Annotated in this window: 58 protein-coding genes (2 of these 58 only partly in view); 29 read left to right on the top strand and 29 right to left on the bottom strand. The window is 64.6% G+C overall.

Features of this window, described 5'->3' with window-relative positions; all coding sequences use genetic code 11:
* The 5 genes from RR_RS12700 to RR_RS12680 all read right to left on the bottom strand — a co-directional run.
* On the bottom strand, positions 1 to 69 hold the start of the coding sequence (locus tag RR_RS12700; RefSeq protein WP_011223946.1) for a translation initiation factor eIF-2B. 783 nt of this gene lie to the left of the window's left edge; only the first 69 of its 852 coding nucleotides appear in the window; it begins with the start codon at positions 67 to 69; its stop codon lies off the left edge, out of view.
* An 88-nt stretch (positions 70 to 157) separates the two neighbouring features.
* Entirely contained in the window at positions 158 to 1378 is a 1221-nt protein-coding gene (locus tag RR_RS12695) for an FAD-dependent oxidoreductase (RefSeq protein ID WP_004958186.1), read from the bottom strand.
* Positions 1379 to 1625: 247 nt separating this feature from the next.
* Complete coding sequence (locus RR_RS12690) at positions 1626 to 2402, bottom strand: SDR family oxidoreductase (protein WP_004958183.1); 777 nt, start codon at positions 2400 to 2402, stop codon at positions 1626 to 1628.
* A 124-nt stretch (positions 2403 to 2526) separates the two neighbouring features.
* Entirely contained in the window at positions 2527 to 3204 is a 678-nt protein-coding gene (locus tag RR_RS12685; RefSeq protein WP_004958182.1) for a helix-turn-helix domain-containing protein, read from the bottom strand.
* 85 nt (positions 3205 to 3289) lie between these two features.
* The gene (locus RR_RS12680; RefSeq protein ID WP_049939168.1) at positions 3290 to 3811 is read right to left on the bottom strand and encodes a hypothetical protein; all 522 of its coding nucleotides are present in this window, start codon (positions 3809 to 3811) and stop codon (positions 3290 to 3292) included.
* Positions 3812 to 4190: 379 nt separating this feature from the next.
* Here RR_RS12680 and RR_RS12675 point away from each other — a divergent pair, with 379 nt between their 5' ends.
* The 7 genes from RR_RS12675 to RR_RS12645 are packed head-to-tail and all read left to right on the top strand — an operon-like array spanning position 4191 to position 11099.
* A complete protein-coding gene (locus RR_RS12675) occupies positions 4191 to 6428 on the top strand; it encodes a type II/IV secretion system ATPase subunit (protein ID WP_049938946.1) in 2238 nt (745 codons plus the stop codon).
* Positions 6418 to 8310: a type II secretion system F family protein gene (locus RR_RS12670; RefSeq protein ID WP_049938945.1), complete on the top strand. Its 1893-nt coding sequence runs from the start codon at positions 6418 to 6420 to the stop codon at positions 8308 to 8310. Before RR_RS12675 ends, RR_RS12670 begins: the two co-directional genes overlap by 11 nt.
* A complete protein-coding gene (locus RR_RS12665) occupies positions 8307 to 9032 on the top strand; it encodes a DUF7289 family protein (protein WP_049938944.1) in 726 nt (241 codons plus the stop codon). Before RR_RS12670 ends, RR_RS12665 begins: the two co-directional genes overlap by 4 nt.
* Positions 9025 to 9471, top strand: a complete 447-nt coding sequence (locus tag RR_RS12660; RefSeq protein WP_007188735.1) for a DUF7266 family protein — start codon at positions 9025 to 9027, stop codon at positions 9469 to 9471. Before RR_RS12665 ends, RR_RS12660 begins: the two co-directional genes overlap by 8 nt.
* Positions 9468 to 10172, top strand: a complete 705-nt coding sequence (locus RR_RS12655) for a DUF7263 family protein (RefSeq protein WP_011223941.1) — start codon at positions 9468 to 9470, stop codon at positions 10170 to 10172. Before RR_RS12660 ends, RR_RS12655 begins: the two co-directional genes overlap by 4 nt.
* Positions 10165 to 10569 carry a DUF7262 family protein gene (locus RR_RS12650; protein ID WP_008308187.1) on the top strand — a complete coding sequence of 135 codons (405 nt, stop codon included), beginning with the start codon at positions 10165 to 10167 and terminating at the stop codon, positions 10567 to 10569. The genes RR_RS12655 and RR_RS12650 overlap by 8 nt, the downstream gene beginning before the upstream one ends.
* Complete coding sequence (locus tag RR_RS12645; RefSeq protein WP_011223940.1) at positions 10566 to 11099, top strand: DUF7261 family protein; 534 nt, start codon at positions 10566 to 10568, stop codon at positions 11097 to 11099. The genes RR_RS12650 and RR_RS12645 overlap by 4 nt, the downstream gene beginning before the upstream one ends.
* Before the next feature lie 59 nt (positions 11100 to 11158).
* On the opposite strand, the gene RR_RS12640 is transcribed toward RR_RS12645, so the two are convergent.
* A complete protein-coding gene (locus RR_RS12640; RefSeq protein WP_011223939.1) occupies positions 11159 to 11671 on the bottom strand; it encodes a hypothetical protein in 513 nt (170 codons plus the stop codon).
* Between the two features lie 151 nt (positions 11672 to 11822).
* On the opposite strand from RR_RS12640, the gene RR_RS12635 reads away from it, so the two are divergent.
* From RR_RS12635 to RR_RS12625, 3 genes are all read left to right on the top strand, one after another.
* Positions 11823 to 13427 (top strand): FAD-binding domain-containing protein, encoded by a 1605-nt coding sequence (locus tag RR_RS12635; protein WP_011223938.1) that lies wholly within the window; start codon positions 11823 to 11825, stop codon positions 13425 to 13427.
* A gap of 68 nt (positions 13428 to 13495) precedes the next feature.
* Complete coding sequence (locus tag RR_RS12630; protein ID WP_011223937.1) at positions 13496 to 14308, top strand: helix-turn-helix transcriptional regulator; 813 nt, start codon at positions 13496 to 13498, stop codon at positions 14306 to 14308.
* Positions 14309 to 14603: 295 nt separating this feature from the next.
* Complete coding sequence (locus RR_RS12625; protein WP_004515058.1) at positions 14604 to 14837, top strand: HTH domain-containing protein; 234 nt, start codon at positions 14604 to 14606, stop codon at positions 14835 to 14837.
* Positions 14838 to 14911: 74 nt separating this feature from the next.
* Here the strand turns inward: RR_RS12625 and RR_RS12620 are convergent, their stop codons facing one another.
* From RR_RS12620 to RR_RS12610, 3 genes are read right to left on the bottom strand one after another with little or no spacing between them, the layout of a single operon-like run.
* A complete protein-coding gene (locus tag RR_RS12620) occupies positions 14912 to 15466 on the bottom strand; it encodes a hypothetical protein (protein WP_004958130.1) in 555 nt (184 codons plus the stop codon).
* Positions 15463 to 16230 (bottom strand): P-loop NTPase, encoded by a 768-nt coding sequence (locus RR_RS12615; protein WP_004958129.1) that lies wholly within the window; start codon positions 16228 to 16230, stop codon positions 15463 to 15465. Before RR_RS12615 ends, RR_RS12620 begins: the two co-directional genes overlap by 4 nt.
* A gap of 60 nt (positions 16231 to 16290) precedes the next feature.
* Entirely contained in the window at positions 16291 to 17769 is a 1479-nt protein-coding gene (locus RR_RS12610; protein ID WP_011223936.1) for a cobyric acid synthase, read from the bottom strand.
* 75 nt (positions 17770 to 17844) lie between these two features.
* On the opposite strand from RR_RS12610, the gene RR_RS12605 reads away from it, so the two are divergent.
* Positions 17845 to 18114, top strand: coding sequence for a hypothetical protein (locus RR_RS12605; RefSeq protein WP_004958126.1), 270 nt, complete (start codon positions 17845 to 17847; stop codon positions 18112 to 18114).
* A 25-nt stretch (positions 18115 to 18139) separates the two neighbouring features.
* Here the strand turns inward: RR_RS12605 and RR_RS12600 are convergent, their stop codons facing one another.
* The 7 genes from RR_RS12600 to RR_RS12570 all read right to left on the bottom strand — a co-directional run bounded on the left by RR_RS12600 (position 18140) and on the right by RR_RS12570 (position 23580).
* Positions 18140 to 18790, bottom strand: a complete 651-nt coding sequence (locus RR_RS12600; RefSeq protein ID WP_011223935.1) for a cob(I)yrinic acid a,c-diamide adenosyltransferase — start codon at positions 18788 to 18790, stop codon at positions 18140 to 18142.
* Positions 18791 to 18859: 69 nt separating this feature from the next.
* Complete coding sequence (locus RR_RS12595; protein ID WP_049939167.1) at positions 18860 to 19576, bottom strand: adenosylcobinamide amidohydrolase; 717 nt, start codon at positions 19574 to 19576, stop codon at positions 18860 to 18862.
* Positions 19569 to 20627: a threonine-phosphate decarboxylase gene (locus RR_RS12590; protein WP_011223933.1), complete on the bottom strand. Its 1059-nt coding sequence runs from the start codon at positions 20625 to 20627 to the stop codon at positions 19569 to 19571. The genes RR_RS12595 and RR_RS12590 overlap by 8 nt, the downstream gene beginning before the upstream one ends.
* 64 nt (positions 20628 to 20691) lie before the next feature.
* A complete protein-coding gene (locus RR_RS12585; RefSeq protein WP_011223932.1) occupies positions 20692 to 21231 on the bottom strand; it encodes an NTP transferase domain-containing protein in 540 nt (179 codons plus the stop codon).
* A complete protein-coding gene (cobS, locus tag RR_RS12580; RefSeq protein ID WP_049938943.1) occupies positions 21231 to 22034 on the bottom strand; it encodes an adenosylcobinamide-GDP ribazoletransferase in 804 nt (267 codons plus the stop codon). Before cobS ends, RR_RS12585 begins: the two co-directional genes overlap by 1 nt.
* Positions 22025 to 22948 (bottom strand): CobD/CbiB family cobalamin biosynthesis protein, encoded by a 924-nt coding sequence (locus RR_RS12575; RefSeq protein ID WP_049938942.1) that lies wholly within the window; start codon positions 22946 to 22948, stop codon positions 22025 to 22027. Before RR_RS12575 ends, cobS begins: the two co-directional genes overlap by 10 nt.
* Positions 22942 to 23580: an HAD family hydrolase gene (locus RR_RS12570; RefSeq protein WP_049938941.1), complete on the bottom strand. Its 639-nt coding sequence runs from the start codon at positions 23578 to 23580 to the stop codon at positions 22942 to 22944. Before RR_RS12570 ends, RR_RS12575 begins: the two co-directional genes overlap by 7 nt.
* A gap of 197 nt (positions 23581 to 23777) precedes the next feature.
* Between RR_RS12570 and RR_RS12565 the strand changes: the two genes are divergently transcribed.
* Positions 23778 to 24158, top strand: coding sequence for a translation initiation factor IF-5A (locus tag RR_RS12565; RefSeq protein ID WP_004515075.1), 381 nt, complete (start codon positions 23778 to 23780; stop codon positions 24156 to 24158).
* A gap of 2 nt (positions 24159 to 24160) precedes the next feature.
* The gene (gene speB / locus RR_RS12560) at positions 24161 to 24964 is read left to right on the top strand and encodes an agmatinase (protein ID WP_007188748.1); all 804 of its coding nucleotides are present in this window, start codon (positions 24161 to 24163) and stop codon (positions 24962 to 24964) included.
* 35 nt (positions 24965 to 24999) lie between these two features.
* Here speB and RR_RS12555 read toward each other — a convergent pair whose 3' ends face one another.
* A complete protein-coding gene (locus RR_RS12555; RefSeq protein ID WP_011223929.1) occupies positions 25000 to 26025 on the bottom strand; it encodes an amidohydrolase family protein in 1026 nt (341 codons plus the stop codon).
* A gap of 105 nt (positions 26026 to 26130) precedes the next feature.
* On the opposite strand from RR_RS12555, the gene RR_RS12550 reads away from it, so the two are divergent.
* A complete protein-coding gene (locus RR_RS12550; RefSeq protein ID WP_049939166.1) occupies positions 26131 to 27099 on the top strand; it encodes an alpha/beta fold hydrolase in 969 nt (322 codons plus the stop codon).
* Between the two features lie 84 nt (positions 27100 to 27183).
* Here the strand turns inward: RR_RS12550 and RR_RS12545 are convergent, their stop codons facing one another.
* Positions 27184 to 28050, bottom strand: coding sequence for a CheF family chemotaxis protein (locus tag RR_RS12545; RefSeq protein ID WP_049938940.1), 867 nt, complete (start codon positions 28048 to 28050; stop codon positions 27184 to 27186).
* Between the two features lie 181 nt (positions 28051 to 28231).
* Here RR_RS12545 and RR_RS12540 point away from each other — a divergent pair, with 181 nt between their 5' ends.
* The 3 genes from RR_RS12540 to RR_RS12530 are packed head-to-tail and all read left to right on the top strand — an operon-like array spanning position 28232 to position 30413.
* Positions 28232 to 29029 carry a hypothetical protein gene (locus RR_RS12540; protein ID WP_007188752.1) on the top strand — a complete coding sequence of 266 codons (798 nt, stop codon included), beginning with the start codon at positions 28232 to 28234 and terminating at the stop codon, positions 29027 to 29029.
* 51 nt (positions 29030 to 29080) lie between these two features.
* Positions 29081 to 29845: a Nif3-like dinuclear metal center hexameric protein gene (locus tag RR_RS12535; protein WP_011223927.1), complete on the top strand. Its 765-nt coding sequence runs from the start codon at positions 29081 to 29083 to the stop codon at positions 29843 to 29845.
* Between the two features lie 4 nt (positions 29846 to 29849).
* Entirely contained in the window at positions 29850 to 30413 is a 564-nt protein-coding gene (locus RR_RS12530) for a SprT-like domain-containing protein (RefSeq protein ID WP_011223926.1), read from the top strand.
* Here the strand turns inward: RR_RS12530 and RR_RS12525 are convergent, their stop codons facing one another.
* Positions 30414 to 30743: an AzlD domain-containing protein gene (locus RR_RS12525; protein WP_011223925.1), complete on the bottom strand. Its 330-nt coding sequence runs from the start codon at positions 30741 to 30743 to the stop codon at positions 30414 to 30416.
* Entirely contained in the window at positions 30733 to 31425 is a 693-nt protein-coding gene (locus tag RR_RS12520) for an AzlC family ABC transporter permease (RefSeq protein WP_004958091.1), read from the bottom strand. Before RR_RS12520 ends, RR_RS12525 begins: the two co-directional genes overlap by 11 nt.
* A gap of 133 nt (positions 31426 to 31558) precedes the next feature.
* On the opposite strand from RR_RS12520, the gene RR_RS12515 reads away from it, so the two are divergent.
* The 3 genes from RR_RS12515 to RR_RS12505 all read left to right on the top strand — a co-directional run bounded on the left by RR_RS12515 (position 31559) and on the right by RR_RS12505 (position 34205).
* The gene (locus RR_RS12515) at positions 31559 to 32572 is read left to right on the top strand and encodes a deoxyhypusine synthase (protein WP_011223924.1); all 1014 of its coding nucleotides are present in this window, start codon (positions 31559 to 31561) and stop codon (positions 32570 to 32572) included.
* Between the two features lie 111 nt (positions 32573 to 32683).
* Positions 32684 to 33685: a glycerophosphodiester phosphodiesterase gene (locus tag RR_RS12510; RefSeq protein WP_011223923.1), complete on the top strand. Its 1002-nt coding sequence runs from the start codon at positions 32684 to 32686 to the stop codon at positions 33683 to 33685.
* A gap of 16 nt (positions 33686 to 33701) precedes the next feature.
* Positions 33702 to 34205, top strand: a complete 504-nt coding sequence (locus tag RR_RS12505) for an MGMT family protein (RefSeq protein WP_011223922.1) — start codon at positions 33702 to 33704, stop codon at positions 34203 to 34205.
* On the opposite strand, the gene RR_RS12500 is transcribed toward RR_RS12505, so the two are convergent.
* Complete coding sequence (locus RR_RS12500; RefSeq protein ID WP_007188757.1) at positions 34202 to 35023, bottom strand: CPBP family intramembrane glutamic endopeptidase; 822 nt, start codon at positions 35021 to 35023, stop codon at positions 34202 to 34204. The two genes, RR_RS12505 and RR_RS12500, sit on opposite strands and share 4 nt — an antisense overlap.
* Positions 35024 to 37153, bottom strand: coding sequence for an ATP-dependent protease LonB (gene lonB, locus RR_RS12495; protein WP_004958081.1), 2130 nt, complete (start codon positions 37151 to 37153; stop codon positions 35024 to 35026).
* Positions 37154 to 37323: 170 nt separating this feature from the next.
* Between lonB and RR_RS12490 the strand changes: the two genes are divergently transcribed.
* The 5 genes from RR_RS12490 to RR_RS12470 all read left to right on the top strand — a co-directional run bounded on the left by RR_RS12490 (position 37324) and on the right by RR_RS12470 (position 43929).
* A complete protein-coding gene (locus RR_RS12490; protein ID WP_004958079.1) occupies positions 37324 to 37890 on the top strand; it encodes a nicotinamide-nucleotide adenylyltransferase in 567 nt (188 codons plus the stop codon).
* The gene (locus RR_RS12485; protein WP_011223921.1) at positions 37890 to 38669 is read left to right on the top strand and encodes an SAM hydrolase/SAM-dependent halogenase family protein; all 780 of its coding nucleotides are present in this window, start codon (positions 37890 to 37892) and stop codon (positions 38667 to 38669) included. The genes RR_RS12490 and RR_RS12485 overlap by 1 nt, the downstream gene beginning before the upstream one ends.
* Before the next feature lie 76 nt (positions 38670 to 38745).
* Complete coding sequence (locus RR_RS12480) at positions 38746 to 41217, top strand: DUF5059 domain-containing protein (RefSeq protein WP_011223920.1); 2472 nt, start codon at positions 38746 to 38748, stop codon at positions 41215 to 41217.
* 439 nt (positions 41218 to 41656) lie between these two features.
* Positions 41657 to 42493 carry an endonuclease III domain-containing protein gene (gene nth / locus RR_RS12475; protein ID WP_011223919.1) on the top strand — a complete coding sequence of 279 codons (837 nt, stop codon included), beginning with the start codon at positions 41657 to 41659 and terminating at the stop codon, positions 42491 to 42493.
* Positions 42494 to 42615: 122 nt separating this feature from the next.
* Complete coding sequence (locus tag RR_RS12470; protein ID WP_011223918.1) at positions 42616 to 43929, top strand: MFS transporter; 1314 nt, start codon at positions 42616 to 42618, stop codon at positions 43927 to 43929.
* Positions 43930 to 44040: 111 nt separating this feature from the next.
* On the opposite strand, the gene RR_RS12465 is transcribed toward RR_RS12470, so the two are convergent.
* Together RR_RS12465 and RR_RS12460 are read right to left on the bottom strand one after the other, a co-directional pair.
* A complete protein-coding gene (locus RR_RS12465) occupies positions 44041 to 45072 on the bottom strand; it encodes an aldo/keto reductase (protein ID WP_011223917.1) in 1032 nt (343 codons plus the stop codon).
* 107 nt (positions 45073 to 45179) lie between these two features.
* The gene (locus RR_RS12460; protein ID WP_049938938.1) at positions 45180 to 45608 is read right to left on the bottom strand and encodes a disulfide bond formation protein B; all 429 of its coding nucleotides are present in this window, start codon (positions 45606 to 45608) and stop codon (positions 45180 to 45182) included.
* 117 nt (positions 45609 to 45725) lie between these two features.
* Here RR_RS12460 and RR_RS12455 point away from each other — a divergent pair, with 117 nt between their 5' ends.
* Complete coding sequence (locus RR_RS12455; protein ID WP_004958067.1) at positions 45726 to 46028, top strand: hypothetical protein; 303 nt, start codon at positions 45726 to 45728, stop codon at positions 46026 to 46028.
* A 19-nt stretch (positions 46029 to 46047) separates the two neighbouring features.
* Here RR_RS12455 and hpt read toward each other — a convergent pair whose 3' ends face one another.
* Together hpt and RR_RS12445 are read right to left on the bottom strand one after the other, a co-directional pair.
* Positions 46048 to 46596 carry a hypoxanthine/guanine phosphoribosyltransferase gene (gene hpt, locus RR_RS12450; RefSeq protein WP_004958065.1) on the bottom strand — a complete coding sequence of 183 codons (549 nt, stop codon included), beginning with the start codon at positions 46594 to 46596 and terminating at the stop codon, positions 46048 to 46050.
* Between the two features lie 118 nt (positions 46597 to 46714).
* The gene (locus RR_RS12445) at positions 46715 to 48238 is read right to left on the bottom strand and encodes a phytoene desaturase family protein (protein ID WP_011223915.1); all 1524 of its coding nucleotides are present in this window, start codon (positions 48236 to 48238) and stop codon (positions 46715 to 46717) included.
* A gap of 149 nt (positions 48239 to 48387) precedes the next feature.
* On the opposite strand from RR_RS12445, the gene RR_RS12440 reads away from it, so the two are divergent.
* Positions 48388 to 49452 (top strand): Brp/Blh family beta-carotene 15,15'-dioxygenase, encoded by a 1065-nt coding sequence (locus RR_RS12440; RefSeq protein WP_011223914.1) that lies wholly within the window; start codon positions 48388 to 48390, stop codon positions 49450 to 49452.
* Positions 49453 to 49530: 78 nt separating this feature from the next.
* Positions 49531 to 50721, top strand: a complete 1191-nt coding sequence (gene eis, locus RR_RS12435; protein ID WP_011223913.1) for a GNAT family N-acetyltransferase — start codon at positions 49531 to 49533, stop codon at positions 50719 to 50721.
* 114 nt (positions 50722 to 50835) lie between these two features.
* Here the strand turns inward: eis and RR_RS12430 are convergent, their stop codons facing one another.
* The 3 genes from RR_RS12430 to RR_RS12420 form a co-directional block, all read right to left on the bottom strand.
* Complete coding sequence (locus RR_RS12430; protein WP_011223912.1) at positions 50836 to 52215, bottom strand: hemolysin family protein; 1380 nt, start codon at positions 52213 to 52215, stop codon at positions 50836 to 50838.
* Positions 52216 to 52271: 56 nt separating this feature from the next.
* Positions 52272 to 53861, bottom strand: coding sequence for an oleate hydratase (locus tag RR_RS12425; protein WP_011223911.1), 1590 nt, complete (start codon positions 53859 to 53861; stop codon positions 52272 to 52274).
* A gap of 120 nt (positions 53862 to 53981) precedes the next feature.
* A complete protein-coding gene (locus RR_RS12420) occupies positions 53982 to 54626 on the bottom strand; it encodes a helix-turn-helix domain-containing protein (protein ID WP_011223910.1) in 645 nt (214 codons plus the stop codon).
* Between the two features lie 596 nt (positions 54627 to 55222).
* Between RR_RS12420 and RR_RS12415 the strand changes: the two genes are divergently transcribed.
* Positions 55223 to 55309 carry the 5' end (the start) of a S66 family peptidase gene (locus RR_RS12415; protein WP_011223909.1) on the top strand. 975 nt of this gene lie beyond the right edge of the window, so only the first 87 of its 1062 coding nucleotides appear in the window; the start codon lies at positions 55223 to 55225; the stop codon falls past the right edge of the window.

The raw sequence follows: 55309 nt of genomic DNA, 5'->3' as shown, positions 1-55309 counted from the left end.
TTTCACGGCGGCAATCGAGGAACTCTGTGTCTCCATTTCCTCGATCTGCCGAACGGTCTCGTTTATCATGAGAGCATGTGCGGCTGCCACCCTTATAACGGTACAGTCAGCCGATAGTCCTCTCTCCCGGTTTGAATCAGGGCAACGATGGGCGTGGTTACGCTGACCCGACCACGTCTTCGTCAGTCGGGCCCTGCCCGTCGAACTCGGCCACGAGCGCGTCCAACTGCGCCGGGTCGTCGACGCTTGGGAGCGTCTGGTCTGCAGTCCGGCAAGCGGCGTCGACGCCGAGGTCGTCACAGACGAGGTCGGCCGTCGCCTCGGCCATCTGCCGGTAAGTGGTCAGTTTGCCGCCGACGATGCTCGCCATGTTGTCGACGCCGTCATCGGCGTGGTCGAGCAAGAAGAAGCCCCGCGAGATGCCGCGGCCGCGCTCGGCCTCGTCGGGCGCGTACAGCGGCCGGACGCCCCACCAGGTCCGGACCTCGGGGGCGTCCGCGACTGAGGGTAGCATCGCCGCACATTCCTCGATGCTCTCTTCGACTTCCCACTGTTCGGTCTCGTACTCGTCCGGGTCACGGACGGGCACGCTTGTCGTTCCGAGGACGGCCTCGCTTTCGTGTGGCACGACGATATCGCCGTCGTCGGGGTCCCGACAGCGGTTGAGCACCGGCCCGAGGTCGTCGTACTCGACCGAGACCATCACACCCCGCGTGGGTTGCATCTCGACGTCGAGGTCGGCCATCGCGGCGAACTCGCCCGCCCAGGCACCGGTCGCGTTGACGACGTAGTCGGCTTCGATGGTGTCCTCGACCGTCCCGCCGACCTGCACGCCGGCCACGTGCCCGTCCTCAACGAGTACGTCTTCGACGGGCGCGTGTGGGTGTATCGTTGCGCCGTGGTCGCGGGCGTCTGCGGCGTTCGCGGCGACGAGCCGCGACGGATAGATGACGGCGTCGGGAACCTCGAACGCGCGCTCGACATCCGATGCGAGGTCAGGGACTCGCTCGCGGGCCGCGTCGGCGTCAAGTGTCTCTACCGGGATGCCGATCTCCTCACAGGCCGCCCGCTTGGTCTCGAAATAATCGGGGTCGTCCCCGGCGAGCTGGACGAACAACCCCCCGGTGTCGCGGATGCAGGCCCCGGCGATTTCCTTGAGTATCCGGTTTTCGGTGATGCACTCCTCGGCACCCACCCGGTCTGCCTCGGCGTAGCGGGCACCGCTGTGCAGCAGTCCGTGCGAGCGCCCGGAGGTGCCACTTGTCAGGCCGTCACGCTCGACGAGTGTCACGTCGATACCACGGAGTGCCAGGTCACGAGCGACGCCAGCGCCGGTCGCGCCACCACCGACGACGAGGACATCCGTCTCAATTGCCATGTGTACGGTTAGGGTAGCTGACGTAAGGGTCCTCCGATACCGGGGGTTTCGGCAACTGTGCGACCCGTTTCAGTGACAGTCCCCTCTCAAACGATGGCGACGCACACGGCTAACAGTGCTACTGTTTCGAGCAACTAACAGCCGGTCTCAGCGGTCAGTACGTCGGCCGTGCGCCCAGTAAAAACAGCAGGGACGGCGTTTCGACCCGACAATCGCTACGTCGTGTCCGACAAGAACAGCGCCCGTTTCAGATATCCTGGCCGGTCGGTCTGATCAGGAGTTCGTTCACGTCCACACGGGCGGGCTGGCTCGTTGCGTACACGATGCCGCGAGCGATGTCGTCGGGGTGGAGCATCGGGAGGTCCATCTCCGCGAACCGCTCCAGCACCTGCTCGTCCGGCACATGTGTTGCGAGTTCCGTATCGACAGCGCCCGGTTCGATAACTGTCGTCCGGATGCCCTCTGACGTTACTTCCTGCCGAACGGCCTCAGTGAACGCGTTCACCCCGAATTTCGTCGCGTTGTAACCGCTCGAATCGGCCGATGCGCGGCGTCCCGCGACAGAAGAGACGTTGACGACGTGGCCGCTCTCCTGCTCTTGCATGACCGGGAGTACCGCGTGGGTGAGGTTCATCAGCCCGAGCAGGTTCACCTCGACCATCTGGCGGAGGTTTGAGCGGTCTGCCCGTTCCAGCGGTTCGAGAAGCATCACGCCGGCGTTGTTGACAAGAATGTCGATGCGACCGTACTCGTCGGTCGTTGCATCGACCAGCGAGTCGATGTCGTCCTCGTCGGTAACGTCGGTCGGTACAACCAGTGCATCCCCGCCGGCCGACTCGATTCGGTCCGCAAGGGCCTCCAGTTCGTCAGCGCGCCGGGCCGCGAGCGCGACACTTGCGCCCGCGTCAGCGAGCGCCTCGGCAGTTGCCTCACCGATTCCCGATGACGCGCCGGTGACAATCGCAACGTCGCCTGCTAGTCGCTGTGTGCTCTGGTCGTCGTCTGTCTCAGATTTATCTGCCATCGTCGTTCAGTAGCTGCGACAGCCACGAGCGTGCTTTGCTTACTGATAAGCCCATTTATATACCGACGAGGAGCCAAAGTCGAACAGGAGAATGGCTACCCCGGCGTTCACGCCGAGAAGGATGTCATTGTGCGAGTGCGTTCCGGAACTGGTCGGGGCCGACCGTCGAACTGATGAGCTGTTTTTCAGCTCGGCGCAGGAGATCGGACGCCGCGGCGGCCGACACATCGAGCTTGTCGGCGAGTTCCGCCGTCGAACACCGACGCGGGGAGTCGTAGTACCCCGCAGAGAGGGCGACGGACATCGCCCGATACTGCCTGTCCGTGAGTCCAAACTGATCGCGCTCGCCAGGATTTTCGGGGTCTGAAGCGATGTTCAGCAGTTCGAGCGGGATGTCGTTGACCGCACACCGGTCCCGTAGCGCACTGAACGCCTCGTAGTCGGAGAACACCTTCTGCTCCCGTATTCCGTCGCTGGTGACCGTCGCGTCCATCGCAACGCCCTCGAACTCTTCCGGGTCGTGTGACGCGATGAGATCCGGTGCGTTGTCGACAACAATCTTGTAGAACCAGCCATCGGCTGTCTGCCCGATCTCCGCCGCATCAGTGATCTGTGGCTGTGCGCCCAGTTCGCGCTCGAACGCGCCGCGGGAGTCAGCGTTGACACTAACTGTAAGCAGCAGTTTTCCGTCTTCGAGGCCGACAGCGTTCGAAATCGAAAGCTCACCGCTCGGAATCGAATCCGCCACGCCAACCAGCGGAAGGGTCTCGTCCGCGAGGAGGATTTCAGCAACGATGGCCATAGCGTCCCATCGGATTCGACGTATAAAGTCGCCAGCATAGCAATTACGACACGCGCTGATAGCACCGCTCCGAGTTCGAAGACGCTCAGTCAGCGCTGGACGCTCTCTCACCTCCCAGCAATCGCTGTAGCTGTTCGATCAGGCCGTTACCCCTTGGATGTCCACGATACACCCGCACGGAATCGAAGCCGGCATAGCCGTGGTCCCCGGATTCGTCTCGCTCCCAGTACAGCCATGCTGTCTCCTCGCCACCGTCGAACCCCATCTCATCGACTGGGAACGTGAGCACGAGTGACGACTGGCCGTCCGCAGCATCGTCGTCCGGCTCCCTGATCTCACCATCGTCGACGGGTCGAGCGCCCTCGCCGTCTTCCAGTACGAGACGCGAGCCGAACCGATAGCGAACGGCCCGCTCAGTGGGGTCGAACGTCTCGCTGTTTCCGTCGTTGGTGACGAACTCCGACTGCTTGACTGCGACGGTGACGGTTTCGTGTTCCGACAGGTCGATGAAGTTCTCCGCGTTCTCGGGCTGGATGTCGATCGCGATCTCAATCGGGAAATGGGCTGCTGCGACGCCGCTCAGGCTCGGAACCGCCGCCGCGGTCACTCCTGCACCAAGTGCTCCTTTGAGGAGCTGTCGGCGCGTGGTGGGTGTCGATTCTGGACTAGCAGTGCTTGTCGCTGGCTGCGTTTCTTTCATCCAGATGACTGATTTGCGGGCGCAATTATGATAATTCTGGTACATATATCGAAAGTCCAAATTTAGGTAGACGACAAGCGGACGCATCCGCGTTTACCACTCTATCTTTGTGATTTTTCAACACTATTTGGCGGTCGACTATATTGCTACTGTAATATGTTAGCAAAGAACCCTCCTTGATCTACACCGACAATCCACATCCTATTCCTCTGGCTCTTATATTTTGACTAAATTACGCAAAATCAAGTCTACAACTTTAAGTATAATGGGTAGTTTAAAAGCGCGTATGACCGCACAGGCTGACACGGAGACTGCACCGGTGGTCCCCACACCGACGCCACCGGATGCCGCCGACGCTTGGTACGCGCCGGACGTTCGCGAGCAAGACGAGGTGTATCCGGGCGTCGTCGTGACTGTTCGACGTGGACGGAGCGGGTTCCGGTACGACGTCCGTGATCCGGTGCTTTCAGCGTCAGAAACCGACGCACTGTCGACCGTCGAGTCACACTTCGCAGGCGCGAACATCGAGCGGCCACGGACGCGTGAGGGGGCCGTAGAGCGAATGAACGGGGGGTTCGACGCGAAACACCGCCGGGTCATCGATCGGTTGGTCGATGCGTCGCCAGCGAGCCGTCGTCGAGTCGAGTACCATGCGCTCTCGTCGCTGGCGTGTTTCGACGACCTGACCCCATACGCGCTGGATTCCCGCATCGACGTCGCCGACGTGACTGACGATGGCGTCGTCGTCCACACTGACGATTACGCTCCGGCGGAGACTGACCTCGGACCGGACCCGGCGTATCTTAACCGGTTCGCGAGCGAGCGTGTCGAGCGCCACACCGTCCGGTTCCAGGGGTTCGAGATTCCCGTCGTCGTCTACCGCGAGCATCTCCTTGGTGCTGACCCGTTCACGACGAAGTACGCGGTTCGAGAGCCTGACCTGCTCCCCGGCGACGAACAACTTATCGAAGTGTGCAAAGAGCGCGTCTGGGAGACCGGCGTCGACGGCGTCGTTCAGGACCGCGTCGATTTCGTCCGGGAGCGCGCCCGCTCGCTACTGGCTCGGCAGCTAACTGTCCGCAACACGACCGAGTGGGTCGACGCCGCCCGCTACCGGCTACGGTCGGCGCTGGCCGAACTCGATCTGGCTGTGCCACCGGTCGACCATCGGTTCGCCGATGACCGCCTCGATGACCTGTTGTACTACGTACTTCGGGACCTGGTCGGCTACGGGAAGCTCACTGTCCCAATCCGGGACCACACGCTAGAGGACATCGAGGCGAACCGGGTCGACGAACGCGTGAAGGTTCTCCCGCGCGCTGACCTCGGCCACGACGGCCGCGTCCCAACCAACCTCGCCTTCGATTCGGAGGCCGCGTTCGTCAACGTCGTCACGCAGTTGGCCGCCGACGATGGCGTTGAACTCAACGCCTCGAACCCGAGCGCGAAGGTCAACATCGACCCCGACGGCGATGGCCTCCACGACGCCGACGACACCATCCGCTGTGCCGTTGCCCTCCCGACTATCAGCGAAGGCGGTCCCCACATCTCTATCCGGAAACAGTCGGGTGATGCGATGACACCGGTCGACCTAGTCCAGCGTGATTCGCTGCCGACGGAACTCGTCGCGCTGCTGTGGCTCCTGTATGAATCTCACGGCGTCGTCCTCTTTTCGGGACCCACCGGAGCCGGCAAAACGACCCTGATGAACGCGCATATGCCCTTTATCCCATATCGGGACCGTCCCATCAGTATCGACGAAGGGTCGCGTGAGGTCCGAATCCCGCACGAGACAGGTGTCTCGCTCACTACTCGGGACCACGAGCGGGATCACCGCCGCGTGACGATGGCCGATCTGATGACACAGTGCAATTATCTGAACCCAGATATCGAGGTCATCGCAGAGATCAACACCGCCGCGTCGTTCGAAACCTTCGCTGAAACGCTCAACACCGGCCACGGCGTTATCGGGACGACCCACGCCGGCGACATTGAGTCGCTGGTCAACCGCGTTATCGAAAAGGGCCTGCCGACCTACCTACTCGAAGAGATCGACCTCGTCGTGTTCCCCCGGCACGTTGATGGGGAGCGCTATGTCGGCGAAGTGGTCGAGTTCGTCAACGACCCGTCCGTCGTCGAGAGCGGCAACGACCGAAGCGGGACGATACACAAAGACGGGACGACTATCCACTGGAACTCCGTCTGCTGGCGACGGCCCGACGGGAACTTCGAACTCGCCTACGACCACCCGCAGTTCGGCGACGACCGGCGGCAGGTCGACACCGGTATTTTCGACCGACTCTCGGATCTCCGTGACGAGCCGGTGTCGGCTGTCGAGGACGCGTTCCACCGTCGCCACCGCTACGTACAGTACCTCGTTCAGGAAGGACTGACCGACTTCGACGACCTGTTCGGCGTTCTGGCCGACCTGGAGACCAACGAGGCAGCGACCGTCGAGCGGCTGCGGCGACAGGCCGGCACCCCCGACAGTCCACAGCTGGAGGTCGGTACGGGTGACGACTGAGGGCGGCGGGACGCTCGGCTTGCTCGACCGGGGTCTGTACGCCCTGTTCGCCCACCACGCCGAGGATGACAGCCATGCAAGCACGCGTGACCGCTACCGGGCCGCTTATCCAAGTGCCGGCTTCGGCGTCTACGTTGCCAGGGTGTACGGGCTCTCGTGGCTGGCACTCGGTGTGGGCGTTGTCGGAACTGCCACGGCAGCGATGCTCGTGCCGCCGGAGACGTTCGACTCGTTCATCGCGGTGCTCCAGCAGAGCCTCCCGGTTATCAATCGGCTGGCGCTCCCAGCGGTCCCTCGCCTTCTCGTGGCCACTGTGCTTGGAACCGGCGCTGGACTCACGCTCAAACGGGGCGTGTTCGTCGCCGGAAATCGGTATCTCTCGTGGGTCGCCAGCGCGCGGCGCGCGGACATCGCAGCCACGCTTCCCGGCGCAGTCAGATACCTCAGAGTCCTCGCCTCCGGAACGCACGACCGGCGTGAGATGCTACGCGCCGTTGCCGAACAGGACGCCTACGGCGAGACGGCAGTCGCCTTCCGGCGCGCGCTCAATCAAGGTATTCTCACTGGCAGTCTCGACACCGGTATCGAGCGGGTCGCCAGCGAGACGCCTTCGCGGGACCTGCTTGCGCCGTTTCTGCTGAAGTTCCGGGAACACGCGAACCAGAGCGCCGAGGCCCTGGAAGGATATCTGGAGATGGAGGGGCGCTTGCTGTCACACGAGCAGAGCCGACAGCACGAACGGGCGACCGGCTATCTCGAATTGCTCGCGGAACTGTTCGTCGTGTTGCTGGTGTTGCCCGCGCTCGTGGTACTCATCGTCACCGTGATGGGCATTCTTGCGCCCGGCCTCTCCGACCCGGTCGCGACGCCGCTGGGCGAGACGACCGTCCGTGCCATCGTCGTCTACGGGAGTGCGGCGTTCGTGATGGCTGCCGGCCTGCTGGCAGCCTTCGTCGTTGCTACGCTCCGCCCGCGGAACACGGCCGCCCCGAGCTACAGCCTGCCGGACAGCCCCGTCGCGATACTCGCGACGATTCCATCGAACCCTGCGAGCGCGCTTCTCGCCTGCGCGCCGCTGGGTGCGGTCGTCGCGGCAGGCCTCTGGTCACTGGGCTACCGGCCGGTCAACGTCGCGCTCCTCTCGTATGCCACCGTCGGCGTCCCCGTCGGTGTGGTAACGGTCCGCCGGGCCAGAGCAGACGACGCGAAGGACCGGGAGATTCAGGACTTCGTTCACGCGGTGGCCGGCCACGTTGCGCTGGGCCGCCCGTTTCCCGAAGCGGTCCGACGTGTCGCAGACGATGTGGAACTCGGTGCGCTCGCTAGCGATGTTCAGTCACTCGCGTTCACGCTCTCGCTCGGTGATAGCCCCGGTGACGCCGCGGCCGACCGCCGTGCCGCGGCACTGGACCAGTTCGTCGACCGCGTCGGCACGCCGATGGCTGAACAGACCATCGGGCTGGTCGTCGGTGCGCTGGATACGGGGAGTGATGCGGAGGACGTGTTCGAAACGCTCCAGACAGAGATAGGACAACTCTACCATCTGCGCAAATCAATCCGCTCAGCCCTGCTCGTCTACGTTGCCGTCGGTTGGACGACGGCGCTGCTCGTCATCGGCATCACTGTCGCCGTCAACATATACGTCCTTGATAGCTTCGCGCAACTATCCGCCGTCTCGGGCGGCGCGAACATCGCCTTCGACCCGACTGCGATCAAGCCGGCCCGGGAGCAACACCGGTTCTACGTCGTCACGCAGGCGACGATGCTGGCCTGTGGCTGGTTCGCCGGTACGGCGAGTCGCGGTGTGTACGAAGCGCTGTTGCACTCCTCGGGGCTGGTACTCGTCGCTTACGTCGTCTTCGCGGGGGCTGGTCTGATTTGAATCCCGACACCAGCGCCCAGTCACACGTCGTCGGCGTGGTGCTGTTGCTGGGGCTGACCGTCGTCGCGCTCGGTGGGCTAACGGCTGTCGTCGGGAGTGTCGTCGACGGACACACGACGACTGCCGACGAGGCCCGCGTTGCCGACACGTTCGAGACGGCGTTCCGGCCGGTCGAGCAGACGGGCCATCAGACCGCTCGCGTCCGGTTCACGGAGGGGCGGCTGACCACAGCGGAGCGGGAACTGCGCGTTCTCAACGACTCCGGGGTCCGGCGAACGGTCCCTGTCGATGCGGTGGTGTACGAGTCCGGGGATACCCCCGTTCGGTTTCTCGCTGGCAGCGTTGTGCGCGGGACAGCGGGGAACGCGTGGCTCGAAACTGACCCGCCGGTGACGGCGACGCGGGACGACACAGCGGTCATCGTCGGCGCACCGCTGGTCAACGCCAGCGGCGGCACAGTGTCCGGAACCGGCGGTGTGTCTGCAGGCATCCGACAGAACGTCAGCCACGAGCGCGAACGGCTCCCGACCGACAACTACAGCGTGGCTATCGAGACGGAGACACCCCGGCCGTTCACTGAGTACTTCCAGCGTGTCGGTGCAACCACGCGAGTCAGGGATATTGACGGCGACGGCGTCCAGAGCGTCGTGGCGACCTTCCCCGGCCGGCGGACGCTGTATCTGGTCCGCCACGATATGCGGACAGAGGTGGGACATGGATAACCGCGCGCTCAGCACGGTCGTCGAGAAACTGCTGAGCATGGGGATAGTGCTGCTGTACCTCGGATTAGTGACGACCACGCTGTACGGTGGCACTGTCCCGGCGTACCAATCCGCCGTCGGGACAGAACTCGGCGACCGAACACTTGCCGAAGCGACGGCTCGCGTCGAGCAGGCTGTCCCGCCGGATGCTCGGGCCGTCTCTACAACTGTTCGGGTGTCGCTGCCGGCCACCATTGACGGTGCAGGATACAGCGTCCGGACTGACGGAGATGCTCTCGTCCTCGACCATCCTGACCCCGAAATCGGCGGCCGAACACAGCCGTTGTTGCCCGACAGAGTCGATACCCTCGAAGGTGAATGGCAGAGCGGTAGTCCGACCGTGGTCGCTGTCTCTGGAACACGGGGGAGCGTGACAGTGACGCTGGAGGCAGAGCGATGACCGAACGGTGTTGCGTCCCTGCCAACAGTCTGCGTGCCCAGACATCGCTCGCGGCGCTCGGCATCGCGCTCGTGCTGTTGACCGTTGTCACTAGTCTGGGGATTGCGATTGCCGACACGGCGATTGCTGGTGCGGACAGAACTCCTGACGAACGACGGGTCGCCGCCGCGACTGCCGACCAACTCGTTGCGGCGGACGGACCGCTAGCCGCCCGGAGCAACGTGCTCAATCAATCCCGGGTGGACAACTTCGACCGGGCGGCGCTGGAGCGGAGCGCACCGCCAGCCAGTGAGTATGCGGTCAGCGTCGAACTGGCTGACGAGGAGATTGCACGCAGCGGCACAGTGCAGGGCGGCACGCGGATCAGCCGTCTCGTCGTAGTCGAGGCTCGGGAACGACGAACACTCACCCCCGACCTGACGACGACCGACGCGGTAACGCTCCCTCGCCGGAGCGCACAGGCCACCGTAACTATCGACCCGCCGGCCGGCACGACAGTCTGGACGGTCCGCGCTAATGACCGGGTCGTCCTCCATAACAGAAGCGGGCTGCATGGCAGCTACGAGGTCCCGCTGGTGCCCTACGAGACGACGGAACTGCGCTTCCAGCGCGCCGGCCGACTCGAACCCGGGAACGTAACCATCGGCTACGATGCCCCGCGGTCGACGAAAGAAACGCTTGTGGTGACCGTCGATGCGTAGGGCCCAACTGCCGCTGTCGCTCGTGGAAGTTGCCCTCGGGACAGTGCTGATTCTCGGCGTCGCGCTCGGGTTTGCGCTGGGGACACCAGCGCCGGACCGGCAGGGGCCGCAACTTGATGCGTACGCCTCGGATACGGCAGCACTCCTCGCTAACGACCCGCCGCGACACAGCGGAGCGACGCGGCTGCAGGAGATCGTGTCGAGTCCGACGGCGTTCGACCGCGAACGGGACGCGCTTTCGAACCGGGTCGCCCGCATCCTGCCTGACAATGTCCTCTTTCGGGTCGAAACACCGCACGGCGCGGTCGGTACGCCGACGCCACAGGGTGTCAGCACCGGGACCGCAACTGTGCCGACGGGCCACGGGAGTGTCCAAATTATCGTGTGGTACGCATGACCCGGCGCGGACAGCTAGTCCTCGTTGCGGCCACAGTCGTGGCTGTCGCACTTGTCCCGATTCTCTTTGCGTCCCTGCAACTGGGGTATCATGACGACGTTCGCGCGACAGCAGACTACGATGATGACCCGTCTGTTGACGCGCTTCGGGTCCTTGAGCGAGCCGTCGCAACCGAGAGCGCATCTATCCCGAGTCAGTACGCCTGGGCCGTGAACGATTCGGCAGTGACGGCCCTTCGCACTGGACTAGGACCTCGGCTTGACCGACTCCAGACGTCCCGCATCGAGGACGGCATCCACTATAACATAACCTACAACGGTACTGCGACACAGCAGTGGAAAGACGCGAATTGTCCGTCGGGGCCGGACCGCCAGTTCGGGGACTGCACCGCCGACCGCGGCGTCGTCGCACAGGACCGCGTGGGCCGCACACACGTTCTTGCAGTCGGCTTCGACGTGGCGACGACGACCGAACGCGGCGAAACCGACGTCACCGTGGTTCTGGAAACCAGTGGTCGGTCCTCGCGGTGAGAGTCCGGAGCAAAAGCTGCACCCCTCGCCGCAAATCAGGAGCCGGTCCGTAGCGTTCGTTACTCCGTCGCGCCCGGCGTTTCGGTTCGAACCTGCGACCGGATCTCTTCGAACGCTGTTTGCGGGAAGAGCCCGGTGACACTGTCGACTGAGAGCGTTTCGATGAGGCCGGCTGGTGGGCCAGTAACCAACAGCGCACCCGCCTGGGAAATTGAATCGTCGACAGTGAGGCCGAGGTCAGATGTTGCGCGCTCCTCGAAAGAATTGATTGCGTCTTCGATCAGGCTCTCCTGTGCAGTGCGGTACTCCGACTGCGCCTCGCTTTGCGTGAGATTCCCCGCCTGAAGCTCGGACTGGATTTCCTGCTGTCGTTCCCGCAACTGCGTCTGGTCCGGTTCGACTCCGACCGTCACCGTCGCGGGCTCCCCGCCCGCGCTCTGGCTTTGTGGCCCTGTACCCGTGTTCGCCCCGTCGCTGTCGCCTCCCTGAAGAGCGTTACAGCCGGCAAGTGACACTGTCGCGCCTGTTCCGGCGAGTTGCATGAATCGGCGGCGTGTGGACTCGAATTCCATTATCGACTAGCGCGGGTCTCGCGGTGTAATCCTTCTGGTAGCCAGATACGGTTTTTCGGCTCTGGCGATCACGATCACTATCCCAAGCGATGAGGCTCTGAGAGACGAAAGACAGTGGTGTCTGTGGTCCAATACTGAACCAATAGCGCGCATGGCGAGACTGGAGTCGGCAGAGATGCTGGACGCACCACAGCAAGAGGCGATTCCGACGCTTGCCGACGACGAAGCCGGCACGGTCGTCTGGCACCGTGAACACCTTCGGATTCGTGACCAAGGAGCAGTCGCGAGGGCTGCAGCATCCGAGTACGTGCTCCCGCTGTTCGTGTTCGACCCGGCGTTCTACGGCGCGGACGGTCTCGCCTGTGACAGCCGCATCCGGTTCCTGCACGACTGTCTCGCCGACCTCTCAGACCAGTATCACACCGCCACTGGTTGCGGGCTCACCTACGCCCACGGGGACCCGGTAGACGTGCTGGGGCGGTTCCGTGAGGCCGGCTGGGACATCGTGACGATGGCCGCTCCCACAGGACGGTACGGCCGAGAGCGGGACCGTCGCGTGCGGGAACAGTGTGACGTCACCTTCGTCGACGGCGACGGCCTGGTGCGGGACCGAGCTGCTACCCGCGACGGGTGGCAGGACGACGTGTCGGCGTGGTTCGCTGCCGACCAGCACGACTGGGACCCAAGCACGGTCACCTCTCGGAGCTTCGATAGCGGCATCGACATCAGCACGATTGAGGACCACTACGACATCGCGCCGTCGAAATCCGACGTTCCCCGTGGCGGGACCGGCCCCGCCCGCGAGCGTCTGTCGGCGTTCGCCGAGCGGATCGACGACTACCCGGGAAACATTTCGGCCCCGGTGGACGCACGCGACGGGACCAGCGGGCTCTCGCCGTATCTCGCCTTTGGCTGTCTCTCTGTGCGGCAGGTCATCCAGTACATCGACGAGCACGCGCCCGACGGCCGCGGGAAAGAGATGTTCGTCTCGCGGTTGTTCTGGAACAAACACTACGAGCAGAAGCTCGAAGACTGGCCCGGCTGGCTTGAGACGGCGGTAAACCCGGTTCTCGAGGGGTTCAACGCGGAGCAGTACGACCCCGATCTGGTGGCTGCCTGGAAACACGGACAGACCGGGTTTCCGATGGTCGACGCCTCGATGCGGTGTCTCAGACAAACGGGTTGGCTCAACTTTCGGATGCGATCGATGTCCGCCTCAGTCTACTACCACCTCCTCCAGCAGCCGTGGCGGATCGGCGCGGACTGGTTTTACCACCATCTCATCGACGCCTCGGCGGCGATCAACTACACGCAGTGGCAGTCCCAGTGTGGGCTGGTCGGCAAACCGGCCCTTCGGCTGTACAACCCCCGCAAGCAGGTCCGCGACCAGGATCCGGACGGCGAGTTCATTCGCCAGTGGGTGCCCGAACTCGAGTCGCTCCCTGACGAGTACCTCGACCGGCCCGAGCAGACGCCAGTCCACGTACAGGCGTCCTGTGGCGTCGACATTGGCGATGATTATCCGCACCCAGTCGTCGACTATGACGCGGCCCGACAGGCGTTCCACAGGCGGTACGAGGCAGTACGTCCTGATGCGGCTGATGCCCTGCATGACCCAACGATTGCACGTCGCGTCTCGTTTTCCGGTGGTCGCGAAGCCGCTGCACGCATCGCCGCGGAACACGGGACGGATGCCTCGAACGGCACGGAAAACAGCAGGACACAGGCCAGTCTCGACTCGTTCGGCGACGAGTAGGCCTACTATTCGGGCAGTGTTGCCAAACGCCAAAGAGGCTAAGATGATTGCCCACACAGACGTATCCAATGGCGGAGGGTCTAGACGACACCGGTTTCGAGGACTGCCAGTTCCTTACTGGGTCACCACAGCGGTTCGCGGTGTTGGCCCAGCTCCGGGAGCGACCGGCACGGCCCACCGACCTGTGTGATACAGTGGATGCGACGCGAACCACAATTCAGCGGATACTCGCGGGCTGCACCGAGCGGCAGTGGGTCGTCAAGCGGGACGGCGAGTATCAACTCACGGTGACTGGGCAGCGAGTATTCGACCAGTATAACACGCTTCTCAGCGAAATCGACCAGGCACGGACAGTCGGCCCGCTGGCTGCCCATCTCGGCGCTATCGCAGCAGACCTCCCGCCGGAGCTGCTAGACCCTGAGTGTCTCACGACGAGTTCCGAACAGAACCCCCTGGCCGCGATTGATCGGTTCACGGACTGGCTGCACGAGGTCAATGGCGACGTTCGAGCCATCTCGCCTATCGTAACGTCGGTGTTCAACGATGCCGCGGTGGAGCTGCTCGAAACGGGGACACATATCGAGTTCATTATTGACCACAGTGTCCTCGAACGGTCCGCGTCCGACTTCTCAGATGCACTGGATCGAGGCCTCGAACACGAGAACATCGACACGTACGTCCACGACACCACGCTCGATATCGGTCTCGCACTGGACCGCTCGCGGGTCTGTCTGGCGGCCTACGACGACCGGAACAACCTCCGAGCGATAGCGGAATCTGACGCTACAGCAGTGTATCACTGGGCTGAGACAGTGTTCGACCGATACCGGGAGCGTTCACAACCGCTCGCGGCAGTTCTGTCTGTACAGGAAAAGAACTGATAACGCGCTGGTATGGAAGGGCCGAAGGGAGCACTGGTCGCGCTCCAGCACTTACTGGAGGGCGGGATGGCGTATCCCCGGAATAGAATATAGCTGGGGGGTGTCTATACTTATTCGCTGTAACTGTTTCGGGAGCCAACATATGTTACAGGGCCTGTAACAGCCCTGATTTTCATGCCTCTGTGCTCTGACGTTCCTGAACCTTTTTCGACAACAATAGGCTGTGTTTCTATACTTTCACCCAGAATGAAATAATAGCCGACAGTATAAGTATGTGGCAATCGTTGACAGAAGTATGTCTCCGCCTGGACGAGAGATCCAGTACACTGAATCGGACGTTATCGAGGTGTTCAAACACCGAAACGATTACGCGGAGCCACTCACGGCGTCGGAGGTGGCGGACAGACTCGGCTGCTCGCGCCGAACCGCACTGAACAAACTCCACGACCTCGAATCAGAGACAGATATCACGAGCAAGAAAGTCGGCGGACGGTCGCGAGTGTGGTGGATCCCGGTCCGAGCAGACTGATCTCGACTGGTGTAGAGTACGGCCGGACAGTGCCGACCTCGGCGGGTGTATCGAACTCCAGCTAGGCGAGCCCCTCAGAAATCCCACTCCTGAGCGCGTTCGCGGGCCTCCGAGCGCGCCTGTTGTTTGATCGCCTCGATTTTCTCCGCATCGTCAAGGAACGCTTCGACAGCGCTCTGTTCTCCGGGTCTGGACTCAGTTGCTGTCGCCTCGTCGTCCGTTGTCGACAGCCGCTCGTCGGGGGCCGCCCGCCGCGTGCTGTCGGCCAGCGCCGGGTCGCCACCAAGCCGTTCGGCGGGCATCCCGGGCGGGACTCGCAGGTCGGCTGCTTCGTGTGCCGATTCGAGGTCGGCGGCGTCGAGTGCGTACAGTGAGACGTGATACGGGCCGGGAATGGCGAGGTCTGCAAGCGCCGGCGGGCCACCGCGGTCCGTCCCAGTGTGGTAGGCTAGCGCCGGGACGCCGTCGGTAAACGTGATGACGCCCCGGCCCTCGCCGTCGAGCAGGAGCGTCTTCTGGGACTCGAAGACGGCGTAGCCGGTCAGCTCTCGGTCGAGCACGTCCGCGAGTGTGTCCCGCGGGTCCGTGACGACGCGTGACTTGTCGAGTCGGCCGCGGGGTAACTTCATAGTGACTCGGGGATGACAGCGCTCTGGAACCGGTCGGCGGCGTCGGCGGCCGTCCCGTTCTGGACTGTGAGCGCCTCTGCGGCCGCTCGGTAGGCTGTTGCCGCCTCACATTCGGGGGCGTGAGCAAGGAGTGGCCGGCCAGCACGGCGTGCTTCGCGGGCGCGCTCGCTCTCGGGAACTGACGCGAGCGTCGGCCCGTCGAAGTACCGCTCGGTCTTCTCGGAGACCTGTTCGATAGACTCGGACTCGCGGACCTTGTTGAACAGGAGGCCAGCAACGTCCGTATCGTAAGTCGTCGCGTACTCCTGAACCTTCAGCCCGTCCGAGATGGCTGGAATCGTTGGCTGGAGGACAACGACGATGCGGTCGGCCAGCACGATTGGCAGGACTGCGGTCCGGCTGTCTAACGCCGGTGGCGAGTCCAGCAGAATGATATCCGTGTCTTCTGCAAGCGCCGCAACCACGTCTCGAAGCCGGCCCGGGTCGGCGTCCCTGAAGCCGTCTAGACTCGTTCCGCAGGGGACGACAGTCATCCCGAACCGGTCGTACGTGGCTGCCTCGACGGGCGCGTCAGCAGCCAGTACATCGTGCAGCGTCGTCTCCGCATCTGAGAGGCCGGCGTGAAAGAGGAGGTTCGCCATGCCCGTGTCGGCGTCGACGACTGTCACGTCGTAGCGGTCGGCAAGCGCCATCCCGAGAGCGACGGTGCTCGTCGTCTTGCCAGTTCCGCCCTTCCCACTGGCGACCGCGAACACTTCGACCATTGGAGAATATTGCGAGCTAGCTGCATATAAATTTCCGGTATCTAAGAAAGTATCAAACACTCATTGGTCGGACAGTCCGAGCGGCCCGAGGTCGACGTGGTCGGTGATGAGACCAGCCGCTCGTTCGTACGGGTCGCCGTCGGCTCGCCCGGTTGCCGCCGGGAGGACAGTACCAGCACTCTCGAATGTATTTCTCACGAAGGCATCTCTGGCAGTGTCATTGCTGAAGAGGTCATGGAGATAGGTTCCAAGAACGGTATCGGTGCCCGCGCCGTCACCGTCGAAGGGACGGGCCGCCGCACCTGTCAGCGTCGAGTCGCCCATGTGAATCTCGTAGCCCTCGACGGTTCCGCTTGCCCCGGAGAGTGGGCCGACGCCATCGATATTTCGCTGGACGTGTTCCACGGTCTTCGATTCGCTGAATTCCGTCGTCACCGGGAGCAAGCCCAGTCCCTCGACACGGTCCGCATCGCCGGTCCCCTCTATTGTGGCGTTCGTGATCGCTTCGCCGAGCATCTGGTAGCCGCCACAGAGGCCGACGACGGGGCCGTCGAACGACCGGAGGCGGTCGCCGAATCCAGCGTCGGTAAGCGCCCGTAGGTCGTCGACAGTGTTCTTACTCCCTGGCAAGACCACTGCGTCGGCGTCGTCGAGGGCGGCATCAGGCGGGATGTACGCGACCCTGACGCCAGGCTCGTGGGCGAGCGGCTGGAGGTCGGTAAAGTTCGAGATGCGCGGGAGCCGCGGGACCGCGACGGTGACGCTCTCAGCGTCGGGAACGGCGTCATCGTCGCCGACGACAGACCGCTCGCCGACTGGCGGCAGCGCGACGCTGTCTTCCTCGGGAAGCCCGGGGTCGTCGTGTGGAAGCACGCCGAGGACGGGAACGCCGGTTCGGTCCTCGAACGCGTCGATGCCCGGGTCAAGCAGCGACTGGTCGCCACGGAACTTCGTGATGACCGCGCCGGCCACCTGCTTGCGGATGTCGTCGGGGACCAGTTCCAGCGTCCCAACGAGCGACGCGAACACGCCGCCGCGCTCGATGTCCGCGACGAGCAGGATGTCGGCATCGGCAAAGCGCGCCGTCTCGATGTTTGCTAGGTCGCGGTCGTGGAGATTGATTTCGGCGATGGAACCCGCGCCCTCGGCGACAATCACGTCGTGGGATTGCGCGAGTCGGTCGTGGGCAGCGCGAGCGGTCTCAAGCGCGTCCTCCCAGTGCTCGTCGTAGTAGCCTCGCGCCTCGAAGTGGCCGACCGCATCGCCGTCCAGAATGAGCTGTGATTCGCCGTCACCCCGCGGTTTCAGCAGCACTGGATTGTGGTCGGTCGACGGCGCAACGCCGGCTGCGCGGGCCTGAACGTACTGCGAAACACCGACTTCGCCGCCCGGTGTCGCCCGGGCGTTGTTGCTCATATTCTGGGCTTTGAACGGCGCGACCGAGACACCACAGTCGGCCAGATAGCGACAGAGCCCGGCCGCGACGGTCGACTTGCCGACGTGGCTGGCCGTCCCGGCGACCAGCAGCGTGTGGGCCATTACGACGGTCTGGGGCCGCCTGGAACATCAGTGGTTCGGCGAGAGTTCTTTGTCTCGGCCTGCCGAAGTTTGTCCGTGACCGACGAACGACTCCAAGCCCTCCACGAACACCTCACGAAAACCGGGGAGCGGCCGGTCGAACGCACGGCCAGCCGCTGGCTCGGGGAGGCGGAGGCCGTCGCCGCCGACATTGCTGAGGGAGACCCCTCTGAGGACGTGCTAACCGAGCGGCTGGCGACGGTCGACCACATTCTATCACACGTCGACAGCACCGACGATGCCGTTGCCGACGACCACGTCGAAGCGGCTCGCGAGATTGTTGATGCCCTGCTGGCCGAGCGGTAAGTACCTCTCTTGGACGCCGGGACGCTCAGAACTCCGTGCCCTTCCGCGCGCCCTGACCGGCGTCGATTGGGTGTTTCTCCTTGCTGACTTCCGTGATAAGGTCCGCATGGTCGGTCAGGAACTTCGGCCGCTCGTGCCCGCCCGTGAGAACAAGTTCGAGGTCGTCGGGCTTGGCTTCGATGAGCCCAATCACGTCCGCCGGATCGACGAGGCCGCGGTTCGCGGCGTAGAGAACTTCGTCGAGGACGAGCATATTGACCCCCTCCTCTGGCGGCCCGTCGGCATCCCGCGGCGTCGAGAGGTCGGCGTCGGCGCTGGCCTGAACGAGTTCCTGTGCCCGGTCGAGTGCGCCTTTCGCACGGGCCTCGTGCTCGTCGTCCTCGCTCCCGTCGAGGAAGCCGTGCCAGCCGTAGTGGCCGGCGTTCTCGTAGGAAAACCCTGGGAGCGCGGCGATGGCGTTGTACTCGCCGCGCACGTCTTCGACGGTGCTGGTCCCGCCTTTCATGAACTGCAGGAGGTGGACGCGGTAGCCGTGACCGACGGCACGGGTCGCCATCCCCAGCGCCGCCGTCGTCTTGCCCTTGCCGTCGCCCCACCAGACCTGCACCAGCCCGAACTCCTCGGGCACACTCGGACTGATGGGCTCGGCGGTCGGTCCGGCCGTGTTGTCGCTCATATCCGTTTGTTCGGTTGGATTCTGTTTAGCCGTTTGGACTCCGGGACCGTCGTGGGATACACTGTCCTCTCACGGCTTGAAAATCTCGGTATCCTGGTCGGTGACGACGCCGTACTCCGCGCCGTCGACGGTCGGCAGGGCGTCGCCCCCATAGCGGGCGGCCAGACTCGCTCTGATAGCATCGCGGACACAGACGCGGGTAGCGGCCCCAATTTCGGTCGCACTCCCAGCGAAAGAGGCGCGCTCGGCGCTCGGGACACAGCCGACGATGGCCGCGTCCGATGTGGTTCCGGGGACGCTTGCCGCGTCTAGCAGCGTCGCAGCCTTCGCCTCGACGGCGGTGGCGAGCAGCGTCGCCAGCGCGCCCTCGTCCAGCGCCCGGTCGACACCGACGATGAGATTGACCGTCCCGGGCCGCCAGTCGGGGCTGTCCGCCGGATTCGACGCAGTCCCGTCGGAGCCGTCGGCTGTCTCCGCTGCCGACATCGGCAACGCGGCGGGGTTCGAGAGACCCGCTGTTGCCAGCACCGACACCGACCCGCTCCGGGCACAGCGGGCGTGTTCCATGTGAACACCAGTGAGCAACGTCGGGCCGACGGCGAAGCCGGCACCAGACAGCCGCTCGGCGCGGTAGGCGTCGAGGTCGGTCCGCTCGAACCCCTCGGGGACGGTGACGTTGTAGACGGCGTCCGCGGTCCGGTAGCCGCCGTCCCACGCTGTCGAGAGCCAGCGGGCACCCTCGCGGCGAATCTGGCAGACGCTATCCCGAACGGTCGTCTCAAACATCCAGCGCATCCAGCAGCCGGTCGTTTTCTTCGGGGGCTCTGACAGCGACGCGGATGTGCGAGTCCAGCCCCCGGAAGGTGCGGGCATCCCGGAGTGCGATACCAGCCTCGCGGGCCGAGGCGAGGATATCGTCGACGGACTCGTCGGCCTCGCTGACTGACAGCAACAGGAACGGCGCATCGGAGGGGGACACGTCGAAGCGGTCGCCGAGACGCTCGCGCATCCGTGCTCGCTCGTCGGCGACACGGGCTTTCGTCTCCGCGACGAACTCGTGTTGTCCGTAGCAGTGTGCGCCCACCGCAGCCGCGGCGGCGCTCATCGACCAGGCACGTCGCGCGGTGGCGAGTCGGTCCCCGGCGTCGCCGGTCCCGACGGCATAGCCCATCCGGATGCCGGGGAGACCGAATAGCTTCGTCAGCGAGCGTGCGACGATGACGCCCTCACGGCCCGCCAGCGACTGCTCGTCGGTAAAGCCGAGAAAGGCTTCGTCGACCAGCAGTGTCGTCCCAGCAGAGAGACAGTCGTCGGCGAAGGCCCGGAGCGCCGACGGGTCGGCCGCTTCGCCGGTCGGATTGTTCGGGTTGCAGACGATGGCGAGCGCATGACCGTCCGGGTCGGCGGTCAGCAGGTCGTTGTGTGGGACGAACTCCGGCGTCCCGTCCTGGAGCCGGACCTCGCGGGCGTACTCACCGAAACTGGGATACGGGACGAGCACGCTGTCGCCGGCCCGGACCGTCGTCTGGATCGCCAGGCGAATCGCTTCGAGGCCACCGGCCGTGGGTATCACCTGTTCCGGTTCGCAGTCGACAAAGGACGCCGCGGCCGCCCGGAACTCGGGGTAGTCGTCCGCCGGATACGAGCGGGCGGCCTCGAACGCTTCCCGGTACGTCTTCGCGGCGTCCGGCGGGACGCGGGGGTTCGTGTTCGCGCTGAAATCCAGCAGGTCCGGGTCGTCGCTGCTGCCGTGTGGGACGCGCCCGTCCGGCCCGATGGCGTCCTCGGCCCCGTTGCCGCCACTCGCCCGCAAGCCCTCGACCGAATCAGGGTCCATTGACGGGGGCTACGGCGGGCGGTGTGGAGAAGGTTTCGCGGCGTTCGGCCTCCGCCCCACGTCGTTACAGCCATTGCTCAGCCACGCGCGCGTCAGCGAGCGTGTTGACGTTGACCGCGACGCGTCGGTCCCGCGTGAGCCAGGCGTCGTCGGGGCCGTCGCTGACGACGTTGACGCCTGTCGGCGCGACCTCCCGACCTCCGTTGTCGAACGTCGTGTCGTCGCTCACGCCGAGGGCACGCTTCAGCGAAGCCGGGACCAGGACCGTCAGCGAGCCCCCGTTGTGCTCGTCGAGAACACGGTCAACTATCTCGCCGTCAAGCAGCGGAAGGTCGGCGGCGACCGTCAGCACCGGCTGGGAGAGCCGGTCGTCATTCAGCGCCGCGTTGAGGTCTGCGACGTACCCCTCTCCCGGCGTCTCGATGCAGGGAACGTCCAGACAGGACTGCGTTTCCGGTGCGTTTGGCGACGTTGCGGCGATAATTCTCTCGACGGCACTATCTTCGAGTGCACCGACGACACGGCCGACCATCGGGACGCCGCCGATTCGAAAGAGCGGTTTCTCGACCTTGGTGTCGAGCCGCGTCCCGCGACCGCCACACATCACGAGAGCGTCCACGCGAGCACCCCCCAGTCGACGAGCGGTATCGACCAGACGCCACCGAACAGCGACCACACGGCGACGCCGACGTGGAGCGCGACGGCGCGCGTGAGTTCGTTGGCCGTGCCGAAGGCGTCGCCGCTGACGCCGCCCAGTCGCTGGTCGGCCCAGTTTGAGAGACCTAGCGCCAGCAGCGGGCCGGTAAGAACTACGACTGTGGCTGCCGGAACAGCGATAATGGCGGCCGGGAGTGAGACGGCGAGTGCGCCGACGAGGTGGCGCGGGCCGTTCGCGTCGATGACCGTCGCGCCGAACCCCTCGTGGCTCGGGCGGCCGATGCAGGCCAGCGTCGCCATCGCCAGCTTCGCCCCTACCTCGGCGGCGAGGACCAGCGAAACGGCGACCAGCGGCGGGAGCCGGGCGACAGCCAGCGCGGCCAGTGCGAGCGCGAGGAGGGCGGTCCCCAGCGCAAGGACGGCCCCGACGCCGATGGTCGTGTCCCGCATCACGTCGCGGCGCGTCTCGGGGTCGCCATGGACAACGGCGGCGTCTCCGAGGTCAGCGAGGCCGTCGGCGTGGTTGACACCGGTGACGAGGACGACGCTCCCGAGGTACGCCGCGGCGACGACCGGGGCTGGGAGCAGGCCGGCAGCGAGAAACGGGAGTGCGACGAGGCCGCCGACGACGTAGCCGGCAAGCGGGAACGCTGCCGGCGTCCCGACGAAGGCGTCCCACGCCTGTTGGCTGTGGCCAACCGGGAGCCGTGAGAGGAACCCGAGCGCCCCCCGGACCGCAGTCAGAACCACGCGACCACCCCCAGAGCGGCCAGCACGTACGCCAGCACCCCGGCGACGCCGACCCGCGTCACGCTGCGCTGGGCCGTCGCCACGTCGGGGAGTCCTCTCGCAGGGTTCAGGACGTACACGCCCGGCTTCTCCAGCCGAACGTCGAGCGCCGCGGCGGCCGTCCCCATCGGCCACCCGGAGTTCGGCGAGGGGACGCCGTCCAGCCAAGCTCGGGCGCGGGTTACGGACCGCGGCGACCCACAGGCGAGGGCAAGCAGGAGCGCGCTCAGCCGAGCCGGGAGCCACATCACGGCGTCGTCGAGCCGCGCCGCAGGTGTCCCGACGCGTTTCGAGCGGTAGCCCAGCATCGAATCCATCGTGTTGACAGCCTTGACCCACGCCGCTGCACCGGCAGCGACGGGAAGCGCTGGCAGGCCGACGCCCGTAGCAGCGAGCCCGCCCAGGACGAACGCGGCCAGCGACGCGACGAGGCCGTCGGCGAGGTTCTCAGATGCGCTCTCGACGGCGGCGCTGCGAACCTCGCCCGCTGAGAGCGCGCTGGCGTCGCGGCCAGCGAGTGCGAGCAGCCCGTCCCGAGCAGCAGGAAGGGCGGCGTCGGTGTCGGCGATGACGCCCCGAGCGGTCGAGAGGAGACTGCGGAGGCTCGTGGTCAGGAACAGCGCGAGGCCGGCGAGCGCGACGGCGGCCAGCGGTTCGCGAGTGGCGGCGAGTGCGACGCTGCCACCGACGACGACAGCAACTCCGACGGGCAACAGCGCCGCGGCGAACCCTCCGACCGCAAGCGGGTGGTCCCACTCGCGGTCGACCGCCCCGACGAGCCGTCCGAACCACGCAACCGGATGCAAGCGGGTCGGCGGCTCACCGATTGCGAGTTCCAGCCCCCCGGCGACGGCCACCGCCAGCGCGCTCAGCACAGCTCCCCCTCCCGGAGTTTTTCGGCTATCGCCGGTAGCGAGTGGTCTTCCAGTAACATCGACTGCGCGCCCACGCGGCCCGCGCCGCCGTCCGTTCGGGCGTCGTCGCCGACGTGGACGAGGTCAGAAAGCTCCGTGTCGAGCGCGTCAGCAGTTACCTCGAAGATGCGCTGGTGCGGTTTCCGCCAGCCGCAGTCGACGCTGGTGACGACGGCGTCGAACGAGTGGTCGCTTCGGGCCTCGATATCTGCTCGGGCGAGCGTCTGCTCGACCAGCCCCGGGACGCTGCAGTTCGAACAGACAGCGACCGGCCCTCGCTGTGCTGCGGCATCGAGCGCCTCGACGGCTCCCTCACGGACTGTTACTGGGCTGTCGAACGCATCGAGGACGGCCTCAGTCGCCGTCTCCGCAGTGATCTCGACGCCGCGGCTGGCAAGCGCCAGTCGAACGTGCTCGTCCAGCGGCGCTTCCCGGCCGCGGTCGTAGTCGCGATGGGCCGAGCGATAGGCGTCCTCCCAGTCATCCGGGACCCGAACCGACCGGGCCGCAAGCGACTCCGCGACGGCGTCCCACGGCTCCGACGGCCGGTCTGCCGTAACGAGCGTCCCGAACAGGTCGAACGAGAGTGCCACACCTGTGTGGTTAGTGCAAGCTCACTTGAACTGTGGGGTAGCTGCGGGAACGGTCGGGGTACGCGGTGCTGCTGTCGGGCGTTCTGGACGTGTGTGACCTACATTTCAGGCGAACTCGGCTACAGAGCGGGAGTCACGACGGGTCTGGCTTGCGGCATTCCAAACCGTTTATACCCAAACAGGGGTAATCCGGCGGTATGGCAAGAGAGCAGACCGAAGTTCGAGAGCTCGACGAAGGAAGCTACGTCATGATCGAAGACACACCGTGTAAGATCAACTCCTACAGCACGGCCAAGCCGGGCAAACACGGCAGCGCCAAGGCCCGAATCGACGCCAAGGGCGTCTTCGACGGAAAGAAGCGCTCGCTGTCACAGCCCGTCGACGCGAAGGTCTGGGTCCCGATTGTCAACCGGAAGCAGGGGCAGGTCGTCTCCACTGACGGCAACGACGCCCAGGTAATGGACCTCGACACGTATGACACGTTCACGATGCGCGTCCCCGAGGACATCGACCTCCAGCCTGACGACGAGATCGAGTACCTCCAGTACGAAGAGCAGCGCAAGATCACACGCTCGTAACGATGCTGCCCGGTGCGGGGGCCGACCGCGGGGCGGCCGACTACGCGATTGTGGGCGCGCCGCTTGACGCATCGACATCGTTTCGCCCCGGCGCACGCTTTGGCCCCGACCGCATCCGCAAATTCGGCCAGCAGTTCGACGACTACGACCACCGCACCGACCAGCACTTCACTGATTGTTCCGTCTACGACCACGGCGACATCGGTCCCACGGCCGACGTTGCCGAGTACCTCACGTATCTTCAGGGTACCCTCTCGGATTTCAGCAGCGACAGGGCTGTCCCGCTCGTCGTCGGCGGCGAACACACTGTCTCGGTCGCTGGCGTGCGCGCGCTCGCTCCGGACGTGTTTGTCTGTCTGGACGCACACCTCGACTTGCGGGAATCCTACGCCGGCGACGAGTACTCTCATGCGACGGTGACCAACCACGCGCTCTCGGTGGCCGACGAAGCGGTCGTACTGGGCGCACGCACTGGCTCGGAAGCCGAATGGGACCGCGCGAGCGAAGCCGACGTGACCGTGGTTCCGCCCGAAGACGTTGCCGACTGGTCGCCCGCGTTCGACGACGAGCGGGTGTACCTCTCTGTGGACATCGACGCCGCCGACCCCGGGTTCGCGCCGGGCACCGGGACGCCGGAGCCGTTCGGCCTCGACCCACGCGAGATGCACGACGTGGTCCGGGCCGTCGCACCCCAGGCCGTCGGTTTCGACGTCGTCGAGGTCAACGACCGCGACGACGGGCAGGCGGCGACGCTGGCCGCGAAACTCCTTCGGGCGTTCGTGTTCGCCCACGCGGACCAGCGCTAATCGAAAAGATATCCGAGTCTCTTCCAGCCGTCGCGTTAGCAGATGACCCGGTCGATATCTAGCGGAGATGCCCGCCGGACAACTGCGTCAACTGGGTCAGCGACCGCCGAGAGGTTATCCGAGTCGCCATCGAGGACCAGTAGCGCGGCCCGGCGACCGGGTTCGATGACACCGCAATCGAGACCGACTGCTTCAGCTCCAGCGGTCGTCGCCATTCGAAGTACCGTCCGCGAAGAGAGGTCAAACGTTTTCGCGGTGTACTCCATCTCACGGAACATAGACGGGGCATTCAGCATCACGTTGTCCGTCCCAAGCGCTACGTCTGTGTACTCAAGCAGCGTCTCAATCGGTGGCCGGCCGACCCCGAGGACGCGGTTTGCACGGGGACAGACCGCGATGGGGACGTTCTGGTCGGCGACCCGTTCGAGGTGCTCCGCCTCGGCATGGACCATGTGGACCAGCAGGTCCGGGTCCAGATCCAGCGCCGGGTGGATATCGGTGGCGTCCGGTTCGCCGGCGTGGATAGCGAACGGAACCGCGCGCTCCTCGGCAGCGGCCCGCTCGGTGGTGAAATCGTCGTCGTTCGCGCCACTGGCACCGAACCCGTCAGCCACATCCAGCACCGCAGAGTCGTCGCTCCCGAAGATGAAGTCCTCAATATCGAGTCCCGAAGCGGCCTCGCGGAGCGCGGTTGCGCCGTCGATGCCGAACTCCCGGAAGTCGAGAAACGCTGCGGTACCGGTTCGCTGCATGAACCGGAGTGTGCGGTGCATCGCCGCAATTAGCGTCTCGTCGTCGGCCGCTTCGATTTGCTGGTGTTTCAGGCTGTCTGGCGGGACCACTGCTTCCTCCAACCCAAGCCCGACGGCTGCCTCCTTCGCAACAGAGTCGCCAACGTGGGTGTGTGCGTTCACGAACGCCGGCAGGACAATGCGGTCGTGGTCGCTCTCACGGGCCGGCGTCTCCTCGATGGCCGTTATGTACCCGTCTTCGACGACAACGTTGCCGTCGACCGGTTCGAACGACCGCCCGGCAAGGATGGTGCCCTCGATTCGCTCCATGCGATAGCGAGGGAGCGGAGCTATATGTGTCTCATGGAGACACAATCTGTTCTGTTCATCGTGAGCCACGGTACACTGATACGCCCGGCGCTGGACAGTCTACGTATGAGTGGCGGTACCACAGTTCCCGAGGACCGCGCGCTGTCGCCAGACGACTGGCCCCATCCAGCCGAGCGACGGTACGCGGACGCTCAGGCCCGCCTCGCCGACCACTACGACCTCGCCGTCGAGTCCAGAGTAACCGAGACAGACGCCGCGGGTCGCGTTCACTATCTCACCGGTGGGAACCCGGACGGCGACCCTGTCCTCCTCCTGCACGGCGTTGGGACGCCAGCAGCGACGTGGCTCCCCCTGTTCCCGGCGCTCACCGACGAGTATCGCGTGTACGCTCCCGACCGACCCGGTCTCGGCCTTTCGGCCGCTCCGAGCTACCGGGACCGGGACCTCCGGTCGTTTCTGGTGACGTACCTGCTGGAACTGCTCGATGACCTTGGGATTGACCGGCCCCACATGGTCGGCAACTCCCACGGCGGCCTCCAGTCGTTCCTGCTCGCAATCGACCACGACCGCGTGGACCGACTGCAACTGGTCGGTGCCCCGGGCGGCGTCTCGCGGGACCTCCCGCTCCTGTTTCGTCTGCTGACGGTTCGCGGTCTCAACCGCGTGTTGCTGTGGTTGCTCAACCGCGGCGACCCGGTTGAGAACGCGAGGCAGTCGATGCAGCGGGTCAATGTCGTCGACGGCTCGGCCATCCCTGAAGCGCTGTATGAACTGCTCGCAGCCGGGCAGGCCTTGCCCGGCCGGCCGGAGAGCCAGCGGTCGCTGGCGACGGCACAGGGGTCGTACGGCCGCGCCCACCCCCTCTTTGATATCCGGAACGAAATCGTGCGAATCGACCGCCCAACGCAGTTCGTCTGGGGGACGGAGGATGCTTTCTATCCGCCAGCTGTGGGCCGTCCCGTTACTGAAAAGATGTCACACGCCGAGTTTCATGAACTCCCGGGATACGGCCACACGCCGTGGCTGGAGCCCAACGACGACGCCGTGACACTGGTCCGTGAGTTTCTCGCCTGACTCGTATACAAGAACTTACAGAGTATACGACAGGTGAGTGGACAGCACTGGTCTGTTTTGTGTCTGTTGACATCTGGGTGGACCTCAGCTATCCCACCCACTGACGGCTTGCTCGGCGACGAGTACCCAGCCAAGCATTTCTAGCCGAACTTCGCCGTCTTCGAGCGTTACCAAGTCGTTCTCGATTAGTTCCTCGAGGAGGGCCGCCGGATCAGCTGATTCCTGTGACAGTACGCTTTTGGAATCTGTGCGCCCCCCGTGTGTGTAAAGTCTCGTCAGGGTTCTGACGACCGGGGGCGGCGGGGCGAGTTCCCGAAGCTCCTGCCGCAGACCGCCGTAGCTGCGCCGAAGGTACCGCCCGAGCAGATTGAGCTTCCGCGGGGGGTTCAGCGACAGGTCGACACCCACGACGACTCCCTGTCTGACGTACCGAAGGTCGACAGCCAGTTCCCGACGGCCCAGTAGTTCCTTTTTACTGCGACTAACGCCCACGATGGTTTCGAGGTCGACGTTGAGCGGCTGTCTGATACCGGTGCACCCGACTTTTCCGGGGGTGACTCGGAGTTCCCCGATTTCAAAACGCCGGTCTGTCACGCGCCCGCCGATTGTCGCGGGGTGGCACACAGCTACCTCTGTGCCGTCAAGCAACTGTCGGAACAATAGCCCGCTGACTCGGTCTAATGTCGACTCTGACCCGCCTATGAATAGGGCGACGCGCTGTCCACCGCGTTCGAACCCGATTGTGAGTACCGTTCCCGAGAGCGCTTCCACCGCGGCCCGTGGTGGTTGTCCCAGCCTGATGTCGAAAATCTCGTCTAGTCCGGCTTCCTCCGCCAGCTGGTCGCCTTCGACAACGACACCTGCGTTGTTGAGACGGAACTGTGCCTGACTCGGCGCCGCGGAAACGGACGGACAGAACACAGTCGTCGAGAGCTCGACTGTCCGGGTCACGGTTGATTCTCTCCCGGAGCGTATTCTGTGGTCACACGGACAGCAAAGGGCCTGACTGGGGAGTCTCGACGCGTCCAATTTATCGCAGACAGTAACAGTACACCCGGCGGGATGGCCACGGTGTATGTAGCAGCTATACCGGCATAAGCATTTTAGTAACCAGCATCTCCACGTAGCGGGTATGAACCAGCTATCGTCGTGTTACTTCTGTGGCGGCGCGCTCGATGTTTCGCTCTCCGAATATCCGATTATCCCGAAATCGCTGGACCCGGAAGCTGAGAAACAGGGGACTGTCGTTCTCTGCTCGACCTGCCGGGAGAAGCTCGCAACTATCGTCGAACCGGCCGTCGAGGCGGCGAAGGCGGACGCCCGCGAGACAGCGGAAACGGCTGGCGATGCCGGGACCACGGAGCCGCCGGGACTGCTGGACGAATCCGAGACGCCGACGACCGGCGGGCGGACGACCGATGAGCCGACGACCAGCGAGCAGACGACCGATGAACCGACAACCACCGATAGCGTAGTCGAGCCGGCCGATGACGGCTCGCTGTTGGGCGACGATAGCGCGAGTGCAGCGGGACAGGAACAGTCGGCGCAGTCAGCGGAGACAGCGGACGCGGCTGCGGAGTCCGATTCGACGAACGTGGCAGCGGCGGACACCACGGACAGGCAAATGGCGGAGCCGACTGCGTCGAGTGGCTCAGCGGCCAAAACTGAGAGCGGAGACACCGAACGTGGTTCGGACAGCGACGACAACGATAGCAGCGATGACGGCCCGTCGCTGACGAAACTGGAGTACAACAAGGTGATGCGCTTGCTCCAGAACCGTGAGATGCCCGTTGACCGCGCGGAAATCCGCGAGGTTGCGGTCAACGCCTACGATATCGACGGCGAGCAGTTCGACGCCATCATCGACGCCGCGGTGGACCGGGGCCTCATCGGGCAGGCGAACGGCCAGTTAGTCGAATCGGACGGGTAGCCAGACGCCAGTAGAGAAAAGCATACCACCGGCCATCTCGAAGCCCGCGTTATGAATGCCGGAGACATTGCGGCACGTCTTGACGATAGACTCGACATCGAGGCTTACGCCGACATCGACGCCAGTCCGAACGGTCTACAGGTCGGGCCGGCGAGCCAACCGGTCGAACACGTCGCCTTCGCAGTCGATGCGGCCGTCGAGACCATCGACCGCGCCGACGAGGTGGGCGCTGACCTGCTCGTAACGCACCACGGCATCGTCTGGGGCGGGATGGAACGCGTGACCGGAACCAACTACCGCCGCGTCGCGCCGCTAATCGACAACGACCTCGCGCTGTACGTCGCTCACCTCCCGCTGGACGGCCACCAGTCGCTTGGTAACGCTGCCGGTGTTGCTGACCTGCTGGACCTCAACAACCGTGCCCCGTTCGGGGCGATGGGCGGCGAGTACATCGGCCAGCGTGGAACGCTCTCGGAGCCACAGACGGTCTCCGAACTCGCAGGTTCGCTTGAAGGCCTAGATACTGGCGGACAGCCAGTTCAGGTTCTGGACTTCGGCCCGTCGACTGTCGAGGACGTCGCCATCGTGACTGGGAGCGGCGTCGACTGGCTGCAAGAGGCGGTCGAGGCGGACGCTGACGTGCTCATCACCGGTGAGGGGAAACAGCAGGCCTTCCACGAGGCGCGCGAGCAGGGGATGCACGTCGTTCTCGCTGGCCACTACGCGACCGAAACGTTCGGCGTCCAGTCGCTCCAGACCGTCGTCGAGGACTTGGGACTGGAGACGACCTACATCGACTGTCCGACCGGGCTCTGAGGCGATGGACGAGGGCGTTTCGTTCGAGGGCATCAACTCGGATGCGGACCTTATCGTCTGGTCACGACAGTACTGCAAGCGAGTCCGCCGCGAGCATGGCGTCTCGGTTCGGTTCGACCTCGTCGACTGGGAGGTGTCACACCGAGCCAAGCGACGGGCCGCCGCGGTCAAGCGGCCGAAACTGGACGCCGCCACTGTCGGCCAGCGGTACGACTGGGACAGTGTCGAGGGGAGCGACGGCCGCCAGCTTCCGTGTACGGTGTCGCTGACCTGGGACGCGTTTTCGGCCTTCGAGCGGGATGCGTGGGAAGCGACGCTGCGCCACGAACTCATCCACGTTGAGCAGTACCAGCGCGACGGGACGACCGACCACGGCGAGGCTTTCCGGGAGCGGGCCGACCAGCTTGACACTGATATTCACTGTCCGGCCTTCACCGACCCGAAGCACGTCCTCACCTGCGCGGCGTGTGGCGACCTCGTCGCCCGTCGTTATCAGGACTGTCCGCTCGTCGAGCAACGCGAGCAGTACCGGTCGGACTGCTGTGGGGCCTCGCTGGAACTGGCCTGACTACAGCAGGAACCTGATGGCCCAGAGGACGCCCATCCCGGTCACCATCGTCGCGAACACGTCTTCAGTCCGCCAGGCGACGCCTGCTGCGAGCGCGCCGGCGATGAACTTGTCTGGGGCGAAACTACTGGCGTCGAGGGCCACGAACGACGGGAGGACAAGCGCAGCAAGGACGGCGGCGGGGACGAACCGCAACACCCGCTTGACGACCGGCGGAATCTCGTCGAGCCGACCGAACAGCGCGATAAAGGAGAGCCGACAGGCGTACGTCAGCACGCCGATGACAGCGATGACACCGGCGATCTCAACTGGGCCGTAGTTAGTCGCCATCGGTGCCTCCTGTGGCGGACTCGGTGAGAACACCAGCGGTGATGCCAACGCCGGCCGCGACGAGCAGCCCGAGGTTGAGCGGGAGCCCAGCGCCGACCACGGCGATGGCTCCACCGACGGCGGCGGCGACAGCGGTCGCTGCGTCCTCGATTGCCGGGACCAGAATCGCGAGGAAGACCAGCGGGATAGCGAATTCGAGACCCCAGGCGTCCGGGACGCCGGTCCCGAGTAGCGCCCCCGCGATAGTCGTGACCTGCCACACCGCCCAGAGCGTCACGGCGACGCCAAGGTAGTACCACTTCCGGTCGGTCTCGCTGTCGGACCGGTAGCTGGCGACCGACAGCGCGTACGCTTGATCGGTCAACACGTAGGCGAGCATCGCTTTCCACCGGCCGGTGAAATTCCGGAAGTACGGCGCGATTGATGCCGAGTACATCAGAAGCCGGAGGTTGATGACGACTGCCGTTGCAACGACAACCGTCAGCGGTGCGTTCTGTCCCAGCAACTCTAGCGCCGCGAGCTGTGATGCGCCGGCGAAGACAACCACCGACAATCCGACCGCGGCTGGCAGTCCCAGCCCGGCGTTAACCGTCGCGATGCCGGCAACGAGGCCAAACGGGATAATCCCCAGCAGAAGCGGCGCAACATCACGAACGCCGCGCCGAAACGAAGCGGTATCCATAGCTCTCCATCCAACGCAGGGGCGTCTAAGCCCTCCGTTTCAGTTGCGGTATGTGACGGCAAGTCGACACATGGTCCGTGCCCGTCGTGGCGAACCACGACGTTGAAACCCGCCCGCGCTCGACTGCACAGCAATGAGCGACCACACCGACGAGCGAGAGACGTTCCATCACGACCCCATCGGGCACGCGGAAGCTCGGGCCGGAATGACGGTCGGCGAACTGGCTAACAGCTACGGCGAGGCCGGCATCGGCGCGAGCGACATCCACGAGGCCGTCGATATCTACAGCCAGATGCTCGATGACGACGTGACGACCTTCTTCGGACTCGCCGGTGCGATGGTCCCGACCGGGATGCGGGCTATCGTCAGCGAACTCATCCGCGACGGCCACATCGATGTGCTCGTCACGACGGGGGCGAACTGCACCCACGACAGCATCGAGGCCATCGGCGGCAAGCACCACCACGGCGAGGTGACACCTGAAGGGCAAACGGAGCGCGAACACGACGAGACGCTCCGGGATGAGGGCGTCGACCGTATCTACAACGTCTATCTCCCACAGGAGCATTTCGTCCTGTTCGAGAACCATCTCCGGGACGAAGTGTTCTCCACGCTGGAAGACGAAGGCCCGGTTTCGATCCAGCGTATGACGGAGGAACTCGGTCGGGCCAACAGCGAAGTCAACGAGCGTGAGGACGTGCCCGAGGACGCTGGCGTGCTGGCGGCGGCCTACGAGAACGACGTGCCGGTGTACTGCCCGGCCTTCCAGGACTCCGTGCTGGGCCTGCAAGCGTGGATGTACTCTCAGACCAGCGAGTTCACGATCGACGCGCTGGCGGATATGACACAGATCACGGACATCGCGTACGAGGCTGACAGCGCCGGTGCGATGGTTGTCGGCGGCGGCGTCCCGAAGAACTACGTCCTCCAGACGATGCTCGTCTCGCCCGACGCCTACGACTACGCCGTCCAGTTGACGATGGACCCCTCGAACACCGGCGGTCTCTCCGGCGCGACGCTTGATGAGGCCCGCTCGTGGGGGAAACTTGAAAAGGACGCCCGGAATGTCTCGGTGTATGCCGACGCGACGATTACACTCCCACTGGTCGTGGCCGCGGCCCGCGAGCGCCACAGTACGGAAGCGTAATCACTTCGACGGAGGCGGCTACAGACCCGGCCGTTGTGGGACACATCTACTGAGAGACATATATTCCACATATAAACGGTCTTTCACGACCGCTCGGCAGCCGTATCTAGCATGTCAGAGTACATCGGTCGACGGACATTTGTCGAAGGGACGGCGGCGACGCTGGCGAGTTCCGGGATTGCGGGGAGCACAGCAGCACAGGAATCCAATGGTGGTGAGTCAGGCACCGATGACGCCACCGACACGGAGGACGAGGGGATGACCGACGACACGACGCTCATCGCTCACCGCGGGTTTGCCGGCGTCTACCCGGAGAACACGGAACTGGCCGTCGAGGCCGCTTCGTTCGGCGGACCGGGAACGCAGACGGCCCACCGGCGCGCCGACATGGTCGAAGTCGATGTCGTGCCGACCGCCGATGGCACGCTCGTCACCTTCCACGACAACGGGCTGGCCGAACGCGACGGCGGCGAGCGCGGGCTGACAGACACCGAGGGCCTCGTTTTCGAGACCGACACGGATACTGTGACCAACGCGACTGTCTTGGGGACCGAAGAAACGGTCCCGACGCTTGAGACCGTCATGGACGCGATTCCACCGAGCGTCGCTGTCAATCTAGAGTTCAAGAACCCCGGGAGCGACGACCTCGCGTTCGCCGAGTCGCTGTCGGACCAGACACTGTCGACGCAGCGAGAACTGTGGCGACCCTACACCGAACGCGCGCTCGACCTCGTCAGCGAGTACGACAACGATATTCTCGTCTCGTCGTTCTACGAAGCTGCGCTTGCGACTGTCCGTGATTACGACGACTCGGTCCCCGTCGCCTTCCTTTTCTGGGATAGCATCGAGGAGGGGCTGGAGGTCACCCGCCGCTACGACTGCGACGCGATGAACGTCCCCCGGCATATGGTTCAGGGAACGCCCTTCTTCAACGACAGCGAGTACATCGACTCCGACCTGAGCGATATCGACCTCGTCGACATCGCTGCCGACGAGGACCGAGCCCTGAACACCTGGACCGTCGGCACGTGGTATCAGGCCTGGGAACTGGTCCAGGCTGGCGTCGACGGACTCATTTCCGACTATCCCACTGTGCTCTCGATTCAGGACTGATGAACGCCGATGCCGAATGTTGAAGGGCCGACCGGCCGACACCAATAGTATGGAAGCACCGACCGGGGACGCAGGAATCTACGCCCGTGAGTCGTCGTATCTCGACCGGTACGTCCAGCTTGGAGAAGCCGGCGACCGGATCATCTCGTTGTCGTTTCCGTCCCAGCCAGAGGCCGACGCTGGCGAGGACCACGCGCTGCTTGACCGCATCGACGAGTACCTTCAGGGGGTCGAAGACGACTTCGCTGATGTGACGGTCGGCCTCACGGCCCCGACGGACCAGCGAATAGTGCTGGAAGCTGTCCAGGAGATTCCGTACGGCGAAGATGCATCCGTCGCGCAGGTCGCGCGGATGACGCCGGACCTGAATGATGACGAAGAGGACGACCTCGCACAGGTCCGGGAGGCACTGGCCGCAAACCCCGTGCCGCTGTTGATTCCGGACCATCGGGTTCGAGACGGACCAAGCGCCGCGCCGCCGCCTGTCGAGCAAAAGCTCCGGGCTATCGAGGGTCTCTAGGCCCAGAGCCGGTCGACGCCCAGCCCCTCGTGGACAAGTAGTTCGAGGGCGTTGACGAGGTAGTGGGCGACGACGACGGCGAGTAAGCTGTTTGTCGCGATGAACAGGCCAGCGAGCGCCAACCCCAGCGTGCCGGTGACGACGATACCCACCCGGCCCTGTGCGCCGTGGCCCAGCGCGAAGGCGACAGAGGCGACGATAGCCATCGCCCACGCCGGCGCGTTGAGGCCGGCCACGGGGACGCCGATAGCCGCTGCCCGGAAGAGCAGTTCCTCGACGATAGCGATGACCGGCAAGACACCGCCCAGCAGGATGACCCAGCCGCCGGGCGAGTCCGGGGCGAGCAGTTCCCGTAGCGACTCATCGAAGGTGACGCCGAAGCCGTCTGCCAGCGCAGCGGCGCCCTCGTTCCCGACCCAGAAGCCGATTCCAGCGCCGATACCGATTGCCACTGCCGGCAACCCTGTCGAAAGTGCGTCACTGGTGACTCCAAACGCACTGGCGGGGATTTCGAAATAAAACGCGCCGGCGACTAGCAGCACGCCGAACAGCCCCTGTGTGAACGCGACGTTGGCAAGCAACGCCCCTGTCGAGACATCGCTCGGGGCGAGCGTGTCGCGCATCTGTTGTCGCTGGGCCGCCGCCCGTTGCGTTTCGAACCGTGGGATGGTCGGGTCCCTGTCGGCCATTGAGACGCCGTCGACTGTGGATGAGACGCCGCCGTCGGACCGTACGGCTCCCTGCGAGAGCCGTGCGAGACCGAGAAGCGCGGTTAAAAGAAACCCCGTCAGGCCGACGAATGCGGCCCACTCGGGCATTTATTGCGGACTTGGACTGCCGCCCTGCCGGCCGACCTCGTGGTCGAGTGCCTTGCCCGTGATGGACTTGAGGCGGTCGACCAGCGAGTCTTTCTCGGCTTCGCCGGCGAGTGCGACCTCGAGGACCTCTGAGATGTGCGAGACGGGAATGATCTCGATCATGTCCTCGTACTCGTCCTCGATCATCACGTCCTGCGTGTTCGCCTCGGGGATGATGACCGTATCGAGGCCGGACTTGGCGGCCGCCTCGATCTTGTGCGTGACACCGCCGACCGGGAGTACGTCACCCCGGACCGACAGTGAGCCGGTCATGGCGAGGTTCTGCTTGATCGGAACGTCTTCTATCGCGGAGATAACCGCGGTAGCGACTGTGATAGAGGCGGAGTCGCCGTCGACGCCACCTTCACCGGCCTGGACGAACTGGATGTGAACGTCCTTCTCGGAGATGTCCTCGTCAGAGAACTTCTTGATGATCGCCGAGACGTTCTGGACAGCCTCTTCGGCCATCTCCTTGAGCTGTCCCGTGGCGATGACCTGACCGGGGCCCTGTGACGGGCTGACCTCGGCCATCACGGGGAGGACGATACCGCTGTCCTCGCCCATGACGGCGAGCCCGTTGACGCGGCCGACCACGTCGCCCTGGTTGACGGTGAGCTCGTAGTCCTTGCGGCGCTCGATGTAGTTGTCCGCGAGCTGTTGCTCGATGGACCGGGAGCGCCGTTTGGCCTGCAGGACATCTGCGCGCTCGGTGCGGTCGCGGTCCTCGGCGCGGGCGATGTCGCCAGCGACGCGGACCAGTCCGCCAAGGTCACGGAACTTCAGGCTGAGGTGGCCTTTTCGGCCGGCGCGACGCCGGGCCTCCAGGATGAGCTCCTGAACGGCCTCCTCGGTGAAGTGCGGGAGCCGCCCGTCGTTTTCGACCTCCTGGGCGATGAACCGAGCGTACTTCCGTCGCATCTCGGGGTCGTCCTCGATGGTGTCGTCCATGTACACCTCGTACCCGTACCCCTTGATACGGGAGCGCAGCGCGGGGTGCATATTCTCCATCGCGTCGAGGTTCCCCGCGGCGATCATGATGAAGTCACAGGGGACGGGCTCGGTCTGGACCATCGCACCCGAAGACCGCTCGGACTGGCCCGTAATGGAGAACTCGCCCTCCTGAATGGCCGTCATCAGCTTCTGCTGGCTGCGGATATCGAGCGTGTTGATCTCGTCGACGAACAGCACGCCCTTGTTGGCCTGGTGGATCGCGCCGGGCTCGACGCGGTCGTGGCTCGGCGTCTCCATCCCACCGGACTGGAACGGGTCGTGACGAACGTCGCCCAGCAGCGCACCGGCGTGGGCACCCGTGGCGTCCTCGAACGGCGCGGTCTTCTGGTTGGCGTTGTTGACGAGCAGGTTCGGAATCATCGCGTCGCTGCCGCGCGAACCGTAGCGGAATGCGAGATAGATGACACCGGCCGCGAGAATCCCCAGCAGGACCTGCTGGACGAGGATCAGGGCGTAGCCGATGACGATGGCGATGATGATCCACATGAGGAAGGTCCGCATCTGGTTTCGCTTGCGGGCCTCCTCCTTGTGGGCCTCGACAATCTGTTCCCCTTTGCCGCCGGGGACAGTGCGTACTTTCGGTTCATTGCCGTCGTCGGGATTGTGATAGACAAGAACGTCCTGCAGTTCCTCTCGTGGGAGCAGCTGAGACATCGCCTTCGCCAGCATCGACTTCCCCGTTCCGGGGGAGCCAATCATCATCACGTGACGGCGCTGTTTGGCCGCCTTCTTGATCACGTCACGGGCGTGGTCCTGCCCGATGACCTGGTCGACGAGTCGGTCTGGCACTTCGATGTCGGCGGTCGATTCGATTTCGAGACCGCCAAGGAGATTCTCCTCATCTCCGTCCAGTTCAGACTCGCCGTCAACTTGGACATCGCTTCCGAGTGTCGTTTCGGACGTTTCTCCCTCGCCGGCCCATCGGTCCTCGGACGGGTCGGATGGCTCGTCTGCCGAGGGCTCAGAGGCGGGTTCGTTGGGGTCCTGTTTGGCCCCGTTGGTCGACGCCTCTTCCTCCCCAGCGTCGGATGCCTCCCGGTCAGGGTCGGGAGTCGCGTCGGTGTCGGTGTTGTCGCTCATACAAACGTTGCTAACATACTCATGGAAGGCCTGTCGACTGATATACTTTCTCCCCGTGTCGGTTGTTGCAACACCCCGAAAACCGCAGTACAGCGCCCGAATTAGGTGGGGTTGTATTCCGGCAGTACCGCGTCGTCGGGTTTATCAAACCACCACACCCACTGGGGAATATGCGTGGGTTCTACATCGGTCGCTTCCAGCCCTACCACAATGGCCATCACTCGATGGTCGAGCGGATCTCGGAGGAGGTCGACGAGCTTGTACTGGGTATCGGGAGCGCCGACGATTCACACACCACACACGACCCCTTTACGGCCGGTGAACGGATCATGATGATCACGAAGGCCGTCGCAGAGTACGACCTGACGACTTATGTCGTTCCCCTTGAGGACATCAACCGCAACGCCGTCTGGGTGAGCCACGTCGAGAGTATGTGCCCGGACTTCGACGTGGCGTACTCGAACAATCCGCTTGTCGTCCGCTTGTTCGAGGAGGCCGGTATCGAGGTCCGCCAGTCGCCGATGTTCGACCGCGACCGACTGGAGGGCAGCGAGATCCGCCAGCGGATGATCGACGACGAGTCCTGGCGTGACCGGGTCCCGGCATCTGTTGTGGAAGTCATCGAGGAGATCCACGGCATCAAGCGACTCCAGCACGTCTCAGACAGCGACTCGCTCGAACGGTACGCCGCCACGGGCGAATCGCTCCCCGAATCACTCGACGACCTTGACGACTGATGATAACCCTCAGTTCTGACTTCGGCTCGCCCTATCCGGCGGCGATGAAAGGCGTCATCTGTCAGGCGACCGACGCGCGTATCGAGGATATCGCTCACGATTTCCCACGGCAGGACGTGCGGGCAGCGGCGTTCTGGCTCACGCAAACGCTCCCGTACTTTCCGCCGGCAGTCCACTGTGTCGTCGTCGACCCGGGCGTTGGAACCGACAGAGACGCCATCGTCGTCCGCGCGGGCGACCACGCGCTCGTGGGGCCTGACAACGGCGTCCTCCTGCCAGTCGCCCGTGAACTGGCTGAAACCGAGAACGACGCCCCGGACACATTCGAGGTGTTCACCTGGGCCTACGACGACCCGGCGAGTACGACGTTCCACGGGCGGGACGTGTTTGCGCCCGCCGCGGCGGCCGTCCACGACACCGGCGTCGATACCATTGAAACCCTTTCTGAAATCGACCCAACTGAGGACTACGCTGATCTCCGGTTCCCGGCAGCCGCAGTCGATGGTGACGGAGCGACCGGCGAGGTACTCGTCGTCGATGACTTCGGGAACGCCGTGACGAACATACCCGGCGAGGTCCTCGCGGGACAGTTCGGCGAGGTGGTCTCGGTCGACGGTGTTGAGGCCCCAGTCCATCGAGCCTACGCTGCCGTCGACAAGAGTCAGCGACTCGTCACCGTCGGCAGTCACGGGAACGTCGAACTCGCCGTTAACCGCGGCCGTGGCGACGAAGCGTTCGGGGTCAGCACCGGCGACACAGTTACCATCTCACTGTGTTGACGTGTAGCCACACAGCGGTTTAGGCTCGCCAAAACATCGGTGGTCTTAAGTCTTTTAGGCAACCCTAATCGAGCGTATGCCACAGAGACGTGACTTGCTGAAGACGGTGGGGATCGCTGCGACGGGACTACTTGCTGGGTGTCCCAGTCAGGGGTCGACAGAATCGAACACGGCGTCGGCGGACACCGACACGACAGAACAGGAAGCGACCGCGGGAACAGACGAGGGCGGCGAAAGCGGTGTTTCGGTCGGGCCGATGACCGCTGTCGCGACCGAGTGGAACGTCTACCGGGCGCGGCTGCACGATGCCGTCGCGCTGGGTCGGGCCGGTGCGCCCGGTGCCGGAGCGACCGTCGCACAGAACATTTTTGCCCAGTTCGAAGGGGCGTCGGGCGAGTACGGGGCCCACGAACAGCTTGAGTCCACGTCAGAGTCAGCGTACGAGGGCTTTGAGGATGCCCTCGGGACGGTCCAGTCGTCGCTGTCCGAGGGCAACGTATCGGAAGCCGCGTCGGCCGCGGACAAAGCGTCGGGCCACCTCCAGACAGCGCAGCAGGCCGCTGCCGGACAGCAGGCCACCAGAGTGCTGGACCTGCTCTTGCTGGGCAGTCGGGCGAGCAATGCCGCCATGGCCGGGACGCTGGGCGCTTTCGAGGGGGCCGCCACGATCGCGGAAGAGACGATGACCGCGTTCGAGGACGCGCTGGTGTACAGCAAAATAGAGGCTGCGGACGCAGAATCCTACGAGGCCTTTGAGAACGCACTGGCCGGCATCGGTTCCGCCGCAGGCAGTGAAGACGCGAGCGGCGTCACCGAACAGGCCCGCGCCGCACTGGATGCGACCGTTTCGGGCGCGTATGCGCTGGTCCAGCCGGCGTCGGTCGCCGGTGCGGGCCACCTTGCGACGATGCAGGCCCGTGGCTGGGACGCGGCCGCAGTCGTCTCGGGCAGCGGCGTCGGGGCAGACTACGCCCACGCGACGACGCTGAACACGTACCGGGCCCGCGTCCACGACGCTGGGTGGCTGGCCCGTGCCGGCGAGACAGCCACCGCGGCGACGATGGTCGAGGACGTTTTTGCCCACTTCGAAGGCGCGGCCGCTCACGATGCCCTCGAAGAGGCGGACAGCGAGGCCTACGAAGCGTTCGAGTCCGGTTTGTCGGACCTCTCCTCAGCAATCGAGAACGGGAACACCGAGGGGGTCGCGTCGGCCGTCGAGACGGTCGACACCAATCTGGTCGCCGGCATCGAGGCGCTGGCCGGCGGGAACGCGCCGGTTCTCCAGTCGGGCTTCTTCAAAGCCCGCTTCGCCGACGCGCGCGAGCTGTACCGCCAGGGTCAGGCGGGGCAGGCAGCGACGCTCGTTTCGGACCTGTTCGCCCGGTTCGAGGAGAACCAGCTCGACTTCCACGAGACGCTAGAGGAGACCAGCGAGGACCTCTATCACCGCTTCGAGGAGGAACACCTCGTGGGGCTCCAGTCAGCCTACGAGAATGGCGATGATGACGCGGTCGGGACCCACCACGACGGCGTTCTCGCGGCGCTGCTGGAGTTCGAATCGGCCCACAGTGCCGCCGTCGCCAGCGGGTCCGGCGCGACCTACATGGCCGGCCTCGCCTTCGACGCCGCGGCGACGAACGCTCTCGGGAACGCCGACCGCGCAGCGTCGACTGCTCAGGGGGCGCTGGCGTTCTTCGAGTCCGGGGCCGCCGGCTACCATGAGGCACTCGAAGAGGCGAACGAGGACCTGTATCACCGCTTCGAGGACGAAGCACTCGGGAGCGTCATCTCCGCCGCGAACGACGGCGGTGACGTATACGCGGCCGCGAAGACGTTCTACGGCGCAGCCATCGAATCCGTGACGGCCATCGTCGGGTCGAGCGGCGGTGGCGAGACCGGTGCCGGGGCCGCGAGTGTCGTCAGCGACGTGTTCGCTACCTTCGAGAACGCCGCGGTGCACGACAAACTCGAAAACGCGGACGCGGAGGCGTACGAAGCCTATGAGGCCGCACTGAACGACTATGTCGCCGACTTGGAGAGCGGGTCAACCGACGGCGCGAGCGCGTTCGCAAACGCCGCCCGGACCGCTTCTTTCGCCGTCGTTGGCGCTGTCGACAGCGCCCCGAGCGGTTCCGGCGGCCACGGCGGCGAGGAGTCCGAGGCGACCGAGTCGTCACTGTCCGGCGGCCCGAACGTCGTCGAAGGCGTTCCCGAGGACGCCGACCACGTCGTCGACATGCAGGCTGTGGCGTTCGCGCCCGAGGAACTCACCGTCAGCGTCGGCGACACAGTCGCCTGGAAACACGCCGGTGGCGAGGCTCACAACGTCGTCGCGTACGAGGAGGAACTCCCGGACGACGCGACCTACTGGGCTTCCGGCGGGTTCGAAAGCGAGTCGGCCGCACGCGAGGGCTGGGAGAACGGTGAGGGGGCCGTTCAGTCCGGCCAGAGTTACGTTCACACGTTCGAGACGGCCGGCGAGCACGGATACTTCTGCGTTCCGCACGAGGCTGCGGGGATGGCTGGCACCGTTATCGTCGAGGAGTAATCACGCTCTCTTTTTTGGCCCGCCTAGAAACCGATGGCTTTTTGTGTTTTAGGGTAGCCTAAACAATTGTATGCCGGACGAACAGGCCACATCGAGGCGGGACATCTGTCGCCGTAGCGAGTCGGGTGCTGCCGTCCCTGTCGTCCGCGCAAACGCCGCCCTACAGGAGGTGAGAGCCTGGACGTGACCGTACATTGACCTGTCAGCTTCGACCATCTTTCGCGGCGACGACCACCGTGGGCATAGCCCGTCGCCGCACGCCACGAGCTTTTCGTGTCTGTCCCGTGGGCGTCTGCCCCAAGGACGCCCCATTTCAGGTCCTTTACTGTGGACCACTCTGGAATCACCACTTTTGATTAGCCGCCGGCAGGCGCTGAGTCCGCACTGGTAGCTGTTTTTCGGGGCAGGCGTTTTGAGTCCGCCAGCCCTGCGACTGGCTATGACTGACAAGGAACCAGCGGAGAACATCAGCGGCGGAACCGCTGGCGGTGGCCAGTCGGCAACGTTCGACCCGGAAACAGCGGGGACGCGGGCAGAAACCGTCGTGGACCGTCTCGGCGAGATGTACTGGACGAAAACCTACGGCGGCCGGGACGCCTACGAGTGTCTCGTCCGGACGATTCTCAGCCAGAACACATCCGACAAAGCGAGCCAGCCGGCCCACGACGACCTGATGGCTCGGTATGGCGGCGGGGAGGACGCGAACAGCGAGGGAGACATTGACAGCACTGACCTCGCCCGCGCGCTGGCCGACGCCGACCAGCCCGAACTCGCTGAAACCATCTCCTCGGCCGGGCTGTACAACCAGAAATCCGAGCGCATCATCGCACTGGCACAGCGCATCTGCGAGGAGTACGGCGGCGAAGCTGGCTTTGATGCGTTTGTTCGGGACAGCGACCCCGAGGCGGTGCGGTCGACGCTGCTCGACATGAACGGTGTCGGGCCAAAGACCGCTGATTGCGTCCTGCTGTTCGCAGGCGGTCGCGGCGGCGTGTTCCCCGTCGATACGCACGTCCACCGCATCGCCCGCCGGATGGGACTGGCCCCGGCCGACGCCGACCACGAGACCGTCCGTGCGTATCTGGAGCGCGACGTGCCCGCGGCGAAATGCGGCTTCGGCCATACGGCGATAATTCAGTTTGGCCGGGAGTACTGCTCGGCCAGAAAGCCGGCCTGTCTGGACGACCCCGATGCGTGCCCGCTGGCGGGTCACTGTGACCAGATCGGCGTGTACCCGGCCGCTGATGATGTTGTCGACCCATCCGAAACTGCCTGACGCACTCCACGGTATACTGTCGGTACTGTCGATGTGTGCTGGTATTGAACTCTTCCCGTCAGAAATTAAACTGAAGTGTGTTTCTGGAAGGACCTTAGTCCCCCAAAAGTGACAGCGTCCGTATGTTCCGACCGGCATCCGGCCGCGGGTTAGTGCGCCGGTACTATCTGTACCGTGCCACGATCGCTGTCGGATTTATCACTCCCATCTTCACCCTGTTTCTCTTGCGAACGCTGACCTTCACGCAGGTCGGTGCCCTCTCAGCAATCTACGCATCGCTATCTGTCGTCGGCGAGATTCCAACAGGCTACGTCGGTGACAGGCTCGGGCGGCGCGCAAGCCTCCTTCTCAGCGTGCTGTTCACCGTTGTCTCCCTCGCGGGCTTCGTTCTCGCTTCGGGATTCCGCTGGTACGGCTTCCTCTATGCGCTGTGGGCGCTGGCGCTGACGTTACGCTCAGGGAGCATGGATGCGTGGCTATACGATACGCTGACTGAACGACTCGATAGCGAGCAGTTCAGCCGTATCCGTGGCCGGGGCGATGCAGTGCAGAAGTGGACTGCAGCGGTCTCGATGGTTGCCGGTGGCCTGCTGTATGGGCTGCACCCAACCTATCCGTTCGTTGCTGCGGTCGGTTTCAACAGTCTCGGCTTCTTTGCCCTGCTCTCACTGCCGAAGAATCGGCAGTACGCCGACCGGGGCAGTGACAGTCGCTCCGCCGACCGTCTCGACCCACTGGAAACCGTCTCGGTCATCCGAACGTATCTGGCTCGACCGCCGCTCCGAGCACTGGTCCTGTACATTGGGTTGTTCTATGCCGTTTTGGGCGTTTCCCACACCTACATCCAGCCGATGGTGGTCGAGACGCTGGGGCCGTACGCCGCCACTATCGGCGTTCAGGTTCCTGCTGGTGTTCCGACCGCGGCGGCACGAGTAGGCGAGGCCGGCGCGGCACTTGCACTTGGACTGGGTGTGCTGTACGCCGCCCTGACAGCAGTGGCATCCGCTGGCGGCTACTACGCCAGCGCAGTTGAGGACCGTCTCGGCGTCCGCAGAGCCGTGGTTGTCGTGCCAGCCCTGACGGCTGTCGCACTCGTGGGACCGCTGTGGTTCGCGCTGGTCGTACTCCCGACGTTCACGACGATGCGAACCGCGAAGCCGCTGGTCCAGCCTATCGTCAACGGGTACATTAACGACCATGTCGAGTCGGTCGGACGGGCGACGTTGCTCTCCGCGGTATCGATGCTGCATATGATTCTTCGGACGCCGCTGGCACTTGCTGCTGGGATGGTGGCGGATGCAACCACGGCGACCACAGCAGTTGCGGCGCTTGGCGGCCTGTTTCTCGTCGCTGGCGGCGCAGTCTGGCTGTTCGGGGAGATTGCGCCTGAGACAGTGGCTGCTTCCGGTGACGGGGCCAGCAAATCAGCGTCATAGACCCATCAGCGGTCGGCCGGAAACCCGACCCGGCCACGATTAGACCGAACGCTTCCGGGGCGACAAGGGCGTGCCCCGACGACAGTGCGGTTCTGTCAGTTCGTCTCCCGATTACGCTCGGTGGCCCCAGCGCTCGCCGTCCTCGGCGTAGCGGGCGCTCACAATCCGGTTGAACTGGTCGTCGGACAGCGAGATGTCCGTCGCGCCGACGTTCTCGTCGAGCTGGTCGACAGTGCGAGCGCCGACGATGGGGACGCAGGTGAAGTCCGGCTGTTCGATGAGCCAGCGGAGCGCGACCTGTGCGGGCGTGGCGTCAAGTTCGTCCGCGACAGCGCGGAGTTCGTCAAGGACGTGCCAGCCGCGCTCGGAGAGGTAGAAATCCTCGAAGCGGTCGGACAGCGAGCCTCGGGAGCCTTCCGGCCCCTCGAAGGCCGTCGGGTCGTCGTTGTCCGTGCGCTCGTACTTGCCCGTGAGGAAGCCGCCGGCCAGCGGCGAGTACGGACAGACCGCGATGTCTTGGTCGGCACACACATCGAGATAGTCTTTCACGTCGTCGCGGTAGCCGGCGTGGAACAGCGGCTGTGTCACCTCGAAGCGCTCGTAGTCTTCGACGTCGCTCTTCCAGAGGGCCCTGGTCAGTTGCCAGGCGGCCATCGTCGACGCGCCGAGGTGGTGGACCTTGCCCGCGCGGACGAGGTCGTCGAGCGTCGACAGCGTCTCCTCGATGTCGCTGTGCTCGTCCCAGCGATGGATGTAGTAGAGGTCGAGATAGTCCGTGTCGAGGCGGTCCAGCGTCCCCTCGATCTGTGCGCGGATGTGCTTGCGGCCGAGACCGGAGTCGTTGGGGCCGGGCTCGCCGCGACCGTCGAAGGGGAAGTACACCTTCGAGGCGATGACGAAGTCCTCGCGGTCGTAATCGTCGAGCCACTCGCCGATGTACGCTTCGCTGGTCCCGTTAGGATTGCCGTAGACGTTGGCAGTATCGATGAAGTTGATGCCGCGCTCCCACGCCGCATCGAGCAGGTCGTGGGCCTCATCGCGGTCGGTCTCGACGACGCCGCCGGTCTCCCGGCCGAACCGCCAAGTGCCGAAACAAAGCTGTGAAACCGTCGTTCCGGTCGAACCGAGTCTGGTGTATTCCATACCGGAGCCACGCGGGGCTACCCGAAAAAGGGGTTTGGTCGCGGCGAAGGCTGTCCGGTACCGGTCGGTAAGCCACGGTCGCGGAGGTATCGCGCCGCCGTGTTCGGTCAGGACAGACCGCCACGAGGCCTGGCAGCCGCGACGACCAGCCCAGTCACCAGCAGGAACGCCACCAGCGAGAGATTCGGCACGGTCAGGCCGAGTATCCGGTACTGAATCTGCGCACAGCTGATCGCGCCGATGCCACAGGTCGTCTGGCTCACCTGCAGCCAGGAGTGGTAGGCCGCGATGGCCGCTCCCGGCACCGCAAGCGGCAGTGCTGTCCGGACGACGCCGAGACGGCGCTCGACAGCAGCGACGCCGAGAACGACCACTAATGGATACATCAGAATTCGCTGATACCAGCAGAGCCGACAGGGGGTCAGCCCGAGGCCCAGCGAGAGATAGAGGCTGCCGGCCGTCGCAACGGTGGCGACGGTAGTCGCCGCGGCCAACAGGAACCGGGCTCGGTCGGAATCGGATCGAGAATCGCCCACAGGGAAGCCAGCGTTTGCTGGCGGAAAAAGCGTTCCGAGAGTCGCCCTCTTTCTCGGCTCCCGCTTGACCGGAGCGCCAGCGCTCGCTTTTTCAGGCCTGCCGCCGACAGCCAGCGTATGCCCGACGATTCGGACCCCGAGGCGAACCTCGAACAGTGGAAGTCCGCGATGCAGGAAGAGCACGCCGAGGCCATCGCAAACCCCGACCCCGACGAGTCCCACCAGATAGAGGGCGTGGCACAGGTCACATATCGGGTGACGTTCGACTACGACGCCGACGAGGACGTACTTGATCGGGCCAGCGCCGAGGAGGTCGACGACCTGACCGACCCCGACCTGCTCTCCTGTGCGTGTGGCGTTCGTGGGATGACCCCCGAAGAAGCCCGAAAGCACATGGCTGCCGCTGTCGAGCAGGGGTAAACAGGGGCCGCAGTCACTCTCAGTCGTGGATAGTCACGCCGTCCTGGTCGACCGAGATGTCGAGCAGGCTGGTCACATCGTAATCAGTGTCGTCAAGCGCCGACTCGCCCTGTTTCCGGAAGACGACGACGATATCAGAGATGTCCGCCCCGATGTCGTCAAGCGCCTCACAGATGGCGGCCATCGTTCCGCCGGTCGAGAGCAGGTCGTCAACGATGAGCAGGTCGTCGCCCGCCTCGATGTCATTGATGAACATCTCCGATTCGGAGTAACCGGTGGTCTTGTGCAGCGGGACCTCGTCGTCGAGACCGTAGGAGCGCTTACGGATGACCACAAGCGGGATATCCGTCTGCAGTGAGAGCGCGGTTGCGATGTGGATGCCCATCGCCTCCGGCGCGACGATCTTGTCCACGTCGAGGTCGGCCGCCCGCGTCACGCCGACGACGACCTCGCGGAGGAGTTCTGGCTCCAGCATCGGCACGCCGTTGCTGAGCGGGTGGACCAGATAGGAGTATCCGTCCTTATCGATTATCGGGGCCTCGTGCAGTGACTCGCGGAGCTTCTCCATGCCTCCGTTACCTGAAGGGGGACAATAAACCGTTCGAGGCTGGGCTGCGGTGTGCGCGTCACGCTATCGCGTCGTGATTTAGCCGGTTTGCGTGAACTGCCAATCGAGCACGGCAGCGTCAGTCCGCCGTCGAAGCCGAGCGGTCCCCCTTCGTTTCGAACGGGCTGTCCTCAACGATGTCCCGGGCGGTGTGCTCGCCGCTGATAAGACACATCGGCATCCCGATGCCGGGCGTCGTGTAGGCCCCGGTGTAGTAGAGCCCCTCAAGCCCGGCGCGGTGGCTGGGACGGAGCGGCCCGGTCTGGAACAGTGTATGCGCCAGCCCGAGCGCCGTCCCCTGCGGGTCGCCATAGCGCTCGGCAAACTCGCTGACACACGCCGTCTCTTCAACGACGATGCGGTCACGGAGGTCCACGCCGGTTTGCTCGGCGAGGTCGTCCAGCACGAACGCTCTGTATTCCTCGCGAATCGCGGGGCCGTCGTCCAGCCCCGGCGCGATGGGCACAAGGACGACGATGGCGTGGTGGCCGTCGGGGGCGACCGTCTCGTCGGTCTTCGACGCCACCGAGAGGTAATATGCGGGGTCGTCGGGCCACCCCGGGCGGTCGAATATCTGCTCGAAATGGCCGTCCCAGTCCGTCGGCAGGACCAGCGAGTGGTGGGCCAGCGGGTCCACGTCGCCCTCGACACCGAGATACAACATGAATGCCGACGGCGCGTAGGTCTGTTCGTCCCAGTGGTCCGGGTCGTGGTCGCGGGCAGCGGGGTCAAGCAGATGCTGCTCGGTGTAGGCGGGGTTGGCGTTGCTGACCACGACATCGGAGGCGACGACGCCGTCCTCGGTGGTCAGTTCGAACGCCCCCGCCTCGCCGGCGATGTGCTGGACCTCAGTCCCGGTCTGAATGTCGACGCCGAGTTCCCGAGCCAGCGACCCGAGGCCGTCGACGACGCCGGCGATGCCGCCTTCGGGGTAGAACACGTTCATGTTCAGGTCGACGTGGCTCATGATGCTGTACAGCGCGGGAGTGTTGTGTGGCGCGCCGCCGAGAAACACCAGCGTGTATTCGAGCAACTGCCGGAGCTTCGGGTGGTCGATGTAGCGGCTGACGTAGTCGTCCATCGAGCCGAACAGTCGGGCCCGCGGTGCGAGCGGGAGCAGGTCGGGGTCGACGTAGTCCCGGAGCCGTTCGCGGCCCTCGTAGACGACCCGGTCCATTGCGAGGTCGTAGTTCTGTTCGGCCCGGTCGAGGTACTCGGCCAGCGCATCGCCGGCTCCCTCCTCGTAGGACTCGAACACCTCGCGGGCGTTCTCGCGGTTCGGCCGCATCGTCACGCGGTCGCCGTCCTTCCAGAACACCCGGTACTGGGGGTCCAACCGTTCCAGTTCGTAGTAGTCCGCGGGCTCGCGGTCGAAGTGCTTGAAGAAGCGCTCGAACACATCGGGCATCAGGTACCACGACGGGCCGGTGTCAAAGCGGAAGCCGTCGCGTTCGAGGACGCCCGCGTGGCCGCCGAGGCGGTCGTAGCGTTCGAGCAATTGCACGTCGGCCCCGGCGTTAGCGAGATAGCACGCAGCCGAGAGGCCGCCGAAGCCGCCACCGACGACGGTCACCGTCAGGTCTCTTGGGAGGCCATCACGCATAGCCGTTGCTAACGACTACGCCTGAAAAAGGGTTGTCTGGATTCTCAAGACCTCACAACAGACAGCTCATGATTCAAACCAGCGGTCTGTTCCCAGTTCGCTGGAATCGCTTGCATCGTTTATTGTGAGTTTTTCCCTAGGCTCGCGATATGCCCACGACCAGCCTGGGGTCCGTCTGGCAGCGGCATCGGGACACCGACCGCCATCCGTCGCTCTGGCTCTCGCGGGCGAGCCTGCTGGTACTCGCTGTCGCTTTCGGTCTCCTCGGCGCTGCCGAAGTCCGAGTTCCGCTCCGGGCCCAGATGGTGGTGTACCTCGTCGGAATGGTCGCGCTCAATCTCCCTCACGGCGGGTACGAACACTTCGAGAACCTCCGCCGCCGCCGCCCCTCATTCCGCTGGCGCTACGTCGGGGTGTATCTGGCGGCTATCGGCGGGTTCGTCGGCCTGTTCCTCGCCGCGCCAGTCGCCGGCCTCGCGCTGGCGCTGACCGTCGCTATGGCGAAGGGCGGTCTCGGTGGCCTGCAGGTGCTAGAAGCCACGAGCGGTACCGACCACCTGCAGACCCGGTTCCAGCGCGGGCTGGCGGCGGCCGTCCGCGGCGGCGCGGTGATGCTCGTCCCAATCGTGTTCTGGCCGCAGACGTTCCACGCGTTTAGTTCGTTGATGGTCGGCCTCGTCGAACCCGGAGCCCTCTCGTCGTACGCGGGGTCGTTCGACACAACTCGGCTCGTCATCGGGTCGGGCTACGGGCTCGCCCTAACGGCGCATATCGTGCTGGGATACGTGCGCGGCGGCGGCCGTTCCTGGCTTATCGACGCCGGAGAATCGTTGCTCCTTGCGGTATTCTTCGCGTCTGTCCCGGTCCTCGTCGCCGTCGGCCTGTACTTCCCATTCTGGTACTCCGCCCGACAGGTGGCGCGGACGGCGTCCGTCGAGACGGAGCCGGTCGGCGACGAGCGCTGGGACCTGCTCGGCGGCGCGGACCCCTCGACCGTTGCACTCCGCGCCTGGGTCGTCCTCGTCGTTGGAGCGCTGGCCACCTTCGGCGTCCTCGTCGCCGTCTACTGGGCGTTCCCGAACCCGCTTGGAACGAGTGACCTGCTCCCCGGCGCGGTAGCGTTCTGGAGTATGTTTATTAGCATTGTTGCGCTCCCACACATCGTCGTCGGGTCACTCCTCGACCGGGACCGGGGTATCTGGTACGTGCCGTGACGCCCCACTCCCAGGAAGGACCGCGACGCCGACCCGCAGATGACTAGCTTTCTGTAGCTGGCGGACACCCGGGACAGTATGTCTGAATTCCGCCCCGTCCCGACGACTGACCGCGAAGCCTGCCAGCGGATACTTCAGTACGCGTTCGCGCCCGAAACAGGTCCGGTGCCGCCGGACCCGGACGGTGACTGGCCGCCGTCGCTGTTCGACCAGCGAGGCCTCTATGACGGCGGCACCCTCCGGGCCGTCTGCAAGCTGTATTTCTTCGACACAACTGTTCGCGGCGCGGCGACGACGGTCGGCGGCCTCGGCGCGGTTGCAACACCACCCGAACACCGCGGACAGGGGCTCGCCGCCGACCTCTGCCGACACGCACTGTCTGCGTACCGCAAAGCCGATGTCGGGTTCGTCACCCTCTGGCCGTTCTCGACGCCGTTCTATCACCGTCTGGGCTGGGGGACGGCGAACACCTATCGCCGCTTCGACCTGCCGCCGTCGGCGCTCCCGGACCCCTCCACCGCCGGACAGCTGGTCCGCCTCGACGCCGACGACTGGGAGCGGCTCCGTCGGGTCGAGACGGCTGCAGCCGCCGGGACAGCGCTCTCGCTCCGGCGCTCGGAAGCGTGGTGGCGCGAGCGGACCCTCGCCGACTGGGACGACGACGGCGTCCCGTACTGCTACGGCTACGAACGCGACGGTGAACTTCAGGGGTACGTCGTGTACACCGTCGCGGATGATGCTAACAACACGCTCTCGGTTTCGAACTTCGCGGCTGTCGACGAGGAGGCCCGCCGCGCGCTGTTTGCGTTCCTCGGGCATCACGGCGCACAGATAGAGCGCGTCACGCTCCAGCTACCGCCTGATACTGACCTCTTCCATCGCGTCGACGACCCCGGGGCGGTCGACTGCACGGTCGAGGCCGGGCCGATGGTTCGGCTCACCGACGTGGACTACCTCGAACGCCTCGACTGGCCCGGGGGCGACCTCGACTGCACGCTCTCGGTGAACGATCCGCTGCTTGACCACAACGACGGCCTGTTCCGGCTGTCAGTGAACGGCGGCACTGCGACGGTCGACCCGCTTCCAGCCAGCGACTCGAAAGCCGATGTGGCCGTCGACATTGCGACGCTCTCACAACTGGCCGTCGGGACGCACGGCGTCGACGCCGCTGAACGCCTGGCCGGGCTGGAGATGTTCGACGACTCGGTCCGCGGCCCGCTTGCAGACGTTTTCCAGCCCGAATCCGTCTACTTAGGCGAGTTCTTCTGAGACTGGTGGCTGTGACTGCGACGGGATACTCGCCATCCGTGATGGCGACATTCTCGAAAGACGGACAGCAGACCGTGTGCGAGTCACCCACTCGGCCGACAGTCCGAACGGTGCTCACTCAGTCGACGGCGAGTCGTCGCCGTCGTTCGCTCGAATCCGAACCGTCGAGATACGGGTGCCCTCGACGCTCGTCACCTCGAACACGTATCCGGCCGCTTCGGCGGTGTCGCCGACCTCCGGAGCGCGGTCAAGCTGACTCAGCACCAGCCCACCGATGGTTTCGACCGCGTCCCTGTCGAGGTCGACACCGAGCGCCTCGCCCGCTGTCGACAGTGGCACGCCGCCGTCGGCGTCGTAGCTCCCGTCGCTTTGCTTGCGGATGGCGTGTTCGCGGCCGTCGACATCGAACTCGTCGCGCAGGTCGCCGACGACGGCCTCGACCACGTCCTCGATCGTCGCGATGCCCTCCAGCGACCCCCACTCGTCGATGACCGCGGCCATCTGCCGGCGGTCCTGTCTGAACTGCAACAGGAGGTCGTTGATAGCTGTCGTCTCCGGGACGACCGGTATCTCGTGGGCGATATCGCCGGCAGTCGTGTTTTCGTTGCCTTCCTCGCCGGCCCGTAGCACGTCCTTGACGTCGATGAACCCGACGATCTGGTCGCTGTCGTCGGCGTCGACCACCGGATAGCGGGTGTGTCCTTCGTCGAGAACGACCGCCCGGATATCCGACATCGTTGCGTCGGCCGGGACGCTCACAACGTCAGGTCGCGGGACCATGACCTCCCGAACGACCGTATCGTCGAGATCGAACACGCGCTCGATCATGTCGACCTCAGACGCGTCGATGTTTCCCTCTTCGCCAGACCGGGCCAGTACTCGGCGTATCTCGCGCTCGCCGAGTGTCTCGTCCGTCTCCGATGCCGGCGGGACACCCAGTAATTGCGTGAAGGCGTTGGCCGAGCCGTTGAAGACGACGATCCCGGGATAGAACAGGTAGTAAAACAGCTTCATCGGCGGCGCAAGCAACAGCGAGAGCCGCTCAGTCCGAGCAATCGCAAACGTCTTCGGCGCGAGTTCGCCGAAGACGACGTGGAGGAACGTGATGATGGTGAACCCGACTGCGAACGCGACGACGTGGAGGAGGGTCTCGGGCAGTACCGGGGCCAGAACAGGTTCCAGAAGGGCTGCGACCGCGGGCTCCCCGACCCACCCCAGCCCCAGTGAGGCGAGTGTAATCCCGAGCTGGGTCACCGCGAGATAGTTATCTAGGTCCGCCATCACTGCCTGGAGCGAGCCTGCGCCGGCCCGGCCTTCGTCAGCGAGCTGTTCGACCGATGTGCCGCGAACGCGAACGAACGCGAACTCAGCGGCAACGAAAAAGCCGTTCAGTCCTACAAGCACCAGTGCCAGTACTAGCTGTGCTGCAGAGAGTGCGAGATTTACCATCGCAGCCCCCAGACGGCGCGCGTCGATGTGTGCATACACACCCATCTCTGTCACCGTACTAAAGTGCTGGAATGTCCGCGCCCGTACCGCCGTCGACTCCCTCAGCGGTACGCGGCACGGACAGTGTCTGCGATGACACCCGGCTTCCGGTAGTGCTTGCTCACCGGGGGGACTTCCCGGTCGAGGTCGAGCATCTCGTAGACGGCGGTCATCGCCGACCGGACCGAGTACTCGACGGTGAACACGACATCCCGTGGCTGTTCGGCGTACTGTCCGAGGAACGCCAGATTGTTCGACCCGTCCGGAACGACATCGGGCCGGTCACCGGGTTCTCGGGGCTGGAAGTGCGCCGTGATGAACGGCATCATCGCCGGGATGCAGGTCACGTCGTCAAGTATCTCCGGGAGCCGTTCCTCACACTGCAGGTGGTAACACAGCTCCTGAAGGATCTCGCGGCCGGTACATTCGGACATCGGCTTCTCCACGTAGTTCCCTTCCCGATCCGGGAACAGCGCGTAGCCCCAGAATACCTTCACGTCGTCCGGCTGGTTCGCGAAGTGTGGCTGGGCGGCGACGACTGTCGACAACAGCCAGTTCGACCCGAGGTAGGTGACGAGCCCGTTGCCCGGTTCCTCGTTCGTGAAATCGACGATGTGGTCGAACAAGTCGGTGTTGTGCAGGGTAACGGTGAACGACTCCCATTTCGTTTCCGTGACGTTGTCCGCGAACACCGACGGATTGCCGAACTGTGGGTTGTCCTCGGCGATGGACTTCCACAGCTCCCACGACGCCCCGGTTTCGTTCAGTTCGGGGGCCTCGTCCATCCCGCCGATGGACGAGCCGTCGGTCATCGACCCGTTCGTCACGAACACGAGGTCGGACGGCTCGACGGGGACCGTCTCGGTGCCGCTGTCGGTCTCACAGTAGAGCCGCTCGACGGTACGCCCCGTCCGCGACGGGACGATATCCATATCGGTCACCTCGTGGCCGTACTCGAAGGAGACGCCCCTGTCTTCGAGCCAGCGTCGGAGCGGGAGGATCATCGAGTCGTACTGGTTGTACTTCGTCCGGTCGATACCCTCCATGGTGTGCAGTTGCGGGAACTCGTGGAGGAACCGGTACATGTATCGCCGGACCTCGGCGACGCTGTGCCACGGCTGGAACGCGAAGATGGTCGCCCAGACGTACCAGAAGTTCGTCTCCAGGAACGACTCGTCGAACCACTCCTCGATGCGCGTGTCACCGAGCCGCGGTTCGGGCGTGAGGAGCAACCGAGCTATCGACTGGCGGTGCTGTCGCGTCAGTCCGTACTCGCCAGCGTCGATTCGTTCGCCCTCGTGCATCAGCCGTGTTTTCGCGTACGAGGGGTGCGTTTCGTTGAACTCGTCCATCACGGCCTTGACCGAGCGCGAGTCGTCTTCGAGCGACGGAATCGTCTCGAAGAGGTCCCACGTACATTCATACGCCGGGTAGTTGAACATCCGACCGCCCCGGATCAGGTACGCCTCGTCCGGGTCGCCAGCGCCGTCCATCGCGCCACCGACGACGTCCAGCTTTTCGTAGACATGGATGTTTTCGCCGGGCATATTGCCGTCCCGAACGAGGAACGCCGCGCCAGCCAGGGAGGCAATACCGCCCCCGACGAAGTGTGCGTCGCGGTCAGTGACGTGTGGGTGCTGGTGGATGGTCATATTGGGTCACCGTCATGTAGTGCTACGCAAGTCTCAGCCCTAACCGTTGCCAGCATATGTACAGCAATTTATAAGAGAGGGATCTCTCGCCGAAATAGCCCCGTTCCGGCTAGCCGGCTGTCACTGTTCGGAGCTGGCAATCGTGTGGTCGATCAGCCGGTCCGTCCCACGACGGAGCCGCTCCGAGATCGCGGACGTGGTCGCGTCGAGTTCCGCTGAAAGGTCCGTCAGGTCTGCCCCACGGGGGACGGTGAAATACCCCAGTCGGTGGGCCGCCAGTAGTGCCTCTCGCTGTGGCGCGGTGAGTCCGTAGTCATCGCCGCCGTGTTCTGTCTCACAGAGCCGGTGCGGGCGGAACGTGACACTGCTTGACTGACAGGTGTCCCGGAACGCTTCGAGGTCTGCCCGGTCGGCGAACTGCGTGCTCACCTTCCACCCGTGCTCGGTCACGAGCGCACCCATCGGATACGTCTGCCGGTCGACGAGCTGGGTGTACATTTCGACGTAGTCTGTATCGAGGACGACCCGATACCGTGACTCGACGATAGCCGAGTCCATGGCGACAAACTCCACGACCGATTCATCGCCGAGCAATGCTGATTCAAGTGCGTCCGGTTCGACGCCCGTCGCGGAGAACACGAGTGCCGGTTCGTCGGTCGTGCCAGAGACGACGGTGTCGACGATCAGTCGGGTGTTCAGTTCCGCAGCAACCGCACACAGCGGCATATCTGCGGACTGCAACTCAAATTCACAGATGACGCTCATGTGTGTTGCTCAGCCGAACAGAATAAAGGCATACTGGGAATTCTCACGCACCGAAACCGACCGGTGGCATCGGAGCCGCTCGACAGACACGCGTTGCTCCTTCCGTATCTGGCCGCCCGATGAGAACACGACCGAAACTCGTGCCGACTCTGGCCACAGCCAGATATAGTCAGAGCTGTGGTCTCCTCTCAAAGATAGCGGCCTCGGCACTCACGACTCACCACATATCCATAGTGAATGCTTTAGGGCGGCTATAGACGCTTTTCAATCCGTAACCCGTTCACCCCCTCTTGCTACTCCTCTCGTATATGCTATAAGATTCGAGTGAACAACACCGCTGGCTCTGACCGAAGGTCGTGAAGCCGTCGTCTCTGGGTTCTGTTAGGACGTGCTGTGCAAGGTATAAGACGCATATCTTGCATTCACCCGTTTGTGGTGAGACCTGCTGTGTGAATCTGGGTGGCACCTTTTCGATGGTCAATTTGTACAGTTGCAAAGAGATGCCAAGCTTCGCACTCGTGCTTGTCTTGCCAGTCTCCAGCTCTCTTGATGCTATGGTACAGGGCTGGATAAAAAATATATAATCAGCTCTACAGATGCCAGCTGTGACCGACTTCCTTACTCCACCCCCTGTCGAACCTGGTGATCGGGTCGCGGTTGTCGCACCGGCATCAAACGCACCC

The organism is Haloarcula marismortui ATCC 43049, assembly GCF_000011085.1.
GTDB classification, from domain to species: Archaea; Halobacteriota; Halobacteria; order Halobacteriales; family Haloarculaceae; genus Haloarcula; species Haloarcula marismortui.
The sequence above is the reverse complement of the archived record's forward strand: the minus strand, read 5'-3'. Positions and strand labels throughout refer to the sequence as shown.

Excerpts from the sequence above, each read along its gene's own strand:
- RR_RS12440 (WP_011223914.1), top strand. The coding sequence starts at position 48,388 with ATGCCCACGACCAGCCTGGGGTCCGTCTGGCAGCGGCATCGGGACACC.
- RR_RS12650 (WP_008308187.1), top strand. The coding sequence starts at position 10,165 with ATGCGTAGGGCCCAACTGCCGCTGTCGCTCGTGGAAGTTGCCCTCGGG.
- RR_RS12500 (WP_007188757.1), bottom strand. The coding sequence starts at position 35,023 with ATGCCCGAGTGGGCCGCATTCGTCGGCCTGACGGGGTTTCTTTTAACC.
- RR_RS12615 (WP_004958129.1), bottom strand. The coding sequence starts at position 16,230 with ATGGTCGAAGTGTTCGCGGTCGCCAGTGGGAAGGGCGGAACTGGCAAG.
- RR_RS12465 (WP_011223917.1), bottom strand. The coding sequence starts at position 45,072 with ATGGAATACACCAGACTCGGTTCGACCGGAACGACGGTTTCACAGCTT.
- RR_RS12600 (WP_011223935.1), bottom strand. The coding sequence starts at position 18,790 with ATGAGCGACAACACGGCCGGACCGACCGCCGAGCCCATCAGTCCGAGT.
- RR_RS12585 (WP_011223932.1), bottom strand. The coding sequence starts at position 21,231 with ATGTGTGGCGGTCGCGGGACGCGGCTCGACACCAAGGTCGAGAAACCG.
- RR_RS12675 (WP_049938946.1), top strand. The coding sequence starts at position 4,191 with ATGACCGCACAGGCTGACACGGAGACTGCACCGGTGGTCCCCACACCG.
- RR_RS12420 (WP_011223910.1), bottom strand. The coding sequence starts at position 54,626 with ATGAGCGTCATCTGTGAATTTGAGTTGCAGTCCGCAGATATGCCGCTG.
- RR_RS12660 (WP_007188735.1), top strand. The coding sequence starts at position 9,025 with ATGGATAACCGCGCGCTCAGCACGGTCGTCGAGAAACTGCTGAGCATG.
- RR_RS12625 (WP_004515058.1), top strand. The coding sequence starts at position 14,604 with ATGTCTCCGCCTGGACGAGAGATCCAGTACACTGAATCGGACGTTATC.
- RR_RS12445 (WP_011223915.1), bottom strand. The coding sequence starts at position 48,238 with ATGCGTGATGGCCTCCCAAGAGACCTGACGGTGACCGTCGTCGGTGGC.
- RR_RS12655 (WP_011223941.1), top strand. The coding sequence starts at position 9,468 with ATGACCGAACGGTGTTGCGTCCCTGCCAACAGTCTGCGTGCCCAGACA.
- RR_RS12425 (WP_011223911.1), bottom strand. The coding sequence starts at position 53,861 with ATGACCATCCACCAGCACCCACACGTCACTGACCGCGACGCACACTTC.
- RR_RS12590 (WP_011223933.1), bottom strand. The coding sequence starts at position 20,627 with ATGGACCCTGATTCGGTCGAGGGCTTGCGGGCGAGTGGCGGCAACGGG.
- RR_RS12535 (WP_011223927.1), top strand. The coding sequence starts at position 29,081 with ATGAATGCCGGAGACATTGCGGCACGTCTTGACGATAGACTCGACATC.
- RR_RS12630 (WP_011223937.1), top strand. The coding sequence starts at position 13,496 with ATGGCGGAGGGTCTAGACGACACCGGTTTCGAGGACTGCCAGTTCCTT.
- RR_RS12635 (WP_011223938.1), top strand. The coding sequence starts at position 11,823 with ATGGCGAGACTGGAGTCGGCAGAGATGCTGGACGCACCACAGCAAGAG.
- RR_RS12470 (WP_011223918.1), top strand. The coding sequence starts at position 42,616 with ATGTTCCGACCGGCATCCGGCCGCGGGTTAGTGCGCCGGTACTATCTG.
- RR_RS12540 (WP_007188752.1), top strand. The coding sequence starts at position 28,232 with ATGAACCAGCTATCGTCGTGTTACTTCTGTGGCGGCGCGCTCGATGTT.
- RR_RS12480 (WP_011223920.1), top strand. The coding sequence starts at position 38,746 with ATGCCACAGAGACGTGACTTGCTGAAGACGGTGGGGATCGCTGCGACG.
- RR_RS12620 (WP_004958130.1), bottom strand. The coding sequence starts at position 15,466 with ATGAAGTTACCCCGCGGCCGACTCGACAAGTCACGCGTCGTCACGGAC.
- speB (WP_007188748.1), top strand. The coding sequence starts at position 24,161 with ATGCTGCCCGGTGCGGGGGCCGACCGCGGGGCGGCCGACTACGCGATT.
- RR_RS12685 (WP_004958182.1), bottom strand. The coding sequence starts at position 3,204 with ATGGCCATCGTTGCTGAAATCCTCCTCGCGGACGAGACCCTTCCGCTG.
- RR_RS12550 (WP_049939166.1), top strand. The coding sequence starts at position 26,131 with ATGAGTGGCGGTACCACAGTTCCCGAGGACCGCGCGCTGTCGCCAGAC.
- RR_RS12640 (WP_011223939.1), bottom strand. The coding sequence starts at position 11,671 with ATGGAATTCGAGTCCACACGCCGCCGATTCATGCAACTCGCCGGAACA.
- RR_RS12485 (WP_011223921.1), top strand. The coding sequence starts at position 37,890 with ATGATAACCCTCAGTTCTGACTTCGGCTCGCCCTATCCGGCGGCGATG.
- RR_RS12515 (WP_011223924.1), top strand. The coding sequence starts at position 31,559 with ATGAGCGACCACACCGACGAGCGAGAGACGTTCCATCACGACCCCATC.
- eis (WP_011223913.1), top strand. The coding sequence starts at position 49,531 with ATGTCTGAATTCCGCCCCGTCCCGACGACTGACCGCGAAGCCTGCCAG.
- RR_RS12530 (WP_011223926.1), top strand. The coding sequence starts at position 29,850 with ATGGACGAGGGCGTTTCGTTCGAGGGCATCAACTCGGATGCGGACCTT.
- RR_RS12490 (WP_004958079.1), top strand. The coding sequence starts at position 37,324 with ATGCGTGGGTTCTACATCGGTCGCTTCCAGCCCTACCACAATGGCCAT.
- RR_RS12645 (WP_011223940.1), top strand. The coding sequence starts at position 10,566 with ATGACCCGGCGCGGACAGCTAGTCCTCGTTGCGGCCACAGTCGTGGCT.
- RR_RS12595 (WP_049939167.1), bottom strand. The coding sequence starts at position 19,576 with ATGTTTGAGACGACCGTTCGGGATAGCGTCTGCCAGATTCGCCGCGAG.
- lonB (WP_004958081.1), bottom strand. The coding sequence starts at position 37,153 with ATGAGCGACAACACCGACACCGACGCGACTCCCGACCCTGACCGGGAG.
- RR_RS12520 (WP_004958091.1), bottom strand. The coding sequence starts at position 31,425 with ATGGATACCGCTTCGTTTCGGCGCGGCGTTCGTGATGTTGCGCCGCTT.
- RR_RS12510 (WP_011223923.1), top strand. The coding sequence starts at position 32,684 with ATGTCAGAGTACATCGGTCGACGGACATTTGTCGAAGGGACGGCGGCG.
- RR_RS12525 (WP_011223925.1), bottom strand. The coding sequence starts at position 30,743 with ATGGCGACTAACTACGGCCCAGTTGAGATCGCCGGTGTCATCGCTGTC.
- RR_RS12505 (WP_011223922.1), top strand. The coding sequence starts at position 33,702 with ATGTTGAAGGGCCGACCGGCCGACACCAATAGTATGGAAGCACCGACC.
- RR_RS12610 (WP_011223936.1), bottom strand. The coding sequence starts at position 17,769 with ATGGCCCACACGCTGCTGGTCGCCGGGACGGCCAGCCACGTCGGCAAG.
- RR_RS12555 (WP_011223929.1), bottom strand. The coding sequence starts at position 26,025 with ATGGAGCGAATCGAGGGCACCATCCTTGCCGGGCGGTCGTTCGAACCG.
- RR_RS12690 (WP_004958183.1), bottom strand. The coding sequence starts at position 2,402 with ATGGCAGATAAATCTGAGACAGACGACGACCAGAGCACACAGCGACTA.
- RR_RS12455 (WP_004958067.1), top strand. The coding sequence starts at position 45,726 with ATGCCCGACGATTCGGACCCCGAGGCGAACCTCGAACAGTGGAAGTCC.
- RR_RS12430 (WP_011223912.1), bottom strand. The coding sequence starts at position 52,215 with ATGGGTGTGTATGCACACATCGACGCGCGCCGTCTGGGGGCTGCGATG.
- hpt (WP_004958065.1), bottom strand. The coding sequence starts at position 46,596 with ATGGAGAAGCTCCGCGAGTCACTGCACGAGGCCCCGATAATCGATAAG.
- nth (WP_011223919.1), top strand. The coding sequence starts at position 41,657 with ATGACTGACAAGGAACCAGCGGAGAACATCAGCGGCGGAACCGCTGGC.
- RR_RS12695 (WP_004958186.1), bottom strand. The coding sequence starts at position 1,378 with ATGGCAATTGAGACGGATGTCCTCGTCGTCGGTGGTGGCGCGACCGGC.
- RR_RS12565 (WP_004515075.1), top strand. The coding sequence starts at position 23,778 with ATGGCAAGAGAGCAGACCGAAGTTCGAGAGCTCGACGAAGGAAGCTAC.